Source organism: Pedobacter frigidisoli, from assembly GCF_032678525.1.
GTDB lineage: Bacteria > Bacteroidota > Bacteroidia > Sphingobacteriales > Sphingobacteriaceae > Pedobacter > Pedobacter frigidisoli_A.
In genome coordinates this window covers 114,007-164,694 of record NZ_JAVTSE010000010.1, presented here as the reverse complement: position 1 = coordinate 164,694, position 50,688 = coordinate 114,007, and the positions used below count along the sequence as shown (strand labels likewise).

The window sequence follows — 50,688 nt, the reverse complement described above, 5'->3', positions numbered from 1 at the left end:
GTACCGTTTGCTGTAGCATAATCTACCGTTACTGCATTCTGGATTGCACCGGTCAAGGTTACGGTGAAAGTAGCGTTTCCACCACTGATGTTCTCGGCAACCGTTACGTTGTTGATCGCTAAACTTGAAGCATCATTATCAGTTATATTGGTTGTAACTGAATTGGTACCAAGTACTGCAGAACCGGTTAATCCTGAGATATTGGCAGTAAAACTTTCTGTTGTTTCAGAAATTGCATCATCAACAATTGGGATAGTAAAATTTACAGTTCCTGCCGCAGAGCCGACAACTGTTCCGATAGGAAAAGTGACTGATGTAACTGAAGGCGTTCCATAGTCGGCAGCGGTAGCGGTTCCAGGCGCTGTAGTTACATTCACAGTAACAGCAGATTGAAGCACAATGCCTGCGGTACCTGCCAAAGTCACACTATAGGTGGCACTACCCACATTCTCTGCAACTGTTGCATTGGCCGTCGACAAATTCACGATGGGCACTTCGTATGCGCACAGAAACGCATCGTCGAAATTACCCTCATTCCCAAGATTTGCACGATACAAATATGTACCCGCTGGTACTACGCTAGTTTTCCCGCTTACGAAAAACCAGGTTTCCAGATCTGTTGCGCTGGTGAAACTAACTCCTGAAGAAGTTGCTCCTGTTACACCTGCAATAGCACTCTGATCGGCATTTCTAATATCAATAGTCCCTGTCCAATCTGCGTAACTACCGTTAAATGTTCGGCTACTGAACCAACCTGTATAAGAAATGATACTTGGTTTAGTGGTGGTAAATGGCCTGGTAACAGTACCAGCGTTATTGGCGATATCAAGGTATTGAGATCCATTGTGTGCTAAGTCAGGCCCGGCAGCATAACCAGTTCCGTCAACTTTAACAATATTAAACAATCCATTAGCGCCGGATACGGTGCTCCATCCGTCGTAAGTGTTGCCAGATTGAACATTGTTTCCATTGTTATTGGTTATCCCAATATTGCTATCAAAACCAGCAGGTGTGCCCGTAATCAGATTAGTGGAACATACCGTGCTGACTACCGGGTTTATGTTGGTTATGTTAGCCGTATTGTTGGTCGTAACCGGATCATTTTGACCACCAGCAATCGTGGCGGAGTTACTCATATCTCCGGCAGAGTTTACAGAAGCCGTTATTGTAAGTACAGAGTTTGCACCTGATGCAAGATTTCCAATCGTCCAAACACCAGTACTAGAATTGTAGGCTGCAGAGGGATTGGCACTAATAAAAGTATAACCCGACTTTAAAGCATCTGTGACTGTTACTCCAGTTGCGGGAGATGGACCTGCGTTTGCGGCTGTCAAGGTAAAGACTATATTCCCACCAACTGTTGGCGTATTGGTGTTAGCTGTCTTCGTAATACTTAGATCTGTCCTTGGCTCAACTGTGACCGTTATCACACCTGTTGTCGACTTCTTTAAATAAGTATCTTCAAAAGTATAATTCGCGGTGACCGTTCCGCTGAAACCTGTAGCTGGAACAAAAGTTACGAGGCCGGCATCATCAACAGTGAAAGTTCCTTGTCCAGCTACGGTATAAGTTTGATCTATAATTCCATCTGTAGCAGGATTTAGGTCTAAAGTTCCTGAAGCATATGTACCTTGCGCTGAATTTAAAACCGGGTCAGGACCGTTAATGGTAGTATTGTCGTTGGCTAGAACATTGATGGTGATACCTGCGCTGTTGTTAATGAATGTTGTTGCAGCATCGTTATTCGCAACAGGCGTTTGTAGTTGTTGCGCTGAAGGTGTAATGTTTACGTTCCTGATCTCGTGAAAGTTGGTTGATCCGCCGGTAGACGCAGCAAAACCCGCCTTTAAAGTAGATGGTATCCTGCTATCTGCAATTACATATGGAGCGTTATTTAAGATCGTCACCCACCTGTTTTTCTCACCAACATAAATATCCACGCTAATAGAAAAACCAGTATCAGTACCGGTTCTTTTAACGACATCAAATCTCACTTTGCGATATCCGGAAAGAAGATTATTCACAATCCTTGAACTAGTTGACAGCGTAAACTGATCTGCAGCAGGAAGGATAAAACTACTATTAATCGTATTATTGGCTGAGGTTACTTTACCATTTACGAATGGGTAGGCTTGATTTCCAAAACGCGCATTGTTAGGGCCAACAGCGCCACGAACCACAACCATACCGTCTACATCTACTCTATTGGTTTGAGTATTTCCAGCTGTATTTGTGAAGCCTCCATTTTTAGTTTCAGTAGCTACGCCAAAATTACCATACTCGTCTAATCCTAGCGCTAAAAACCCAGCATTCATGCCTTGATTAGCGGCAGCATTTGCATTTTGCGCATATCCCAAGGCGCCGCCGAATTGTCCAATATCGAAGGTTTGTGAGCCATCGAAAAGGAAAAAAGTAATACCATCTGCACGTGTACCACCATAAGTAAAATACTCAAATTCAGCATGTATACCTCTCGAAAAAGGAAAGTTCTGATTGATATAAGCAAACCCTTTTTGATTGGTATTAGCATTCGTCAACCTTAAAACCCCATCACCAGAGGGATCAACTCCTCCACTGGTCAAACTTGCACTGGCCGTACCCCCTAGTACTAAACCTGTAGTATTATTTGTTTTAAATGAGTTTTTATAAGGAAATGTCTGGGCGTTTGCTTCATTTCCTAACATTACGATGGAAACAAAAAACATTGCAAAAACAAAATATCCAACAAATTTCTTCGTTAAATAATTGTGACTACGATTAAATATTCGCGCGAAACCACGCGAAAAGAGTAGAGCTTTATTCATAAACGGGACGATAAGACAGTCTGCAACAATAGGGTTGTGGCAATTGTTATTCTAGCTAATGTTTGGTTTTTCGATAACTTACGTAATCTCAAAACCTATGGTTTTAAAATGATGAAATTTATTAGTGAAATTCTGTTTCACCAATCGGATATCACACTTATTTTCGCAAAGATATTTAATGGTTAGAAAACTTCAGCTGACGATTATTTGATTTTGTATTATTAGTAATACATAATGTTTCGCTATTGAGTTGACTTAAATCAAATGCTGGGTTATTTTAATTGGAATGGAGATTTTTTGGAAAGCCAACAACGGCAGACAATTGATTATAATCAATTGTTTTAATACAACCATTAGCTATATCAAATTCAAGACATTCAAGTTTCAGCCTAAATACTTGGCATATGCTGCTCAGCATGTTAAAAAGTGGAGATTCAGAATAATTTGAAAAACTATTTCTGTCGATGTATTAATCTTTAATGGCTGGAAAGATTACGGTAAAGCAGGTTGTTGCATCCGATGACTGCACACTTATTGTACCACCATGAGCTTTTGCGATTTCACTGGATATAAATAATCCTAGACCCAATCCCTCCTGCCCTTGCTTGATGCTACCCCTCGAAAAAGGCTTAAACAAATGCTGCTGAGTTAATTCATCGATCGCTTGTCCTGAATTGATTACACAAAGTTCCAGCCCCTGGTCATCAGTTTTCGCCGTTATGCTGATGGGTTTGCCCTTCTCTCCATGTGTAATAGCATTCCCCATTAGGTTGGAGAACAGCTGTGCCAGGCGCTTGTGATCTGCTTTCACAGGTTTTGAAAGAGACAGATCAAGATCAATAACTATATCTGGAATGGCTACAGTAAATTCGGAAATGACTTCCTTCAGCGTATTTTCCAGGCTGTCTGTATTTTCAAAATTTAATTTGATTCCACCGCCAAGTCTACCACTCGCGAAATCAAGAATATTATCAATAAGCCCGCGGGTCCTCATAGTAGCATCCTGAATAATCTTGGCTAATTTCAAATTTCTTTCGTCGAGATTACTCCTTAATTGAAGCTGCACAGCATTAGAAATGGCATTTACAGGGTTACGAAGATCGTGTCCCAGCATGGCAATAAACTGTTCCCGGATTTCTCCTTCTTCCTCCTGTCTGCGGCTTCGTTCTGTCGCAACTGATAAGTCGTCAATGGCACTAAGATGAAATGAAATCAATTCCGCAAACAAGTTGAAAGTATCAATGGTATGCTGGTTGTTTACATTAGCTGGGTTAGGATCAATGGCACATAGTGTGCCGAAATATTCACCATTTTTTAATGTTATAGGGACAGAAATATAGCTTTGTAAACCATAGAGGCGGGGTGTATGGTGGTCACGCCATTTCTCATCTTCACTTACGTGATCAATGGCTACAGCTTTTTTGTGTTCACTGATTTCGTGGCAAATAGTAGTTTCCAGCTTAAGCTCTCCGCCGGGCTCTAAACCAAAACCTATGAGATCGTTTGTAGCATAGGCAATCCACTGTTCATCAGTTACCCTGGCAATGGCCGAAAACCCCATGCCTGTGGTTTTACAAACTACGTCCAAAATGTTAGCGATTATGGGAATTTTTGCAACGGACTCGATATCAAGTTGAATATCCGCTTTACTGATGCGTTTCATGCCGACTAAGTTTAAAGGATTGTAGTCCTCTAAATCAAAGATAGCAAATTGAATTGCATATCCAAGCCATCACGAAGCAATCTAAGGTTTATATAATGATTGTTACTTTTAAGGGGCGGCTAGGCTATATGACCAAATGCCTGATTATCTACACGGTGTACAAAATCACCAATATCAAAGGGCTTGGAAATGAAATCCTGTGCAGCACAGTGGTGTAAAACATCTGCTTTAGTATAATTTGCGCTCATCATGACTACCGGAACAGTACATGTAGACAGGTTTGCCTTTAATATCCTACAAACCTCTATTCCACTACCATCAGGAAGCATCACGTCAAGCACAAAGGCATCAGCGCGAGCATCCCGAGCGCCCTCCATAAACGCACCAACAGTAGCAAAACTGCATACCTCATAATTTTCTGTCTCTAGTAAAAAGATGATTATTTCTCTGATATCGTCATCGTCCTCAAGTACACACACCCTCTTTTTAACTACGTTCTGTTTCATCATTTTCCCTTTCTCCTTATCTGAAGTATATATGCAACAGGTTTTCAGTAATTAAGTTTTATTTATCTGATTTTATAGCACTTAAGAATGATCGCATTAACGGAAGTAGATCGAAGTAGCAACTAAAAAAAGAGAGTGCCGGCAAAAAGCGTTGAGATATAGAGATACATCTAATCTGAAATTCACCCTAAAAGCTCTAAAACATAGCGATTAAGAGTAAACAAAACTATTTAAAAAGAAACCTGTTCAAGGCTATATAAAAAGTCACCTTATGATAGGATTTATACTCGCCACCCCATCTAAAACTCCTAAGATTAAAAATAGCGGAGCCGAGTGGCAGGAGCAACTTATGGTTTCACAACTTCGGCAGATGGATTGTGGAGCATTTAAAAAACTATATAAAATGTATGCTGCAAACCTGCTTGGCGTAATCACTCTTATTGTTAAGCAACGTGAAACTGCAGAGGACTTACTACAGGAATCTTTTTTGAAGATTTCGAAAAACTTTTCCAGTTACGATGAAAACAAAAGTCGACTTTTTACCTGGATGCTGAATATTGCCCGAAATACCGCAATTGATCACCTGAGGAAAAAGTCGACGAAACAGGAAAATCATCATGTTGATCTGGATGAATCCATGATCCAGTTGAATACGAAATTCTTCTATTCAATATACACAGATGGTATTGGAATCAAAAAAATAACAACCTCCCTTCCCTATAAGCAACAACTGATTATAGACCTCGTTTATTACAAAGGCTATTCACATACTGAAGCCGCTGAGAAACTTGATATGCCACTTGGGAGTTTAAAAACTGCATTGCGCGCCGCAATTCTATTGCTCAGAAAGTCATTCAATAAAGAGGATTTGCCCGCTAAAACAGCACTGCCATCATACCCCTTACCTATTCAACAGCATGCTGCCGCCTCACACCACTTTTTTTAACCAACAGTAAAGTTATATCCTAAGGAATTTCCATACCAGTTGAGATCTGTACTGACACCAACAAAAAACAACCTAAATGGTGGGAATGGACACAGATAAAAGCATCCCGGCTACCCGGGATGCTTTGTACTTAAACCAGGTTTTGTATACTGATTTGCTCACGCGCAGTTTTTGCCGCAGCCACCATATTGATTAAGGCGGCTTTTGTTTCCGGCCATTTACGGGTTTTCAAACCGCAGTCTGGATTTACCCAAAGGTGTTGTGCAGGGAGCAGGCTTGCTGCTTTTGTAAGCAATAAGGCCATCTCTTCGGCACCAGGAACTCGTGGTGAATGAATATCATACACTCCCGGGCCGATTTCGTTGGGGTAGTCAAAATCTGCAAAGGCCTCGAGAAGTTCCATCTGCGAGCGCGAAGTTTCAATTGTAATCACATCCGCATCCATAGCTGCTATATGCTGAATAATGTTATTGAATTCGCTGTAGCACATATGCGTGTGAATTTGTGTGTCATCCCCCACCCCGCTTGCCGAAATCCGAAATGCGTTCACCGCCCATTCAAGATATTTGGCGTGTTTGGACTTTCTTAAGGGTAAGCCTTCACGTATGGCGGCCTCATCAATCTGAATGATACCAATCCCAGCTTTTTCCAATGCCAGAACTTCATCCCGGATGGCAAAGGCTATTTGATTGGTTGTAATATCCCTTCCCTGATCATCACGTACAAATGACCATTGTAAAATGGTTACCGGGCCCGTAAGCATGCCTTTCATCGGCTTTGCTGTTTGAGCAGCAGCAAATTTACTCCAGCGTACCGTCATGTCTTTCGGGCGGCTCACATCGCCATAAATTACCGGCGGTTTTACGCAGCGGCTTCCATAACTCTGCACCCAACCATTCTTTGTAAACAAGAATCCATCCAGCTGCTCGCCAAAATATTCCACCATGTCGTTACGCTCGAACTCTCCATGTACCAGCACATCCAGTCCAATTTCTTCCTGCCAGCGTATAGCCGCTATTGTTGCATATTTTATAGCCTCTTCATACTGCGCAAGGGTCAGATCACCTTTTTTGTATCTGGCACGCATCTGGCGTATATCATCTGTTTGTGGAAATGACCCTATTGTTGTGGTAGGGAACGCAGGGAGCTTAAACCGCTCGTGATGCAATTGCTGACGTATTGCAAAAATACTTTTACGGGTTGAGTCTGCATCTGTGATTCCGGCAATACGATCCTTCACTACTTGTTTATGTACTTTCTGAGAGCTAAGGCGGTTTTTAATTGCTAATTGGTTGGCTTTGAGCAAATCAGCATTTCCTTCAGCAATTTGACGGATTTCACTCACTTCAGTTAATTTTTGGCGTGCAAAAGCCATCCAGTTTTTTATTTCCGGATCAATAGCTGTTTCGAGTTCCAGATCAATCGGACTATGAAGCAATGAACAGGATGGGCCAATCATTACTCGGTCTTCGCCCAACAATGCTACTGCCTTAGCAACAAGAGAAAGCGACTTTTCATAGTTATTCTTCCAAACGTTACGCCCGTCTACTACCCCTAAGGAAAGTTGTACTTTTTCAGGAATCATTGCCAGCACATCGTCCAGCTGGTCAGGAGCCCTCACAAGATCGATGTGCAAGGCTGATATTGGAAGGTTTACGGCCAATGCTGCATTATCCAACAGTGCCTCAAAATAAGTAGCGACTAGTAATTTTACCCCGCTTACCCTATTAGCAATAGCCCGGTATGCATACTCAAAAGCCTCTTTGTCTTTTTTTGAAAGATCGAGCGCCAGGCAGGGCTCATCCAGCTGAATCCATTCTGCTCCCTGTTGTTTCAGACGGTTGATTATTTCAATGTAAACCGAAACCAGCTTTTTAATCAAGTCAATCCGTTCAAAACCCGTTTCTTTTTCTTTACCCAACAGCAGATAGCTCACCGGCCCCAGCAATACTGGCTTTGCTTTTTCTGCTAATTGCTGCTTTGCGCTGTTGTATTCACAGAATATATTTTCATTAAATATCCGGAATTCCTGATCTGCAGTAAATTCAGGCACAATGTAATGATAATTGGTATCCAGCCATTTGGTCATTTCCATTGCAGTAATATCCAAACCGTCTTTTTGGTAGCCGCGAGCCATAGCAAAATAGAGATCAATCTCGTTGTTGCCCTTCACCTGCGAGAGTACAGGCGAGTACCGTTGCGGGATTACACCCAGGAGAAAACTCGTATCTAATACCTGATCATAAAAACTGAAATCATTGCATGGGATAAGGTCAATACCGGCATCTGCCTGGGTTTGCCAGTTCTCTTCCTTAATGATACGTGCAACCTTATTGAGTTCCTTAAGGTCTATTTTACCTGCCCAGTATTGCTCGCAGGCTTTTTTCAATTGTCGTTGGATCCCTATCCGCGGGTATCCCAGATTTTGTGTTAACATATTTCAACTTTTTAAATGGTAAATAATCATTGTAAAAAATTCGCACATCATCTCAGGATGTTTCGCATAGAATGAAAAAAAGAAAAACACAGACGCAGGCGATAGCCCGGCTCATCCAGCAGGGTTTACCATCATAAGTACTCATCTGACTTTAAGCTTCAATCGCGAAAGCATCGTCAATTCGAAACAGGCAGGTATCCTGACTTGTAACAGTTTCTATCATCCTTCCCGCCAAATGAGCAGTGGACATCCCTGGATAAAAACCTTTTTGTTACTTACAGTTGCGCGACAGTTCGTGATTTACACACGATTCCCTTTTCATTTACAGCTAAGTAAAACCTTTTTCAATTGTTGAAATATGCAAAGAACTCCAATTATTACAAATCAGCTTTAAACTGCAACAAAAATACATTTGAAGATCATTATTCTTTTAAAAATGTAAAGTTCAGTTATATTATCTATTTTTAGCTCTATCTAAAGCAAATTAAACTTTTAATAACTTATATTTAACACCATTAAAGATAATTATTCTGATGACTGAACTTGATGAAACCGACTTATTGTTGTTAAAGATCCTCGCAAACAATTCAAAACATACCAATAAGGAACTTGCAGGAAAGGTAAATCTATCCCCTTCTCCAGTTTTCGAGAGGATCAGACGACTCGAAACTGCCGGATATATCAAAAAATATATTGCCATTCTGGATGCGGGGAAATTCAATCAGGGATTCATCGTATTCTGCAACATTAAGCTGAAGCAACATGACAAGAAAATTGGTAACCGCTTTGTAGAAGATATTATGAATATTGATGAAGTGGTGGAATGCTATAATGTCTCGGGAGATTACGACTTTATTCTAAAGGTTTATGCCAAAGACATGAAACACTATCAGGACTTTGTATTCAATAAACTTGGTTCTGTTGAAAATATAGGCAGCACACACAGTACTTTTGCTATGGCCGAAATTAAAAATACACACAACATTAGTTTTTAAACTTACTTATCTACTGAGTCTCCGCCTGAACTTCTAGCGATTGAAAGTTATCTAAAACGAGGTAATTTCATTCGTCAATTGGCAAAAATAAAACTTGGTAACCATTATTATGATATATTAGCTTTTTATTCAGATGGGAATGTTCAGCCGAGATATTTAAACTTTGAGACTACGTCCAGATTGTATTGATATTATATTATAAAGGTAATGGTGATTATTAGTAGTTTTGAAGAATACAAGTCTTATTTAGGAATCCAAATTGGGCAATCCAAATGGCACAAAATAAACCAGCAACAAACCAACAGGTTTGCTGATGCAACGGATAATTACACAAGTGACAACGGTAAAGCTAAAGAACAAACACCAGTTGATTCTGAATTTGTACCTGGGTATCTCACGTTATCGCTGATCCCTTATTTGTGGAAACAAATAGCAGACATCAGGGATGTTAAAATGGAGGTAAACTACGGGATAGAGAATTTCAAATTTAATCAGGAAGTCTGTGTTGATGACGAAGTAATGCTGCGCGCCAAGCTGATATCAATCTCCGATCTTCGCGGGATCACTAAAGTTGTTATTCAGGCAGATCTCGATATTAAAGGATCAACGGTAACTGCTTACACAGGTAACGTGGTTTTCTTATATCATTTTAATTAGGTCTGATACGCTAAGATGCGGAACATCTCACGAATCATCTCTTGTGATAGTTTCTGCTTAACCTGGTGCTGCATCAGGTATTCATCAGAAAAATTCTCACCTAGTTCATCCATAATAAAGGCATATCTGGCCTTTAATTCGATAAGATCAATCTGTGTGGATAGAGATAGCTCCTGCATAGTACAAAGCTATAAAACCCGTTTATCAATCGGAAGAAATTAATCAGATGTTAATAAAAATACATTAACTACTCAATAGACAGATTTAAGCTGATGTGAGCTTTTCAAGTTATGGCATAAGCCCTACTGCTGAAAAACGTTAGCTTTCATATTCTTGCCAGAATAGCCTTTTTGAGCTATTTACAAGGGCTTGCCATATTGGTAATTTTGAAGAATTAATTTTCCTTTTATCAATGAAACCAAAACACTTTTTAATTGCATTAGCCATTCTGGTTATACCATTATCACTACTCGCTTCCCTTTATGTACCCAAAGGCATTAAAGCCCGGAAACATGAGCAAACCATGAAATTAGCACCGGTAGAAACCGATCACGTTACCCTTGAGGATGTGCAAAAAAAAACCTTTTATATTGAGGACAAGCAACCTATTGGAAGTACAGTTTATTACTGGAAATTACGATCGGGTAATCAGGTAATCAATTTTGAACATGTACCCGACAATATCTTTTGGAAATGGAACGTGAATGAAGCAGTTCCCGCTGGCGTGATTCTTAAATTAATGAGAATTGATGAGCAAATACATGAAACCTACAATTTACACATCACCAGGCAACGATAATCCAGATGGCTGGAAATAAAAAAAGGCTATCTCACGACTGCCTTTCACATATAAATAATTAACCAAACAAATTCATTTTAGGAATGGCCACCATTACGCATGATGGCCATTTTTGATCTTGAACTACCCAAAGTTCTTCGACCTGTTTTTTCATAGGTAGCATATAAACCATACTCAGCTGATATTGTTTTCGCACCACTTGCTTTTTAATGTATGTTACTGATTTTTAGGGAAAATAAAATATTTCTTATCCTCCCTTTATAAAATTAATCGATTCGATGATCTTGCCATCCAGTGATAGATCATCAAAATTATCTTGTTTTGATACTGCCACGTCAGGTACGAGGTAATCATAGTAAATTCCATTTCTGTCGCTATCGTACCCTGTAGTCAGCGCCATCGTGGTATTAAATGGCAAAGGCCAGGAAACATTACCTGTAGTATAGCCGGCCGTGTCTTCACCAATAAAACGCGTATTGGCTCTGCCTTTAAAAGCCAGTGCAGTAATTTCTCCCGAACTTCCAGTGAACAATCCGGTGATGACAGCCACTTTCGCCTGATCTAATAAACGACCATTAGGCGTTACAGATGAAATAACTTTAGATTTTTGGATGTAATTGCCCTTGTCTAGCTTATATTTACTTACTGATCTCTTATCTACATTAAGTTCACCCCAGATATCATGATCACCAAGAAGGTCATACAGCGCCAGCAGCATAGGGGCCGCGTTACCACCGGTGTTAAACCGCAAATCTACTATCCAGCCCTCAATGTTATCATTGCTTTTGATTTGAGCGATCTGATCATATAAAGGCTGGGCAACGCGACTTATATTTTTAGCACTATTGTCAAAGAACACCATACCAGGAACTAAAATATAGCCGTACTTCCCTTGCAGTACTTTTACCTCAAACGGTGGTCTGGTATCATATTTCTTTTTCCATTGCGCGGAGTAGCGGTCTTTTGCAATCACCTTACGTGTTGCTGAATATTTGTCATCCCCACGGTACACTAAACAATGCTTCGCATTAATCTTATCAAACAAATTACTAATTTCAGTAAGAGAAGTCTTAAAGGTATTATAAGCCGCCAAACGCTTATAGGTTTCAGGCTCCACACTTTTCCAGTCCACTGATTTGCGGTGCAGATAGCCAATCTTTAAGGCCTTAAAAAGTTCTTTATAAAAAGTATCGATGCTATCCTGACCGGAGCGACCTGATGTTTTGACAATTGACTCTTCCTTTTTCGCACTAACAGACTGCGCTGAAGCATTCAGAGAAAAAAACAATAGCAGGATTAAGTTAAGAATGTTTTTCATTTCAAAATATAAGTAATTTTGAAGGTAGACGAAATTTGTTTGACTTTGGTTGCATATTTTTCCGCGACCGCAAACTAAAATGCCTCAAAAGTGTTTCTCCAGTTAAGATTTATGTTATGGTACTAAATTTAAACGATCTTGTGCGTGCAGCCGGAAAGCTGGAAAATGTGTTAAATGATCTTGACATCAGCATTAAAATAGGTAAACCAAATATTATTGCATTTGATATTCCGACAGCATTGAGTTTTCGCGATGAGCCTGCGATGATACAATTTGCCAGACAAGCCCTGGCGAAAGCTTCCGTAGCTTTATACGGCGAACTAAGGATTATTTTTATCCTTGGCCCGAATCATAGTCATTCTATCCTGTTAAAACCTGATTCCAGTTCAATGCCCAATTAGCGATATCATTCGCTACAAGTTGCCTTCCGCCAGGCACCGGATAATTACACTCTCCTAGTTCTAAAAACTGGAAATAGTATTTGATTCCTATCGTTATTTGCGCATGGCAAATTCCACGCTGTCGATTACATGATCCAAATCAAACGGTTTCTCTACAAAAGCTTTCGCTTTACAACCAATCCCAATTTCGCGCGAGCTTACGTTAGCGCTCATCATCACCACTGGTATATCGTGTGTATGCTTATCATTGTTAATTTTTCTGCAAAGATCTATTCCATTTCCATCAGGCAAACGGACATCAAGCAGGTATAGATCCGGCGTATAATGGTGGCGCGCCCTCATCAGGTCTTTAATGCACGAAAACATGCTCACCTCATAATCTTCTTCTGATAATAAAATATTTAAAACGTCGCGGATAGCGTGATCATCTTCCAGCACACATATTTTCTTTTTCATTTTATTCCTCCTCCATAACCAAAACCCTTTTTTTAAGATCAACTGGCCCATACTTATTCAACATGATCTACCTGCGAATTGTTTAGAAGATGCAATTAATTTTTTCCTGAAACTTACAGCGCAATTTAAATCTTGATCTTACTTAAAACCAGGCTAAAGAATTTAATGAAAGCAGCTTTGTTTATTTAGCTATTCAGGCAATTCTAAAACTTTAGCGAGAGCGAAATGTTAAACAGGAAATAAAAACAAAACCTATGACATCAGATAAAAAAGTGCAAGCAATCAAATTATTGAAACAAGGACTTGAAACGATTCAGGCGAGAGCGTACACAGAAATTGCGGAAATCCCGACAGATGACCAGGATGATTTTCAGGTGAAGTACAGTTTTGTGCACGAAGGTATAGAGGGCATTTTTACTGTGATAGGTAAAGCCGCCCCTGCTGCATCCGAAGAAGGTGAAATTAAATTTACGCTGCTGAGTGAGTTCGCGGAGGATTCACTACATTATGAATCGGCAACAGCAAAAGAACAGGTTGACAACGACCTGATCAGTGCCGAAAGCTACCTGAACGACCATATCAATCAGGGATAAGAAGATCAGAGATGGACAAACCCAGCTATCTCAATTTTGACCATTCTAAATACGAATGGAAAACTGATATCGACTACCGAGTTCATCCTGAGGCCTACCGAGTAGGCAAGGGTGAACAAGGTGTGCTGATCTGCGAGCCATACAAAAGTGAAATTGGCCGATACTGGCGTTTTAAAACACCCGATATCGCCAACGAAAGTAGCGAAAAAATATATAAACTTTTCCTTGAGTATTTGCGAGCGGATGATTTTGTTGGAGCCGACATGGCCCGCAAATACCTGCAGATGGGTTATACCCGGGCCAGAAGATATGCCAATTACAAAGGTGGTAAAAAGTACGATGCCGATCAGGATTACCGCCAGCTGGAACGCGGCACCGGCGATGCACAAAAGGCCATATGTGCGTCTATCTTTTATGATCGGTGGAAATCAGCAGAAGCCAATGAAAAATATGTAAAACTAAAGAAGCAGTGGAGAGATGAAAGGGGTTAAAAAACAAAACCTTCCTGAAAAATGCTGTACGGTTTGTGGACGCAACTTTAGCTGGCGCAAGAAATGGGAAAAAGTTTGGGAACAGGTAAAATACTGCTCCGAAAAATGCAGACGAGGGAAATCTGCGTAATTATTTCTTGTAATAAGCCGATAAGCATGTCCTGATGTAAAAAGAGCTAAATCTTTTTTATATTTGACTTACGGAAATGGTGTCCTTCCGATTCAACCGCTTTTCAAAGCTGATGGCGCCTGCAAAGTATCGCGGATAATGAAATCCCGATGGTAATTCCGCTAATGAATAACCTGAATCGAATAATCTCAAAAATGCAGTTTCAGAGCCTTGGCTATGCCTTGCGCTGGACGTTGATCACCATTCCTGTAGCCGTTTGTATCGGCAGTATGGTTGCCCTTTTCCTGTGGTTATTACAGGGGGCAATCCATTTGAGGTTTGCCAATAAATGGTTACTATACCTGCTTCCGCTTGCCGGTATTGTTATTCACCTGATTTACAAAGTTGCCGGCAAATCTTCAGAAAAAGGCAACAACCTTATCCTTACAGAAATCAGCAAGCCTGAAAACGGTGTTCCGATGGTGATGGCTCCATTGATACTGGTTACCACTATCATTACCCATTTGTTCGGAGGCTCTGCCGGGCGTGAAGGTACCGCAGTACAAATCGGAGGAAGTATAGCCGCTACCTTCGGAAAATGGTTTAGACTTGACGAGCATGAAATTCGCATATTGCTCACGGCCGGTATTGCCGCAGGCTTTGGTGCAGTTTTTGGAACCCCTTTAACGGGGGCTATTTTTGCAATGGAAGTATTGGTAATCGGAAAGATTAACTATACATCTCTACTTCCATGCCTGATTGCCGGAATTGTTGGCGATTTAACTGTAGCTGCCTGGGGCATACACCACACCCCATACCGAATTGATATCATACCCGATTCACCCTACTTTCTTTCTGATTATCTTCCGGTAAATCTGCTCTTACTTATCAAGGTAATCTTGTCGGCAATTGCATTCGGACTGGCAAGCTACATTTTTTCATTGGCGATACACCTGGTGAAGTCCTTGTTCTCCAACATCGGTAAGAAACAATGGTTGATCCCTCTGTGCGGTGGATTGACAATTATTCTGCTAACCCTCCTATTGGGAAAACCCGATTACCTGAGCTTAGGCGTTGATGCGGAATACAAGGGTGCTGTAACCATCACCTCTGCCTTTCATGCCGGAGGTGCTGAGCATTTCAGCTGGCTATGGAAAACCGTGTATACCGCTATCACACTTGGAACGGGCTTTAAGGGTGGTGAAGTTACTCCCCTGTTCTATATCGGAGCAACATTGGGCAACACCCTTGCCGGATGGATGAATGCACCTGTAGGCCTTTTCGCAGCACTGGGCTTCATAGCAGTTTTTGCGGGTGCAACCAATACACCACTGGCCTGTACAGTAATGGGCGTTGAGTTGTTTGGCAGCCAGTATATTCTATTCTTTGCTGTAGCCTGTTTTACCGCTTATCTTTTCAGTGGACAAACTGGAATATATATAGCACAGGAACCTGGCATTCCTAAATTATTTTCTAAATCAAAACAAAAAATACCACCTTCAAAAGAATAAAAAAATTATATTAAGCTAATTCAGAAATGATAATTCAACAGACAGAGACTTTTTTCAATAAATATATCACGTTAACATTTAATATATACTCACAATGCTAAAGAAATTACTTTTTGCAATGCTCCTGTGTACTTTGCTTCAGGTGCAGGCCCAGGAGAACTTAAATTTCAATAATAATAAGGAAATTACTTCACCCGAAATCAACTCTGATAAAAGTATTACTTTTCGTTTGATGGCCCCAGGCGCAAAAAAGGTGGAATTGCAAGGTGACATGCTTGGGCACAATAACCCGGTTCCGATGAACAAACAGGACGATGGCCTCTGGACTTACACTACCCCTCCTGTGAAGCCAGAATTGTACAGCTATTCATTTATTGTTGATGGACTCAAAATTCGGGATGCCAATAACGTTTATCAGATCAGAGATGTGGCATCGGTAGTGAACGTGGTTATTGTGCCAGGTGGAAAAGCCGAAAATTATCTGGTAAAAGATGTGCCGCATGGAACAGTGAGCAAAAGATGGTATAAATCTCCGGGAAATGAAAAAAACAGAAGAATCTCAATCTATACCCCTCCGGGTTATGAGGAAGGGAAAAACAAATACCCGGTATTATATCTGCTGCACGGTATGGGTGGAGATGAAGAAGCCTGGCTGGCTCTGGGAAGAACTGCCCAGATTTTAGATAACCTCATTGCGCAGGGAAAAGCTAAACCGATGATTGTGGTGATGCCCAATGGAAACGTTGCACAAGGTGCAGCACCAGGAGAAGATTCGAAGGGCATGTATAAACCAACCATGCAACTGCCCCACACGATGGACGGAAAAATGGAAGAAACATTTATGGATATCGTCAAATTTATTGAAGTCAGCTATAGGGTAAATGCTAATCAGGCGAACAGGGCCATTGCAGGTTTATCCATGGGCGGATTCCATTCCCTTCACATCAGCAGGTTTTACCCTAAAACATTCGATTATGTTGGTCTTTTTTCTCCAGCGATCATGGCTTTCAGCAAAACCACATCTCCGGTTTACGAAAACTTTGATGTTACACTTAAAAAACAATTCAGCAACGGTTTAAAATTATACTGGATTGGCATTGGAAAAACGGATTTCCTTTACAAATCAGTAGCAGATTACCGGAAAAAACTAGACGAATACGGTGTGAAATATACTTATTCGGAAAGTGAAGGAGGCCACACCTGGTCGAACTGGAGAGATTATCTTGTTAATTTTAGTCAGCAACTTTTCAAATAGTTGACGAGGCTTTTTTATGAGATAGAACCAAAGTAGATGCTTCATTCCTTTATCATGTTAGCACAAAATTAATATTCCCGTAATACCGCTGCGTATACCGCATTGTTAGTTTTGCGGGATATTTTATTCCGTACTAATCATGAAGACAAAACTTTTACTTATTGGCCTGTTACTATCCGGCACAGCATTTTCCCAGCAAAAAATCGATGTTCAGGCACATCGTGGTGGGATGGCTCTGCTCCCGGAAAACACCATCCCGGCAATGCTTAATGCGGTAAAGCTAGGGGCTAAAACACTGGAGCTCGACGTCGTTATCTCATCCGATGGGAAAGTAGTGGTTTCCCACGACCCTTATATGTCGGCGGTTTTTATGAGCAAACCTGATGGTTCTGCAGTAACGAAAGAAGAGCAAAAAGATTTGAGTTTATTCAAAATGACCTATGACAGTATCCGCAGATATAGCTCAGGTTTAAGACCTCACTCCATGTTCCCTAATCAACAGCAACTCAAAACCCATAAGCCATTATTGAGTGATCTGATCGACAGTGTAGAAAGCTATGTAAAAAAGAACAAACTCAAACCGGTTTATTACAATATTGAAACCAAATCTTCACCTGCTGGTGATGGAAAATACAATCCCACACCAGAAGTTTTTGTTAAAACCATGATGGATGTAATCAATACCAAAGGGATTAATAAACGTCTGGTTATTCAGTCTTTTGATGTAAGAACACTTAAAGTTCTGCACCAAAGCTACCCTCAAATTAAGCTATCACTTCTGGGTCAGGGCAAGATGAATCTAACCGAAGAGCAGCTAAAGCAATATGGGTTATCAGCCAAAGAGGTTGAAGAGTATTTCAAACAGATGAATGCCAAAAAATTCGGTATGGAAGAAGACCTGAAAAACTTAGGCTTTGTACCCGCAATTTATAGCCCATATTATACAGGGGTAAATGCAGAAATGGTTAAACAGGCACATGAGAAAAAAATGCTGATTCTTCCCTGGACGGTTGACAAAGAAGAAGATATGCTGGCTTTACAAAAACTTGGCGTTGACGGGATCATCACCAATAGCCCCGACGTTTTAATCCGGTTAATGGGAAGTTATCAAAAAAGATAATCAATAAGACTTAAATCTTAAACCCGGGAGAAAAGTATTCAAAACAATATCAAAAAGAAAAGAGCTCCGAAGAGCTCTTTTCTTACTTATATGAATCCTTATACAGCATCAATTGCTTCACGAAGAGCTTTCGCCGCAGCAGCAGGATCTTCTGCACCATAAATTGCTGCGCCCGCAACCGCCACCTGAGCACCAGCCTTAATTACAGCCGCTACATTGTCGATGTTCACACCACCCGCAATCGATACCGGAACACCAGCTCTGGCAGCCTCATCAATCAATACCTGAATAGAATAACCTGCGGTCCACTGCTCATCAAGACCTGCATGAAGTTCAACAAACGCTACACCTAATTCTGTCACTTCCTGCGCTCTTTTCACACGATCAGGATAACCAATTGTATCTACTACCACACCCTTTCCATGAGCTTTTGCTGCTTTCACCGCGCCAATAATTGTTGCGTTACCAGCTGCGCCCATAACCGTTACCAAATCTGCTCCAGCTTTAAAAGCAATGTCTGCTTCAAGCTCACCCGCATCAGCCGTTTTTAAATCTGCAAACACCAGTTTATCCGGATGTGCATTTTTCATTGCAGTAATCACAGTTGATCCCATGTTTTTAATCAGTGGTGTTCCCAGTTCTATAATATCCACATATGGGGCCACTTTTGCAGCCAATGCCAATGCTTCTTCTGTAGTTAATAAATCTATTGCTACTTGTAATTTTGCCATGATTGTATTTGTTTATAATTTAATATTTAATCGTATTTACTATTATTCAAGATTTGCATGACGCTCCCAAAGTACCTCTGCCGGGGTTCCATCCATTTTCCAAAGCGATTGAAAAACCACATCCATTAACAGGAAGAGGAACTGCTCAAACAAACTGCCTGCATATTGTTTAGACTTGCCACCATCAAACTCCTGCTTCCCGGCAGCTGGAATAATTACGGTATGGAAAGCAAGTTTTGCCAGATCAGATCCTGGTGCCGTGGTTACTGCAATTATCCTTGCACTTGTCGAAACGGCTTTTTCAGCCGCCCTCACCATCGAAGCCGTGGTTCCCGATCCTGATGCAACGATAAGCAGGTCGTCCTTTCTGATTGCCGGCGTTGTGGTGTCACCAACAAAATAAACTGTGAGACCAAGATGCATCAACCGCATAGCTGCACCCCTTAATGCAAAGCCAGACCGGCCGGCAGCAGTTAGAAAAATTCGTTCCGAATGTTGAATAGCATTAATCAATGGAATGAGATTTTCGATATCTACTTTCTTTGAAAGCTTTAGGTTTTCTTCCAGTATTAGGTCTAAATTCATTTTCAGCTCCCAGTTCAGTTGCTGAAAATCCAGGTTTCCAAGTTCAGTTTCGGCTATTTTCATGTCGTCTTTTTTCGTGCTCAAAAGTAATCTCCAGTTTGTTCATGCCTCTTATACAAATAGCCTATTTTGTGGTACAATCAGGAAATTCTGTAGCTTAAAAGTCATAATAATAAGGCAGTTTAACATCGATTTCCGAATTGTCCACCATAATTATCCATTAGTCCAATCACAATCCATTTAACGCTTTATCTTTGCATCATGAATGCTGAAAATACCCTGGGACTCGAGCGGGCGGTACTTTATATCCGCAACCTGAACAACTGTCCGCCGAGTTATCTGAATGATCCGGGCCGAAAAGATTTCTTTGAAATTGTATGGCTAAAGAATGAAGATCCTCTACATGGAATTTCCGATCCGGCTTTCCGGATCAAAGGAGATTGGGTATATCTCATACCACCCTATAGGGTACATCAGCTCAATAAAGCTGGTAAAAATGGCGAGCTCATCTCCTTTAAGCGGTCCATGCTGGAAGAGGAGGATAAAGATTTTCTGCTGGATTTGTTCCGGATTTTTAATGTGCAGGGCGAGTTTTCCTGTTTAAGGCTTGATGAAAGTGCATCAAGAGAGCTGGAAAGTATTTACAGCATCATGGAAATGGAATATCAAAAGGAAAACAATTACGGCATGATGAAGGCTTTGTTAAAAGTGCTTCTATTGAAACTGATATCTGTAAAGGAGCTCGAATTTACCTCCCACGATATTCATCAGAAACGCGTTTACGAATTCCTGATGCTTTTGGAAAGCAATTTCCATTCAGTAACCAATATTGACTTCTATGCCGGAAAATTAGGAATCAGTTCAAAAAGGCTCAACCAGATATTGAGGGAAAAACTGAGTAAAACAGGCACTCAGATTATCCACGACCGGATTATCCTGGAAGCCAAAAGAAAGATTATCCATAGCGAGGTCACGATTAAAGAGATTGCCTATGAACTTGGATTCAGTGACCGGCCATATTTCAGCAGGTTTTTCAAAAAACAAACTCAACAAACACCAGAAGAGTTTCAGAAAATGGCAAGGGCACACATCGAAACAAATCTTAATACGTTGATTTAGTTTATACCCTGCGTTCGTTACGCCTGCATAGCATGTTTTGGACAACCAGAGACAAAGCCTGGTCTGGTCATTCTCAGAGCCCAGCGTGATATCAAAGGCTATCAATTTGCATTTGATATCGCGTTTTACACTGTTTGAACCGGAATAGTAAAGAAAAATGTAGATCCCTGGTTTAAAGTGCTTTCAACCCAGATTTTCCCGCCATGTTCAGAAATAATCTTCGATGAAATATAAAGGCCCATGCCCAAACCAGGGTGTGAAGTAGTCACATCGTCCATTCGATAAAATTTATCGAATATTTTAGCAATTCCGGCTGATGACATTCCAATGCCGCAATCAGTCACTTTAATAATTACGCTGTCACCGGTCTCTGATAATACCGTTTCAATATCAATTGCAGCATTCCGTGCAGAATACTTTACAGCATTACCCAACAGGTTAGTCAGCACTTGTTCCAAACGTAGCGGATCAGCCATTATACGGCAAGGTGTACCGAGGCTAATATTGATCTGGTTGCTAGAATGAACATTCGATAACATCGTTACCGTTTCATTTACGAATTCATTAAGATCAACATCTACCAGATCATATAGTAAACTGCCGTTTTCCACTTTTGAAACATCCATAAGTTGTTGGGCCAAAAGAGAAAGCTTGGTGGTTTGCACATCAAGTTTGTCGATTACCCCTGCAACCTTATCTGTGTATTGATCTTTCAGTAGTTTCAGCATTTGGGTATAGGCCTTTACAACAGTAATAGGCGTTTTAAGTTCGTGGCTGGCTACGGAGATAAACTCACTCTTCTTCTCATCAAGGTCACGGCGCATTCTGATTTCTTCTTCCTGCTCACCCGTTAGCCTGTGCAGTTGAAAGTTTTTCTGTTTGATTTCTTCATAGGCGTTCAGCGGAATTACGTTTTCAAAAAACAGCTTTAAAGCACTGAGCTTCGTTTCGTCAAGTTTTAAAGATCGTGGTAACCCGAGGCCCATTTCAATAACGTAGGCATTTCCTGATGAACTAAAGGAAAAGTCAGGTAGTAATTTCTTTGCATAAAAGAACCCTTCATCAGTAGCCCTGAAAGTTTGGTCGGAGTCGAAAACCACCCTTGCATACAAAGAATACCGGGGGTATTTTCCTGAGATGAGAATGTTCAATCTTCCATTATCCGTATACTCAATGGCGGTTCTTGATATTTCGGATACGGCCGTAGCGAAAGTTGTACGGGTGGCAACAGTCAGTCCGAGCTGCTCTCCCACCTGCATCGATCTGCGGTGAGCCAAAACCAAATCCATTTCATTTTCGAGTGAAATATCTAAAATCTCTTTCATCTTACCGAACTTTAAGTACAACAACTGACATGTCATCTGTTCCACGCGCATGATCCTTATAAATACACGCAGCGAGCAGAACAGGATCATGTTTTAAAATCCCCGGGTACTTCGATACTTCCCATCGGGTTTTAATACCGTCTGAACAAAGTACCAGCTGATTAAATTCCATCGAACTGTATACCTGGTCGTTCATGGTTGTGGGAATATTGTGCCCGACAATTCCGTTGTAAGACATGTGATTTTTCGAGGAACCAGGCCCTATCCATTTTGCGGATATATTTCCTATTCCGGCAGACAACCATTCACCCTTTTCTATATCAAAATGAGTGATATTGGCTACCATGCCGCGGGTTTTTCTTGTAGCACCATGAATAAACCTCAAGGTCTCAATCGGGCTTCGCTCCGGAAAAACTTTAAAAACTTTTGCCGCTTCATTTACAGCCAGGTTAGCCTGGGGTCCATGCCCCAATCCGTCGCCGAGCATCAGCTTAATACTGTTGCCGTTAATCCGGCAGGTAAAACCATCGCCACTTACTTTTTCTCCTGGCTTACTCATCACAAGTGGTCTGATTACCAGACCCTTCTTAACAAGGGGTTTAATGCCAATGTAAATCCGGCTTAACAAAATGGTTCCCCAACCTACCTGAGAAAAGATATCAAAAGTATCAGAAAGTCTTTTGATGCTTCCTAATCCTGCCCCTAAAGTACTGCTGGTAGACATGCCGTCTTGCAGCATTCTGGATGGATTCTGCATTCCCGGGCCGCTATCAATACTGATTAGTTCGATATATGGCACCCCATCTTCCTGGAAGTTTCCAAAAAGAATTTCACCGTGATCAGCGTATTTGAAAAGATTGCTGGTCATTTCAGCAACAATAATATCTACCTCCGCAATTCGGGTACTTTCCATTCCGGCATCAAGCAATCGCTGGTGGATTTCTTTTTTCAGAAGAGAAAAATAACTTCTGTCGTTTGCCTGAAGGCTTATATGTGTAGCGTCAACCATTTGCCCATTTTAATATCATCACCACTGTACCTTCACCGGGCTTGCTTTTTAACTCAAATTCGTTACAGAGTCGTTTTGCTCCAGGTAAACCAAGTCCCAAGCTTTTACCGGTAGAGAAGCCGTCGCGCATTGCAGCAGCAATATCCGGAATGCCGGGTCCCTGATCAGTAAAAGTAAGGCGTACGCCATTGTCTCTACCTCGTGTTACCACTTCAATCAGGCAATTGCCCCCGCCCCCGTAGCGCAACATATTTCTAAGTAATTCACTTGCTGCCGTAATTAATTTCGTCTGGTTTACCAAACCCATTTTTATCTTGACGGCAACTTCTCTTACGCGATTACGCAAAAGCACAACGTCCTGCTCGCGCTGAACCTGAATGTTATCCTTACTCAGCGAAAGTATCATCATCATCGGTTTCGTCTTCGTCCCCGTGATCATCCCCAATCATCGACTTAAGTAAGTTCATGCCTTTTTCCACGTCCAGGGCAGTATGTACCCCTTTTAATGGCAGGCCCAGTTCAATCAAGGTGATGGCCACTGCAGGTTGCATGCCCACTACCACCGTTTCAGCATCCAGAATTTTCGACATGCTGGCAATATTTCCGATAATACGTCCCATAAATGAGTCCACTATCGAAACTGCCGATATATCAATCAGTACTCCTTTCGAGCTGGTTTTGTTCACCATTTGTACAAGGTCTGCCTCCAGATCAAGCGCAAGCCTGTCGTAGAGATCAACCTGAATGGTTACCAGCAGAAAGCTTCCCATCCTTAGAATAGGAATTTTATCCATGGTTATAAATGATTAGTTTTTGCTATTGAACCGCTTTTTCGAACCTCCAGTCTTAACACTTTAAACGCATAAGACAGCGCACTTGCAAGTGTGGCTTTCGTAATGATATTAGAAAGATCAATACCTAAATGAACTACCGTTTGGGCAATCTCAGGTCTGATACCACTGATAATACATTCCGCACCCATCAATCTGGTTGCGCTAACCGTTTTGATTAAATGCTGTGCCACCAGCGAATCTACAGCTGGTACACCAGAAATATCAAGAATAGCAATACTCGATCCTGTTTCAACGATTTCCTGAAGTAGATTCTCCATCACAATCTGTGTTCTGGAACTATCCAGTGTACCAATAATTGGTAAAGCCAGAATGCCATCCCATACACGGATTACTGGCGTAGAAATTTCAGCAATCTCATCCGTTTGCCTTAAAATCACTTCTTCCCTGCCTTTTATAAAGGTTTCAAAAGTAACAATGCTCAGGTTGTCCATTACTTTATTGATCTTAATACTTTCCTCAAAAAGCTGTTTCGGATCTTCAATTTCGCGTTGCAAAACTTCTAATAAAGCCTCCTTTAAACTGTGTACAAACCTCCCGGTTTCTCTTGGCGAAAATCCCTGGCGTGCACGGGTAATGGCTATACCACCTAATATTTCTATAACCGGATCCCAACGATCAGCCTCGAAATCAAGAAGATCATCCCCCGCTAAATTGGTAACCAACGCAGAAATTAACTCCTCAGACTGACCTCGAAGGTCTTCGTTACTAATCAGGTCTTCTCTTAAACCATCGTCTGAGAGTTGATTTTTCATCCAGATTTCCAGGATGTTCGTTTTTTGTTTCTGTAACAATTTCAGAGTATTAAATGACATTTTTTAAAATGGATGTTTAAGGTTTTAGACTTGACATTCCGTACTGGATTTAGGGTAGAAAGGTAGGAATAGTCTTTGGTATTTTAAAGAATTTATTTTTTCGCGTATAAATACCACTTTAGCGCTAAGCGACTGAAATCCTATCATTGGAAATACCTGGAAAATTACCAGTATTATGTACCATCCGGCTAACGTATAAATTACAATTATAAAATAACCCAAACCTTTTTACCGCAACACTTGTCTTTCGTATACTAATACCTATAAAATGAACAATCCGGAAAACAATAAAAACGAAAAAGATATCCTTAAGGATCTACAGGAGGTGCATTCAAAAATCGAATCCAATCCCGAAGATCAGTATGATCCTGCTGGAACAGATGCTGCCACCAGTGATCTGGATGAACAGTTGAAAGGCAGTGATGCTGACAGTGATCAAAATTCTGGTGAGGAAGTTCAGCAAGAAGAAAAACACAAGCAAGAGAAAGGTAGTGATGCTGATCACCAATAGCCTTGACTCTTCCTTATCACTTTTTCAATACAACAATTTTGCGGATCAGCGCTGCCTGTGAACCATTAGTTAACGAAACAAGCGTGCCGTTTTTCCAATACTGGGCCGCACCGGCATCACTGTAGCCTGCTACGTACACATCAGTTCCTGATGTAGCGACTGACAACGCAAAAGCACTTTCTTGCCCGTTGGAAAGAATTACTGGGGATCCGTTTTTCCAATACTTAGCGGAAATTGCATTACTTGCATTACTCACTCCGGACCCAGCAATATAAACATCATTTCCATTTACCGCGATCGATGTTCCTCTCACGTCCGGCGTACCATCGCTGATTAAAACGGGAGAACCCAGGTTTTTGCTATAACGGGTTTGCGACTGGCCGGAATTATTATAACTTTCTGACCAAGCCAGATATAAATCATTGCCCGACACAGCGATCGCCTGATCAACCGCCGCCCGGCTTCGGTCTGAAAGATCAAACAGCTGCCCGTTTTTCCAATAGCAGGTAACGGTAGTAAGCCAGTCGAGATTTCTGCGCTCACCGATTACATATACATCATTGCCTACTAATGCAATACCTCTAGCAACGGCCTGCTGCGTATTATCTGTTAGCGCAACGGGTGTCCCGTTCTTCCAATATTTTGCCTGATAAGTAGACGCGCCGGGAGATAGTTCCTGACCGGCAATATAAACATCGTTGCCAGATACAAAAATGTCGTTGGCAAATGCATCTCTTGTACCGTCAGTTAATGACATTGAGCTGCCATTCTTCCAGTATTTGGCTACATACTTTCCTGCTGCATTAATTTCATATCCTGCAATATGAATGTCTGCACCAGATACCACCATTGCATTTGCGTCTGACGATCCCGTGTTTCCACCCAGGGTAACTGCAGTGCCGTTTTTCCAGTATTTAGCCACGTATCCTTCACGTCCTGCTGCATAAACATCATATGGCTGCGGCGTGGGGAGAATTGGATCTTCTGACCTCTTCTTACAAGATAAAAACGTACTTAACACTATTAAACACAACGAAGCGAAGTGTAATTTTTGACCCATATTAATCTTTTGAGTACTTTAACACTATTGAGTTGAATTAGCTTTAACTCTTTTTATCTGCTAACCAATGTATAAACCCATTAGTCAATACCTTCGGCAAACTAACCAGTCTGCTCAAAATATGTTTACGGCACCATCAAAATTCTTCCGAATTTCCCCGACTTCTCCGCTTCACGATGTGCACTTTCCGCGTCAGCAAGCTTAAATACTTTATGAATGGGCACTTCTACTTTACCTTCTGCAACCCACCGAAGGGATTTGTGCAGTAGATCAACTACAAATTGTTCCTGCATTACCGCTCCGAGTAAGCAACCAATCACGGTCAGGCGGTGCGACAGGATGTATAGCGGATCAATAAAGTTTCCTTCCCCCACCCTTCCTGCAATCAACACTACCTTACCACCATTTTTTACCGCCTTAATGCCATCCACCAGTACTTCCATACCTACTGTATCAATAAATACGTCTACGCCATGCTCATCAATTTTTTTCACCTGTTCATGGATGGGTGTTTCACCCGACACAACTGTTTTCCACACACCGAATTCGTCCAAAGACCTGAGCGTGTTTGCGCTTCTTCCGGTAGCAATCACTTCAATTCCATCATTCACAAGTAATTGAACAACTGCATTGCCCACACCACCGGTTGCACCACTTACCAGCACCCGCTGACCAGGTTGTATAGCACTCAAATGAATGGCCAGCGCAGCCGTTCCCACCCCAATAAATGCAGCTATTGCCAGTTTTGGATCCATCCCTTCTGGAATCGCATAAGCGGAAGCGGCATCAACGGCTCTAAGTTCAGCATGCGAACCCGCCCAACTAAAAGTGATCACTTTCTGCCCCACCTGAAAACCAGTCACGTCAGCGCCAATCTCAATAATTTCTCCAGCTGCAGCATAACCCACAATGTAATTTGACGTAGGTGGCGCAGAAAGCAAACGGTTAGACAGATCGCCACCTTCAATGCTGATCACTTCCACCTTAATCAGTACCTGATTTGAACCAGGTTTGGGGTCTGCTACTTCGGTATAGGAGAAAACCTCTGGCCCTCCATTCTTTGAATATACTGCTGCTTTCATTCGAATTAAATTTTATTTTTCTGAAATGCCTTGAGTACCGCAGCGGTAACCAGTGCGCCACTTAAGTAATAAGCGACTGTAAGTACTTTCGTTTTATTGTTCCTGGCAACAGTAGTTTCATCAAGCCCCAATGGCTTCGCAAGTTCTGTTGCACCAACTCCGGCACTAAGTCCGGAGAAGATCGCTTTTAACCAAATGTGTTTTTTGCCACCTGCCCCAATCAAACTGTAATAAAATGTATTTGACAGAATATCGCCCGCAAGCGTGGCCAGATAAAGTTGTTTTTCATTATTAATATGTCCACCCACTGTACCGAGGATGTTATTCAAAGCTTCCTCGCCAAGCAAATCTATCCTAGGCATATCTCTTCCTGTCTTTTTCAAGCCCTCATGCAATAGATTTAAAGCCACTGCTCCGGCCAATCCTGCAAATATCTGATGTAATTTTTTCATATGTTTTTATGATCGCAACGGTGATTCCGCTTAATAGTCAATCACAAAACAGACTTATTTGATGAATGGTTTTCAACTTATTCAGGTATTTATCTGTCCATTACTCCAAACAAGTCTGAGTGACCAAAAACCAGCGAAAAGCCCAGACAAAATTACGACCGTATTTATTTGGATACAGATTACTATCTTAGCGATATGACGAACCGAGAAGTGGTCAGATTGTATCTGACTGAAGAACTAAAAGATTCAACAAGGGGAATGTTTAGCTTAGCGCAAACATCATCCGCTGTAGAAATGGAACCTGGTGATTTAACAGCATCGTTAAAGGAGCTTGTCCTGGATAAGGTTATTACCATATTCGAACAAGAAAACCCCGACGATGTATTTATCGAATTGCAATTATAATGGCTTCGGATGATGAAAGGGAAAACGTTTACCTGGTATATAATAAAATTGCAGGATGGTTTTCTGAAAACAGACCAACTGAGCTGATCGAAAAAGCACACCTTGATGACCTGGTAGACCATATACCGGCAGATGGGCATGTCCTGGATTTGGGTTGTGGCACCGGACAACCAATTTTACAATATCTGATCAGCAAGAACTTGAAAGTAACGGGGGTTGATGCCAGCAAGGAAATACTTTCCATCGCCAGAAAGAACTTTCCGGAAAGCGAATTTCTTTTAGAGGATATGCGTCATCTTCATCTGAACCAAAAGTTTGATGCCATCATCGCATGGCATAGCTTTTTCCATTTACCAATCAACGATCAGCCAGCTATGTTTGAGCTTTTCGAAAAGCATTTGAATATTAACGGGATCTTACTTTTTACTTCCGGAACAGAACTTGGAGAAGCCTGGGGAATGAACGGTGGAGAAAATCTGTTTCATGCATCACTGAATACAGAGAATTACAGTCAGCTTTTAAAAAAACATCATTTTGAAGTATTAAAACATGTCGTCAATGATCCGGATTGCGGGCATGCAAACGTGTGGATGGCGAGATTTTGCGGTTAAAACTCGAAAACATTTTAGGGTTGCCATGGTTAAGTTAACACATGAGCATCAAAACAAATGACGGGATATTCCGGACAGTGACTTCGATTATCCTTTATACAGCAGGATTAGTAATCCTGCTATGGTTCCTTTATAAAATACTTAGTGTTGTACTGCTGGGGGTTTTCGCCATCGTTCTGGGGGTAATTATTAATGCGCCTGTTAGCCGACTGGAAAAGAAAGGCATGAAGCGCTGGCTGGCCTGCCTGATTATATTCTTTATCATTTTCGGTATTACTATTCTGCTTGGCTGGATGGTGGTTCCTCATTTAAGCAACCAGCTGGATGTTTTGATTGGAAACCTTCCAAAATATTATTCCAGCGTATCCGGTTATCTGGATTCCGTACTCCGGAAATTTCCCGAACTCCGAAAAGAGATCAACGAAGGAGGTGCCTCCATTTCGTCAGCAATGCCTTCCATTGGTAATACGGTAATGGGGCTCGGTAACTTTTCATTTTCAGTGCTTGGGGGTGTTTTCGTCTTCATTGTATTCATTTGTATGGTGGTTTTCTTTGTCGGCAATCCGAAACCGATTGTGGAACTTTACCTCACTGTATTTCCAGTCAAGCAAAGAGAAAAAGCAGAAAAAGCAATGAAACATACCTCAGTAATGCTTGTGGGCTGGATGAAGTCTAACCTGATTGGCGGAGCAATTGAAGCCGTACTGGTTTACGGTTTTCTAACCTTAATGAATGTTCCCGGTGCATTGGTATGGGCTGCACTGGCCTTTTTTTCCGAACTGATTCCCAAAATCGGATTCTATATCATGGCCATTCCTCCCACCATGGTCGCGCTTTCTGTGAGTCCGGCAACAGCTTTTTGGTGTCTGGTATTCTTTCTTTTACTTAACGAACTTGTTTCTGATTTCCTAATGCCGAAGCTGAGGTCATCCACCATGAATATCCATCCTATGTCATCTTTGTTCCTGCTTTTAGCAATGGGAACCGCATTCGGCCTCACAGGTGCGCTGCTTGCTACGCCCCTCGCGGCAATCATCAAAGCCTACTATGAAGAATTTTACCTGCGTCAGTTCCCTGAAGATCCTCAGCTTGAAAACCGGACAAAGGAAATTATTTATTCCTAACTCCCAATACACCAGCCGGGTGTAACACAACCCAACATCCATCTGAAACAAAAAGCCAGGTTATCAGTTATTCATGCTCAAAATCAGGAAGCATAAATAAACGCATTTAAAGAATGGAATTTTACAAAAACAAGAAAAAATCAGCACAACTTATCATCATATGCCTGGGCATATTTATTTCCCTGGTCGTTGTATTTTTGTATTGCATCGGTTTATTCACCGGCGACATCAGCACCAAACTGGCTGGAATATCTGCTGTATTGGCACTGATACTGATCATTGTCATTGTCCGCATGCTCCTATCTTTAAATCAGTCAGCCCCACTTCTTACACTAAGTAAAGAAGGAATTACCTCAGCGGTTACCGCAGTGAGCAAGGCGGCAGGCTTGATCTACTGGCAAGATATTCAGGACATCACCATTACGAAATCCGGTTGGGATACGTTAATATTACTCCACGTTGGCAGAGCAACTTACTACATGCCAATCATCGAGAAAAAACTATCGGCGATGGCAATAACCGGTATCCAGGATTCAACTGATACCCTCCAGATTTTCCTTACCGCATCTGAACTGGATATGGACGCAAAAGAACTATTGCGCATCATTCAGGATTACCGAAATAAGCATGTTTAAAGTAAACTGTTACAGGATATTTCAATTCCGTACGCCTTCAATCAAATTTTAAAATATCGCCGGAATGCTGATATAACCCATTGCTGGGCGATGTGTGGTTAATAAATGCATATTTCAGTTGATCAACAACTCAAGATGAAAAATATAACATTTTGATTTTCAATTAATTTTAGTATATTTGAGAATAATTAAAATAAAATATAATGCAACAAGGAACAGTAAAATTTTTCAATGAGACAAAAGGTTTTGGATTTATCGTACCAGCTAATGGCGATGCAGAACTTTTTGTACACGTATCTGGTTTACTAGATAACATTCGTGAGAATGACACAGTAAGCTATGATGTAGAAGAGGGCAGAAAAGGCCTGAACGCAATCAATGTTAAGATAGGATAAGATCGTACCCTTCATAAATTGTTAAGAACATCCGCTCAAAAGGCGGATGTTTTTTTTTGCTCATTACACCTGCCATTTCTCAAGGCCGGCATAAGCCCTATCCACCGCCTTCGCTTCTACATTGAGCTCAAAATCCCTTTCAAAGCCTGCATCGAAAACCTTAAAATTAAATAGCCCCTCACCTCTGATTATTCCTGTGATGAACTCCCGGAAAATGCGCTCAAAAATAGCAAAATCCCTTGCCGGTTTACAAACCAGCAAATAATCGCTTTCCGATTGAACGACCACCTCCTCCAGATCATCCGCCCAACGGGAAAGCAGCATAGCTGGTAGAGTTGAAAACGCCTGGGCATCGATAAACTGTTCAACGGCGTGTAAAAAGTCCCTGTTCAGAACAGATGTGCCCGATGCCTTCCAGCAGCCGCCCTGCATATCCAGCTCCCCCAGGATTTCATCATCCCGCAAAATCATAAACGGTTCACCGTTATTCTCCTGCAAAAGCAGATAAGCACTGAAGCCAAGCGCTGAGGCGCCATCCTCATGGATATAATGTAATTTGATCATACGCTTAAAGGATTAATGATTCGCCTGAAGGTCAGGTTTAACCTCGGGCGCATAAAGGCTTTGGATTTAGCAATCCTATGGTCCCATTTCTGCTGCAAATCACCCTTCATCAACAACAGCGAACCATGCTCCAGTCGCACGGAATGCTTCACTGCATGATTGGCCTTCAACCGGATATCAAAGCTCCGCACCTGTCCGAAAGATACCGAAGCAATAATCGGATGCGAACCCATTACTGTTTCATTGTCGCTGTGCCAGGCTACTGAATCCTGCCCATCCCGATAATAATTGAGCAACACACTGTTGAAGGCAATGCCAGCCACAGGTTCCACCAGCCGCTTTAATGACAACAAAGGTTCCGTCCAGGGCAATGGCGCAGACTTACCAAGCGCGGTATAATCCACCTGCGTCTCATCACCGTAAAAAGCAGATAACCTTGGCGTTATCACTTCCTTATCGTAATACTTCACCACTTTTTGTTTCCATGGTGTAGTGGAAATCAGCTCAGCCAGCATGGCATCACTTTCACTCTCCGGAATAAAGCCCGCGCGATATTCCAGTACATCCAGCGGCAAGCCCACTGTCTGCCCCGCTATCCCAAAAAAGCTCAGTTGTTCCATCCTGACAAAAAATAAAAATTTTAATTAAACAAGCTCAGGTCAGGCCCCGAAGGTTTATTATTATCGTCGTCCTTATTCCTGGCATTATTCAGCTTGGCGTCTACCTGCCAGCCTTTTAGGAGGAAATCATCCACCGGATGAAGCACCTTAAGCCGCTCCGATGCAGGGAGTTCCCTATCCAGCCATATCCCACTCTCGCTTTGCGAAAGCAGGCAAGGCATCCGGTCGTGTATTTTCGACATAAAATTATTAGCCGGCTGCATAATCATCGTACAGGAGGGGATCACAATACCCGTTTTAGGATCTTTCCAGCTGTCCCAGAAACCTGCCAGCAGCATAATACCCTTGTCTACACGCTCAAAGAAATAAGGTTGTTTCACCTTGCTGTTCCGGTCCCACTCATAAAAACCCTCTACCACAAACACACAGTGCCTGCGGCCAATCAGCTGCCGGTAGCTCGGCAGGCTGTGCATGGTCTCTATACGGCAATACGTGGTGGCAAACTTGGGTACTTCTCTTGATCCTGAAGGGATCAGCCCCCATTTCACGTAATGCAGTTTGCCGGGCCTCGCATCCAGAATAACCGGCATATCTGTTCCCGGCGGACGGTTGGTATCCTTTTCCTTTGCCTCACCGCCCAAAATCACGCCGGCTTTGGCCGCCATCGCCTTACTCTCCCCAATTAATGTTCTTCCACACATCTTCTTTCCTCTCTTTCCGGCAACACCGGAATCGTTTATCCAAAAACCTTAAACCAAAAATCTATTTTACTTTAATAATATCCGTCCAGCGGGTGGTATAACCCTTCGACAAAAACTCATGCTTCAGGCGCCACTTTTTCTCATATCCTTCCGTTGCCATGCGCAGCGTTCCCCTGCCATAAGCCAGGTTCAGTTTATCAAGCACTTCCGATACCCTGTCCTTCTTTCCACCATCGTGTGCAGAAAAAATATTCAGCTGCAATTCCGATTCTGGTACCAGTCCCGTGGCAATCACCCCGGCCTTGCGGTACTTCATGCCGTACTTAAAAAGCCTGGCCGATACCGTTACGGCGATTTTCACCAGATCGGAGGTATTATTGCTCGCAATCAGCAGCTTGTGGGTATGGAAGGGAAAATGTTGCGGATGGTCTTCCCTGTTCTCATTGGTATATAAAAACACCTGCAGATACAGGCAGCGAAGTCCCTGTGCACGCAGCTTCTCGGCCAATCTTGTGGCATAAAGCGTCACTGCTTCTGCCAGGATGTCTGGCTGCTCAATATAATTTCTAAACGAGCGGCTCACTGTTACCCCTTTGGTACTTTCGCGTACCGCATCAATCGGTATGGCCGGCCTTCCCCAAAGCTCATTCCACATTCGCTGACCAATAATGGTCATGTGTTGCTTAAACCACATTTCTGGCATGTCACGAAGCTGACCAGCAGTTTCAATTTTCAACTCTTCAAACTTTTTATAATACTGGCGTCCCACACCCCAAAGGTCGTGCACCGGAAAATCATGTACCGCAGCGGTTATCTTTTCATCCGTATCCAGCACCATTACACCGTTGTTTTTCTTGGCCAGTTTATTGGCCAGCTTGGCCAGTGTTTTAGAAGGTGCAACACCAATCGAAACCGGAATACCCGAGTTCCTGACCACCGATTTCCTGATCCTGGGCACATAAGCTGCTAAATCCGAAACCCCGCCCAGCCATCCAAAAGCTTCATCAATCGAATACACATCCAATCTCGGAAACCATCTGGCCAGATTATGCATCACCCGCTCACTCATATCCCCATATAATACATAGTTGCTGGAAAACACCTGAATATCAAACTTTTTAATCAGGTCGCGAACCAAAAACTCCGGATCACCCATTTTAATACCACAGGCTTTAGCTTCTTCACTCCTGGCAATCACGCAGCCATCATTGTTGCTCAGCACCACGATCGGTAAACCATTGAGTTCGGGGCGAAACAAACGCTCGGCAGAAGCATAAAAGTTATTACAGTCACAAAGTGCAAACATCCCTGTACCTCCCCTGCTTTAATCCTGCCGGCAGCATGCCCCGGCAAATCGCCGTTACCACACCCCAGATGGAAATTTCCGACATTTCCTTTTCCAGCATGTCGCCATTATCATTCCGCAAAGCGGCCTCCCCGCCAATCACCATGTACATCCTGCAGGAAAAACAGCCGGAAATAAAGGCAATTACTACTGCACCGGCACAAACTTTCAATGAACGGTCTACCACCAGGATATCTCCTGCATCAATGCCGAATGAACGCATTGCATCACCCTCCATCTTAAAATAAAAGGTTGTATGCGGATCAACCACCAGCTTTTCAGTGATATCCAGTCGTCCCTCCAGGTAATCTGCCGCCGGAGATTGAAATCCCGAAATCTTTTGCTCTGCTCTTTTCTCAAACGACCTGATCATAAACCCATTGCTTAACTGGAGCAAATTTATACTAATTATTTTAGCAAATTGAATTTAAAGCTAATTTTGTTAGAGAAATAAAACAACCAATAAGAATAATCGAGGTACAGGTGTTTGGTACCAAATTTTTGCCCTGCTTCCTAAAAACGTTTGACCTTTTGATGGCTATAATTTAGCGGCATAAGATGCAAGCTCAGGAATTCCTCCGGTTCATTTAGTAAATGCTCAATCGCCTCAACCTTACCAGATTGATCCGGCAAGTAAAAAGATGCTGTATTTTAGTGACAATCAATTGAACGACCTTCTGAATTCCATTGGAGAAATTGTCGTTTTAGACTTAAACAGATTATTGAACGATTGAGGATGCTCAAATCCCAGTGCATATGCAACCTCTCCTACAGAAAGGTTTGTGGTCGAAAGCATCTGTTTGGCCTCAATGATCAGTCTTTCATGTATATGCTGCTGCGTACTTTGTCCGGTTAGCGAACGCAGCATATCAGTCAAATAACTCGAAGAAAGATTTAGCTGGTCTGCAAAGTATGAAACAGAGGGTAACCCAAATTTCAAAGCTAAACCATCCTTAAAATAGGCATCCAATAGGGTCTCGAATTTCTCAAGCACATTACCCCCTACTGCCTTTCGGGTAATGAATTGTCTTTTATAAAAACGATTGGCATAGTTAAATAGTAATTCAAACTGTGATATGATCACATCGTGGCTGAAATCGTCTATCCTTGCGTTCAATTCATTTTCGATAAAACGAAATATAGAAAGGATTGTATTTTTTTCTTCTTCCGAGAGATGTAACGTCTCTTTAATGGAATAGGAGAAGAAACCAAACTGCTTTATCTTTTTAGCAAGCGGGTAGCCTAAAAAGAAGTCAGGGTGTATAAACAATGAAAACTGAGAACAGGCAGAATCTTCAGAACCTTTACCTCCGATAATCTGACCTGGTGCAGCAAATAATAGTCCGCCCTGATCAAAGTCATAGTAATCCTGTCCGTATTCTACTTTGCCACTTAACCTTGGTTTATATGATATCTTGTAAAAACCCAGCACATGGCGATGGTGAAGTTTATCAGGTGGCATAAAACTATGCACCTCGTTTATCATGCTAACCAGCGGATGCCTGGGTTCCGGCAGGTCGAAAAAAAGATGTGCTTCTCTGAGTGATTTAAACTTTGTAGGTGCCCGTTCCTCTTTTTTCATAAATTCTTCCATTAAAGATAATAAAACCGGCTATTAAAATAACCGGTTTTATTTAAAATTATCCCTTATTACCCTGTGCTGATCTTGAAACTTCATCCCACAATTCCCATAAGGCAATACGTTCTGCATAAACCCCCTTGATCAATGGAAGATTATGGCTTCCCATATTAAAACGCAACGGTGGGTTTTCAGCATCTATAACTTTAAAAAGCGCTTGTGCCGTTGCATTAGGATCTCCCTGCTCAAAGGACGAAAGGTTTTTAATAAATTCTGTCTTCAGCGCTGTGTACGCCTCAATATTGCCTGCGAACTTTAATGATTCCTGACTACCGAATTCGGTAGCATATGCTCCTGGTTCAATAATGGTGACTTTGATTCCAAACTGCTTTACCTCTTCTGCAAGACTTTCGTGGATGGCCTCAAATGCCCATTTTGAAGAGCTGTAATATCCCAAAACCGGCAAAGTGAAATGCCCGATGTTACTTGAAGTTCCTAAAATATGGCCAGAACCTTGTGCCCTCAAGATGGGCAACGCCGCCTGAATTACGCTTACCGGACCAATAATGTTGGTTTCATACAAAGCCCGGATTTCATCTGCAGTTGCTTCCTCAATAGTGCCCACTAATGAATAACCTGCGTTGTTTAGCACAATATCAAGTTTGCCAAAATGTATATGAGCTTTTTGAACTGCTTCTTTAACCTGTTCCGGTTTTGTCACGTCCAACTCCAGCGGCAATACCTGGTCGCCATACTTTTCGCTAAAATCAGAAATGCTCTCCAGCTTCCTTGCTGTAGCCACTACTTTATCGCCGCGTTTTAATGCAGCTTCTGTCCATACACGCCCGAAACCACGGGATGACCCGGTAATAAACCATACTCTATTTTGCTGTTCCATCATATTTATTTATTTCTACACGACAAAATTAGTGAGACCTGCTTCTGCATTTGTAGGCAAAGCGCAGATTTTTGTAGGCTAATAGCGGAACATTTATCCCCTTAAGATTGCAAAATCTTCACCCCCCCTTTAGATCAAGCTTTCCGATGGACAGATCCGCCATTATAAGCCGAATACCATTTATACTGTCTTTCCGTAAATTACTGCAGACCGCCAGACAGGCTGCCAAAAGTGTGAGATCATCAAAACGAATATCTATATTTGGTGAAGCTCAACTACAGATGGTCATCGAACACCAGCAATATGATTTATTTGGCAAAACGTTATTAGAAGTTTTGGTATTGAAGCAGCCTTTTGTTCACGAAATGCCTGCAGCAGATAACGCCTGTTTTCATTATATGCTCGACAACGAAATACAATACAAAATAGACGAGAAGCAATTTAAGGTTGGCAACACGGAATCGGTACTGCTAAATTGCCGAACAGTAGGCAATCAAATGAGCAACTCCACGGCTACCAGCCAAAATAAACTGGTTATTGTACATTTCCATCCGGATATTCTAAAGAAAATTTACGACAGGGAATTGGCAAAACTTTTGCAACAGCCAAAAAACAGGGTTTCGAATAAAACCAGCGAAAGGATTAACAACGATTTTTTAATTTACCGGTACATAGAAGGGTTATTGTTTTATTTCGAAAATCCCATGCTGGTAAATGAGGATATTCTGGTGTTGAAATTGAAGGAGATCATCATTTTACTATCTCAGACTAAGAGTGCCGATGCTGTACAAATGATTTTGGCGCAGTTATTCTCGCCTACCGTTTACTCCTTCAAACAAATTATTGAAGCCAATCTTTTTGCCCACATCACGCTCAATGAACTGGCCGATTATTGCAACCTTAGTTTATCATCTTTTAAGCGGGAGTTTGCCAAACACTACAACGATACTCCGGCCAACTATATTAAAAGCAAGCGACTTGAAAAAGCGGCTGAGCTTCTCGTCGTTTCTAATATGCGCATTACAGATATCGCTTTTGAATGTGGATTTAGTGAATTAGCCAATTTCACCAGGAGTTTTAGTGATAAATTTGGCCTTCCACCCAGCAATTACAGGTTGAACCAAATCGCCAAATAATTGAACCAAATCGCAAAAAGCTTTTTTGTTTTCTACCCCATATTTGCATTGTCAATAACGACAAAACATTTAAACATCAAAAAACATGGGATTATCGTCATTAGGAATTTTTCATACTGTTATAGGGGTAACAGCCATTGTTGTGGCAATTGTATCTTACCTTAAATATGGAAAAATCAATCTAGCAGAAACATCGGGCAAAATATATGCGCTTGGCACCGTCATCACCTCCTTAACTGCATTAGGCATTTCCAAACACGGCGGCTTTAATGCCGGTCATGTATTTTCAATATTTATCCTGATTATGGTTGTTGTAGCATACTTCCTTTTCAGCCGCAAACAAGCCCATAAAACGCTTCGATATGTAGAGAACTTCCTGCTATCCTTAAGCTTTTTCCTATCATGGGTACCTACCGTTAACGAAACCTTTACCCGCGTGCCGCTTGGACACCCCTTAGCAAAAAGCCCCACCGATCCAATTATTGCGCAAACGCTATTGGTATTGCTGGTGTTGTTTATTGCTGGTTCAGTGCTACAGTTTTTAACGCAGAGAAAATTAAACAGGACTGTTAAGCCTTAAAAATTGCCCAAACAGATTTAGCCTCCAAGTTCCTGTTCAAACATTGGGCAGGAATTTTTGCGTCACTATTGAAAGCATTTAGGTAATCAGGCTGCGAGTATTCATTGATCTATCTTAACTGTCGAACAGCATAAAATAGATGCTTACCTTTGATTCCCCTTATCAAACTCAACCAGTCTGCAACTCCCTCCTCAACTTCAAACCAATTCTCAAATTAAGACTTTATTTGGATTTATTCTCAATAAGCTTAACTTTGCAAAAAATGCCACACGGATCCGACCCCGTGTGGCGTTAGGGCGCTTAGCCTAACAACTTCTAACATCAAATTAAAAGTAAATGCAATTTAAGAAAATTTTACGCTTAGGTGTGTGCTGCACCGCAATATTTGCAGTTCAGGCCAGTTCCGCTCATGATCTGACAGCCATTTATACTACACCTAGTCTTACGACGCACCGCAATGACGAACAAACCGGGGTAGTGAGAGGCCGGATCACCACTGCTGATGGTGGCGTAGCTGCAAATGTAACCGTAGTGCTGAAAGGCACCCGCCTGGGCGCGGTTACCGACGAGGATGGCTTATATCAGATCCGACGTGTACCGGTTGGCGATTATACCCTTGTGGTTTCAGCAGTCGGACTTTTTCCAAAGGAAAAACAAATCCATGTTTCCTCCCGCAGTACGGTGATCGCCGATTTTTCTTTAAAAGAAAATCATTCGGAGTTAAACGAGGTACAGGTAAACACCAATAAGAAAAAATATAAAGTAGATAAAGTTTCGCCTTCATTGCGTTTACAATCTCCGCTGATCGAAGTGCCACAGAACATCCAGGTGGTAACCGGCAAGGTAATGGCTGATCAGCAGGTTTTTGATATTGTTGATGGCATCACCAGAAATGTGAGCGGTACGTTACGCGTAGGCCACTGGGATGCACAATATGCCAATATCTTTATGCGCGGTACCAGTATTCCTGCCTTCCGCAACGGGATGAACCAAAAAATGCCATGGGGACCATTGGCTGACGATGCGGCAACCATTGATCGCATTGAATTCGTAAAAGGGCCATCTGGCTTTATGATGGCCAACGGTGAGCCCGGCGGTATTTACAATGTGGTAACCAAGAAACCTACGGGTCAAAACAACAGTTCGGTAAGTGTAGCTGCCGGTGGTTATAACCTGGCACGCGCGGCTGTCGACCTTGATGGCAAATTAAGTCGTGATGGCAAGTTGTTATTCCGCCTCAATGTGGCCGCACAATCTAAAGACAGTTACAACAAATACAATTACACCGATAAATATATTATTGCGCCAGTAATCAGCTATCAGATCGACAGCAATACTTTAATCACTGCTGAATATACTACACAGCACGTGGAGGCACAGGCACTGGGCACCTACGGATTTTCGCCAAAAGGTTTCGCAGATACCGATCCCAGTTTCTTTCTGGGCGACCCGGCACTTGACCCGGCAAAGCTTTATGACCACAACGCCACCCTTTATTTCAGCCACCGTTTAAACAAAGACTGGAAAATCAATGCGCAGGCAGCCTATCTCCGTTATGGTTTAGATGGCGGTACCCCATGGCCTTCCACCATCGCGGCCAATGGCGATATGAAGCGTTACCTCAATATCAGTGAGGAGCTGGCCATTAACAAAAACCTACAGGTAAGCCTGATGGGCGATGTGGCTACGGGCGCTATTGTACACCGCATTCTCGGCGGACTGGATATGGGTAACCTGAAAACCTGGGGCGATTTCTCCAGCGTAACCAAACCTGATCTGCAGTTGGCAAACAATGCAACCTTTAATATTTACAATCCGGTTTATGGTATTCCTTTTAGCAATATCCCTTTTTTCGATCGTTCACGGAGTATCCAGAACCGTTCAGGATCAAATGTATATGCCACTAACCTCACCTATACCGGTGCTTACTTACAGGATGAACTTCGCATGCTCGATGGACGTGTGCGTTTAACCTTAGCCGGTCGTTTTACTCATGCAGTAACCGTGGGTAAAACCAACCTAACACAAATATCTGATAATGTTTTCAGTCCGAGGGCTGGGTTAAGTGTAACCCTTGCGAAAGATTTCAGTGCCTATACGCTTTACGATCAGAGCTTCCTGCCGGTTGCCGGTCAGGACTATGCCGGAAATCCTTTCAAGCCGATCCGCGGTAATAACATCGAGCTGGGCTTAAAGAAAGATTTCTTCGATGGCAGATGGAACGTAACGGCGGCTGCTTTCCGCATCAAAAAGTCTAATGTATTAACTGCCGACCTCGACCCGGCACACCTGGCTTTAAATCCAAATGCACAGATTCAATTGGGCGGCGTTATCTCAAAAGGTATTGAACTGGATGTAAATGGTGAAATTACCCGTGGCCTGAACCTCGTATTAAATTATGCGTTTACCGATGCCACTATCAGCGAAGATGCTAAACCTGAACTGATTGGAAGGCATACCCCTAACTCTGCCAAGCACATTACCAATGGCTGGTTATCTTACCGCTATCAGAAACAAGGGTCGTTGCTGAACGGTTTTGGCTTAAGTGCGGGTTACCAGATCCAGCTTGACCGCTATGCCGGATCAACTTCTGTTCCATTGATGCTGCCTGATTATTACCGTTTTGATGCCGGTGCTTCTTACGAAAAAGGTAGAATAACCATCTCAGCGGTAGTAAATAACCTTCTGGACCGCAGGTTGCTGACACAGGGATCCTATACCAAACTAGCCACTGAAACTGCCACATCGGTTTCTTACTATACCTATATCTACGAGGTTCCGCGTAATGCACGTTTGAGCCTTACTTACCGGTTTAAATAAGCTGATCTGATCTATAAAAAAAGTACAATGACGAAGAATCAACCCCCCGGAAAAAAGAAGCAAAAAGATACGCTGTTTAAGCGCGTCAACAACTGGCTGCACTTGTGGCTGGGGTTAATATCAGGCGTCATTGTACTCATTGTATGCCTCACCGGTTGCATCTGGGTATTTAACGAAGAAATTACCGGTTTGCTCGAGCCTGAAACTAAAATAGCCTGGCAAGATCGGCCTGTTGTTAAACCCTCTCAGCTAATGCAGATCGCGGCGAAGCTTTATCCGGAAAAGGTACCCTCCTATGCCAATTACCAGCAAGGCCGGGCCATCAACTTAAATTTACGGGCGGCTAATGCCGGTCTGGGCGATCGTCGTACGGGAAATACCATCCTCAAAGTAAATCCTTACACGGGCGAGGTAATTAGTACCGAAAAGCACAAACCCGGTGAATCTGATTTCTTCCGGTTCATTTTAAACGGCCACCGCTTTCTATGGATGCCTTCCGCAATCGGTCGTCCCATAGTGAACTACGGCACGTTAATCTTTGTTGTTTTACTTATCACCGGACTGATCTGGTGGTACCCAAAGAAATGGAATAAATCAACGCGTGATAAGAGTTTCAAGATTAAATGGGGAGCCTCTTTTAAACGGGTAAACCTCGATCTTCACAACGTAATGGGCTTCTATGCGTTGTTGTTCCTGGCGGCTATTGCCCTTACCGGGATGGTGTATGGTATTAAATGGTATAGTGAAGGCTTGTACTGGGTTACTTCAGGTGGCGATAAGTTGGCCGAATTCAAACGTTTGAGCTCCGATTCTACCTTAAAAGGAACAGGTTATGCGCCCGAAAAAGCAATGGATCTGGCCTGGGAACAGGTCATTGCGCGCCACCCTAAATCAATGGGTTTTTATTATAGCTTCGCAGATACGTCCGATGCTAAAGCCGCCATCAACATCACCGTGTACCCCAATAAAGGGCAGTTTTATAATAGTCAGGGCTACACTTTTGACCAACATAATCTGAAGGAGTTAAAGCGACAAGATGCCTATTCAGTAACCTATGCGCAGGCCTCCTTCGGGCAGAAACTGCGAAAGATGAATTATGATATCCATGTAGGGAGTATCCTGGGATTTCCGGGTAAGGTGATGGCCTTCCTGGCTTCACTTATTGGCGCCAGTTTACCCATTACCGGATTTCTGGTATGGTACGGCCGGAAGTTTAAGAAAAAGCGTAAACAGCCGGAGAAAAGTCTGGTCAGGAAACCTGATACGGTAACTTCCAATCCACGAGAAAAAATACTTGTAGAAATATAAATACACAGCCCCGGATGCTGAAATCCGGGGCTTTGTTATAAATGCTGTTTACCGTATTAATGCTGATAGCTTTTTTACTCCGATAGCGTCAAAGAATACTAATCCTTCCGCGTTGATATCAGCACACCAATCAGCGCCAATGCCCCTAAGCCCAATGCAACTTTTGTTTTGCGTGATGGCACAGGAAGGCTTGTTTCACCATAAATTTTGTAAGGTTTATCCGAGTGGTTAAGGATGTTGCCCGAAGTAGGCGCGCCTTGTTTGATTTTCATCAATACCCGCATTCCGGCAGAAGCCGTGTTCACCAGCAGGCGAGGAAAAACACTATGCATGGTCTTTAATGCCCATGACTGGAAATCCGGAAATTTGTCTTTTCTGGGGTGAATGGCAAGGCTTAGCAATTGTTCCGCAGTATCACGCGGATCGGCAGCCGTAGGGGGAACTTTAAATTCGAGTCCGGAGTATTTTGCCGAATGCATATTGCCTGTAGAGCGTTGAAGTTGCGGATAAAGATTACATACATGGATATCAGGCTCGCCAGACAGCTCCCCCTGCAGGCATTCCATCATCCCTTTAATTCCGAATTTAGTTGCTGAATAAGCTGCACTGTAAGGCGCCGGCATAAATCCCCCGATAGAAACATTGTTAATCAGCACACCTCTTCCCTGCTTTTTAAAAACCGGGAGCACTGCATGTGCACCATTCATGTAGCCAAAAAGATTGGTTTTTACCACCTGATGGCTCACTTCGATGGGAATTTCCTCAAATTTGCCACTGGCCATTACGCCTGCATTATTTACCCAGAAATCGATTGCACCGTTAACAGCCAGGGCCTCATTCACCAGGTGGGTTACCTGATCGTAATCAGAAACATCGGTGGGCACAGCCTTTACCGATACACCATAACTTAAGCAACGGCTTGCCGCGTTTGATAATGCTTCTTCTCCCCTGGCCGCGATAACCAGATTGCAACCTGCTTTAGCAAAAGCCTCAGCAGTTGCCAGTCCTACCCCGCTCGAAGCGCCCGTGATGACCGCCGTTTTATTTTTAAGTATTTCGCTGTTGAATTCCATCTTTCCGATTGTTAAATAACTGATTATTCAACACCGAGACAGGGAAAAAGTTTCATTGGCTTATCTCCCCACTTTCCACCACAGCCAAGCTGCCAAAACCAGCCCACCCATTACCCAGTACCACCAGGTAACCCTAACCTTCGCACTACTCGCCGCCGCTTTTTTTTCTTTTACACTTTGCTGCGCCTGTTGTTTCTGTGTTACCATAGCCAGCCCTGCCGCTTTTGTTTCCACCTTTCTGCTATCCCTTTTCCAAAGTTCCATCATTTCTACCTCTCCTTTAAAACCACTATCGGGCGAATAGAAAACGATACCTTTCGGCCAAATGCGCCATTGCAATTCGCTATCACTGCTATCGTTACGCATTACCGTCCATTGCCGCGTAGCTGTCAGTTCGGTTTGCAGGTTGCTACTTGCAGTTAATGAAGCATTCGCGGCATCTTTCCGTAAAGTAGTGCAGGCCGCCAGGCAGGCTGCCAACAGTAATAATAAATGCTTCATGACTTGTTCCCTTTCAGCCAGCTGGCAAAATATTTGATGGTGCGGATATGCCGGTACTTGCTGTACACCCCATCACCCTCGCGGCTCCCGGCAACATTGGTGTTTCCCTCCACGGTAATGATCCATGAGCCGCGTTGCATTTTTACTATACCACAATGAGCGATGCGCCTAAGGCCCGGAAAATAAACTCCAAATACATCGGCTGGCTCAGGATTGCTGGTGCGTTTGCTGAGCGGAAGCAAGGATGGGCTCCAGGCGGTTCGGGGTTGCTGGCAACCCGCTTGCCCGTACACCCAGCTCACAAATGAAGCACACCAGGGATCGCCTTTGGTATTGCCCGTATAAAGGAGGTATCTTTCTACCACTTCACCATCGTTGTGGCCGGTGGCTTCATGAACTCCCAGCTGACTCTCAGCAACCTGAAGGATCAGCTGACGTGTGGGCTGTACACGCAATTCCGATTTTAAAACACGGCTACCAAACAACCCACTCCAGCCAATAACAGCAGCGCAAAACAGGCATAATAAAAACTTAACTGTTGCCATGATTGTAAATTTTTGAATTGTGAAACCATAAAATGAACTGAGGGTAATGCGAGTTGCTTTCGCAAAAAGGTAAACAAGCCAAGTGATAACATCAACAGGCAGAACCAGCAAATCAAACTGAAAAATGCGAGTTGCCATATACCGGCGTCTACCAGTCCTACGGTAGCATCGCCAGTGTCCAGCAACAGGGGTAACACCCGCCAGGCAGTTGTTAATACCGATGCAACCAGTAGCACGAGAAAAACACGAAATAATAAATCTCCTTTACGGAGCTGAAATAATAAAGCTTTCATAATGAACAATTTAAGGTTGAATAAAAATACCGCCCGGCACTTCTGCCTTTGTTGCTTTTAGCATCTCTCAGACTGGCCGGGCGGTAATCAGAATAAATAATTGGAAGGTTACACCACCGTCAGTTCGGAAATGTTGGCACTATCGCTGTTCGTATAAGCCTTAATCGTAGAGCTAAAGGCCACATAAATCTGCACCGCATCTCCCACAAAGCTTGCTGGTAATTGCAGGCTATAGGTTTTAGCCGAGCGTGGTGCTACCAATGAAAACCTCATGAATTTAGTTTTCACTGTGTTATACACCAATACACTCAAGCTATCCGTACCGTCGATGTACTTATCGTCGGCCTCCGTATGAGACCATCCAATGTTAATCACACCGCCTGCTTCCGGCTCTACCAGAAATTCTGCTGGCATTTCCAGTTTACCATTGCTGAAACGAAGCATGCTCAGGTCGATCTCATAATCCGGATAGTCGCCAATAACTGCATTCTTCAGGTGCCAGGCCACCGCCACATTCATCGGTGTAGACACCTCACCTGAAGCACCAAAACCACGATCAATCAAGGCACTGAAGTTGCTTAAAAATCCGGTCACCAAACCAAACTTCGCCTGCTGCATCAATTGTTTTTGAGTAGGCGCCTTACCGCTACTGCGGGGCAATCCCCTGATTACATCTAATGAACGCCAGTAAGCACCCACTACTGTTCCTGTTTTCTTGCGGAATCCACCAAGGATTCCCTGTTTAATAAGTCCCATTGTTTTAAGGATTAAATAAAAAAATTGATTAACTCGATGGTACTGATTGCCGCTTAACCGGTATAGGCTTGTCAGCACCAACAAGACAAAGGGAAAGAAAATCGAAAAAGTATGGCAGTACCCCGGGTACGGTACCCCCAGGTGATATAGGAGGATAAATGCGTTTATAGTAACGCAGGACGAGATTTTTTTTATTTTTTTTGTTCGAAAAAACTATACGAGGTCAGGATATAAACTTGCTCAAGGTGATAATGTTATCGATATTAGGCCAAAAATATCTAACACTGTAAAAAGCCCGTTCTATGAAATGGAAAGAAGCCTTACATACGCTAAATAAAAATGGATTATTACCGCCCCAGGATTTAGAGGCACTACTCCTTATGCCCAGCTTTAGAGATGAGGTGTTTTTTCCGACCTATACAAATTTAGGCTATACTGCCATAGAGCCGGTATTTGAAACACTAAGTAGGCAACTGAATATGTTTAGAATAAACATATCGATTACTTCGTGGGTAACCAGAAGACTGCTCGATTTGGCGTTTGTGTTTCAGCCTGGGAAAGATATCAACTGTAGCATTGTAAATGACCGAATATATAATATCGACTTTACTTCCAGTTTGGGGCATGCTGTTGATATGCATATTTTAAACAGTTTAAGAACAGAAAAACCTTTAGACATTGATTACAGGCGATTAAATAGATATGTCGGTAATACTGATGCAAAGATAAAAATGTGTTTAGAACAAATTCGTTATAATTATGACACCATAGCGCCTGACATCATTGATGGCAGCGTTTGGATAACTAATGCCCAGGAAAGTTATGAGGGTTTATAATTCAGAATAGATTTAAAAATACACTAGCAACCATAATGCTCGCCAAGCTTCTGGCAAGTCTGCTTTTAAATTCTTCAACAGGTCTATTCAGAAATACCCCAAGTTCATTTGCTCAGGTTCTCAAAGAAAAACCGGGTGCAAATACATCACAACCGTTAGGCATTTTAGGTAAGGGCGAGTGTAATTAAAATCTATATGAAAAAAATTATTATCTTACTAACTGTAATGATCATCCTGAGTTTTTTCTCAGGAATTTCGATCAATAGAAATTGGTTCTTTATCTTTCAGTTTGAACTGATAGATTTCCCAGAAATGATTTTAGCTGGCCATGTGCGTATAGTGAAGATAATGTTATGGTGTCTGGTCATCATATCACACATGGGTATTTTATTATTGCCATTTGTATCTAGTACAAAGTATTTTAAGCTAGCCCTACTTATCTTACCTCTGGTTTATTTACTAAGCTATCTGTTTTTAAGAGCAGAATTTTTAGTCTTACTAATACCTTTCACTATTATTTGGTTAATTACATTAAGAGTATCTAATCGTTATTTAAAAAGTATTAATCGAACATCTACCTAGTTGTTTTGCGCGAAATAAATCTATAACGCAAATAATTTGGTTATAGCACATTGTTATGACCAAATTATTATTCAAATTCAGACGAGCTGCCGTGCTATAGTGTTGATCAATTTTCCATGATAATACCTTTTATCGGAATATATAACTCACACTTGTTGTATCTCAATAAACTTTAGCATGGTTATTTGCTGCACAGCTAAAAAGCAATACGAGAAAAATAAATAGTACATACTTTATGCTTTAGTCTGGATTAGGAAGCCTTTCGGAAGTGATGTGCCGGATAACCCCTGTCCCCACCAGTTTGTTACCTTCGAGTATGGTAAAGGCATCACCTGATTTAAGGTTTTGACGGATGTTAGTAGCAGGCAAAAGTTTCACATTGGCAATAGTAGTCATGCCGGGCAGGACTGTATCCAGATCCGGAAAAGATATTTCTCCTGTAAAATGCTGTTTAGAACTGAAAGAAAATGATGGCCGGTAATGACTGAAAACAGGCTTTTTTCTACCACCATTCTCGGTTGGCAACATGGCAAGCAGTGCTGTAAAATTATATTCGATCTGAGTCATAATAGCTCCTATTTTAGAGAATAGAGTACGATGTCGGTGACTGGCAGAAGTATGCGCAAAAGTTATCGCAAAATAACCTCCGCCGTTCAAGTCCGAAAACTCATGTTAACTGTGTTGAAAATGGTTTTCCCCGAAATGCCGGTCAAGTTCTGCCGGGTCCTTTCGCGAGAGGGCAAAAGCCAGTGCTTTTTTCACAAAATCGTTTAGCGTAATGTTGTGCATGGCTGCAAAAAGTGCAGACTGTTTGTGTAGTTCGGTAGATAACCTTACGTTAAAGGTCCCCTTGTAGGTCTTATCCGGTAACTTACCAATCTCCTGGCAGGTCTGCAGATAATCGTCCACAGCTTCTTCGAAAGCAGTTTTTAGCGCCTTCACCGTATCACCTTCAAAAGTAACCAGATCGTTTATAGCTAGTATCTTTCCAAAGAAAACTTCATCATCACTACTATAATGCACAGCGCCATAATAGTTTTTATAATTCAGCATATCATTCATCATTCAAGTGGCCCAATGCCTTTAATTGTTCAATTACCTGCCGGATCACATATCCTTTAACAATATTTGAGGGATGCGGTTTATGAAGGGAAACGATGTGCTTTGCTGCATCGCTGAATTTCCTTCTCGATCCGCCTGTCTTTCCGGCCTTAAGTGGCGTAAATCCAAAATATTTAAGAACTTTCATTAGTTCTTCCCACGTAAAGTCCTTTGGCTCGGATAAAAACCTTTCTTCCAATTTTTCAAACTGACCCATAATAGTTTTTCTTGAATCATATTAACCATAATTAATTCCTCCTTACTATTTGTTACTGGTCTGCTTTACTTCAAGCAAATATAGATAGTAACATTTAAATTTGCAACTATTTTTCAGTTGCACATATTTGTAATATAAGAATCGCACAAACAAGCAAATTTTCTACCCCTCACCTCTTACCTGGTTTATATTACTAAACCCTCCCAGCCCCAAATACTTCAGTAAGAGCTCAGGATCCCTGGCATGAATATCATGATCAAACAGGGCGTTGATATCACTCAAATCGAGCAGGTGGGCACAACCCGCTTCGGTAAATAATCGCCCCAGGTCGCTGTCGGGTTGTATGCTCAAACTTTTGAAACCCGAAAGGGTGTCGATCCCTATATACTGCTTATCCAGTTTCTGTAAACTCGTTAGCTCTGCCAGTTTCCTGCCTTCGGGTGTACCATCATTTGTGATGAATAAAAACGTAACGATAAGCAGTTGACTTGCTTCAATTTCTACAACCAGGTAGCCTAATTTTTTGTCCTTAATGTAAAACGGTAACAAGTTCCTATTCTGCAATTTAAACTGCGGATCGATTATAGAAAAAGCATGATACAAGAAATATCCTAATAATCCTGCGTGTAGCGAAAGCCGTTCCTTCAACCTGCTGATGGCATGCGGTTGTACATATACCGGTATCTCATCAATAGATTCCGTTCGGAAACCTAATCTGGCAGGACAAACATTTAAAAGTGTCACCTTTCCGCAAACGTCGCTCCAACTTAAATGAATCACCTTCCTATGCTCTCCGTGAAATTTTATCCATTGTGTGATGGGTTTCGATCCCGATATCCTAATTTTATTATCGCAATCTTCAGGCCCCATGATCATGGTGGATGACATGTCAAAAACAAAATTTATTTTCCCGAGCTCACTATTGATCAGGCAAATTCTATTAATAAAATCAACTAGTTTATACTCAGCATCCCTCAGTGTAGGGAACTGGGGATTAAAGGCTTCAAGGATATGCGCAAACCTTGAACGGTCACCGAGGCCTGATGCTTCCATTGCGTAAGCATACAAAGGTATCCCATCCCTGAAATACTCCAGCAATGATATCGTAACGCCAGAACCCAATGTTACCGAAGATTCTCTCAGCAGCCTCTTAAAATACTCCTGTAATAGAAACTCATGTGTAGAGGGTATTAAACCCTTTTCAAAAACCAGTTTAAAAAGGGGTAAACGCCTTCCAAACAAGTAAAGCAAATACTTTTCGGGGATAGTGTGATAAAGATCCTCCACAGCAAACACGCTACACGCATTCCTGAACCGGGCTTTATAAATTTTAAACTGTTCTTTTTTACTATCGAGGGATGATTTATGGGGATATTTCTTTTTCCGCATAAAATCAATTTGTCCTTTAAGATAAAAAAAATAATTCTGAAAGAAAAAATTTATTGAACTCTCTTAAACGCTATCTTTTTAACTTTCGGTGAATGAAAATAGAAACCCTCAACCTGATTCTGGTTATTGAGAATAAATTCTACTAACACATTGCTATCTGCAATTTTGAATGCCACCCCTGAAGCTGGAACAAGTTTAAAGGTATCATCGTTTTTTCTGATCATTAAAAGCTTGTTGTCTTCTATTTTAACCATCAAATCTGATGAAATTTCATCTGAATGATAATGCCCTGCCAAGGCAACAAAATTGCTAAGATCAGGGATTCGATTAACATTTTCATGTTCTGTTCTATCACTCAAACTTTCAGTTGTTATTGATTTATCTATTGGAGAAACAGCTTCCGGAATCAGAAAATTTCTCAGTTCGGCCAAAGCTCCCCCTCCTCCATTAAATTCCGATCTATTAGACAACCAGGCAATTGATATCTTTTCATTGGGATAAAATTCGAGTAAGGACCGATAGGCGGCGGTTGCACCGTCATGACTGATCCGCATGCGGCCATTAAAAGTGCCTACCCTAAGGCCTGCTGCATAGTCGTAGGCTTTGCCAGAAGTAAGCGGAGGAATATGAAACAGCTTCCAAAGAAGCGACGGTTGGCCGAATCTTCCCTCCATCAGGTAATTATTCCAATTGGTCAAATCCGCTGCTGTGGTTAAAAGTCCCCCATTACCGTATACGTTTTCCTTTGGCATGTCAATAAAATATTGTCCATCTCTTTTGCCATAGGCAGTAGCGGAAATGAGCTGTGATTTTAAATAATCGGTTCTCCATGAGGTATGAGGCATATTAGCGGGCTTAAACAAATAACGATCAGTGAAAGCCGCCAAAGTGGTTTTAGTTACACGTTCAACAATTATGGCTAAAAGAATGTAATTCGAATTACTATACAGAAAGTTCTCGCCCGGAGAATGATTGAGTGTTTTCTGCCGGCATAATAGTTTCAAAATTTTCTCATTATCGTACACTACAGATCCGCGTGGTGCGTCAGAAAAAGAAAGCAAAGACCAACAATC

General features: G+C 42.1%; 57 protein-coding genes and 2 riboswitches (1 of these 59 only partly in view). Of the genes, 23 read left to right on the top strand and 34 right to left on the bottom strand.

Annotated elements, in window-relative coordinates; genetic code table 11:
* From R2Q80_RS21260 to R2Q80_RS21250, 3 genes are all read right to left on the bottom strand, one after another.
* On the bottom strand, nt 1-2,804 hold a 2,804-nt coding region (locus R2Q80_RS21260; protein WP_316801546.1), incomplete at its 3' end, for a Calx-beta domain-containing protein.
* A gap of 469 nt (nt 2,805-3,273) precedes the next feature.
* Complete coding sequence (locus R2Q80_RS21255) at nt 3,274-4,467, bottom strand: GAF domain-containing sensor histidine kinase (protein ID WP_316801545.1); 1,194 nt, start codon at nt 4,465-4,467, stop codon at nt 3,274-3,276.
* A gap of 119 nt (nt 4,468-4,586) precedes the next feature.
* Nucleotides 4,587-4,976 carry a PleD family two-component system response regulator gene (locus R2Q80_RS21250; RefSeq protein WP_316801544.1) on the bottom strand — a complete coding sequence of 130 codons (390 nt, stop codon included), beginning with the start codon at nt 4,974-4,976 and terminating at the stop codon, nt 4,587-4,589.
* 268 nt (nt 4,977-5,244) lie between these two features.
* On the opposite strand from R2Q80_RS21250, the gene R2Q80_RS21245 reads away from it, so the two are divergent.
* Nucleotides 5,245-5,919, top strand: a complete 675-nt coding sequence (locus R2Q80_RS21245; protein WP_316801543.1) for an RNA polymerase sigma factor — start codon at nt 5,245-5,247, stop codon at nt 5,917-5,919.
* Nucleotides 5,920-6,049: 130 nt separating this feature from the next.
* On the opposite strand, the gene metE is transcribed toward R2Q80_RS21245, so the two are convergent.
* On the bottom strand, nt 6,050-8,356 hold the full coding sequence (metE, locus tag R2Q80_RS21240; protein WP_316801542.1) for a 5-methyltetrahydropteroyltriglutamate--homocysteine S-methyltransferase: 2,307 nt from the start codon (nt 8,354-8,356) through the stop codon (nt 6,050-6,052).
* A 171-nt stretch (nt 8,357-8,527) separates the two neighbouring features.
* Nucleotides 8,528-8,714, bottom strand: a riboswitch (cobalamin riboswitch).
* 175 nt (nt 8,715-8,889) lie between these two features.
* On the opposite strand from metE, the gene R2Q80_RS21235 reads away from it, so the two are divergent.
* Both R2Q80_RS21235 and R2Q80_RS21230 read left to right on the top strand, forming a co-directional pair.
* The gene (locus R2Q80_RS21235) at nt 8,890-9,351 is read left to right on the top strand and encodes an Lrp/AsnC family transcriptional regulator (protein ID WP_316801541.1); all 462 of its coding nucleotides are present in this window, start codon (nt 8,890-8,892) and stop codon (nt 9,349-9,351) included.
* 207 nt (nt 9,352-9,558) lie between these two features.
* Nucleotides 9,559-10,008 (top strand): MaoC family dehydratase, encoded by a 450-nt coding sequence (locus tag R2Q80_RS21230; RefSeq protein WP_316801540.1) that lies wholly within the window; start codon nt 9,559-9,561, stop codon nt 10,006-10,008.
* Here R2Q80_RS21230 and R2Q80_RS21225 read toward each other — a convergent pair.
* Nucleotides 10,005-10,187, bottom strand: a complete 183-nt coding sequence (locus tag R2Q80_RS21225; RefSeq protein ID WP_316801539.1) for a hypothetical protein — start codon at nt 10,185-10,187, stop codon at nt 10,005-10,007. The genes R2Q80_RS21230 and R2Q80_RS21225 overlap by 4 nt on opposite strands.
* A gap of 233 nt (nt 10,188-10,420) precedes the next feature.
* Between R2Q80_RS21225 and R2Q80_RS21220 the strand changes: the two genes are divergently transcribed.
* Nucleotides 10,421-10,807 carry a hypothetical protein gene (locus tag R2Q80_RS21220; protein WP_316801538.1) on the top strand — a complete coding sequence of 129 codons (387 nt, stop codon included), beginning with the start codon at nt 10,421-10,423 and terminating at the stop codon, nt 10,805-10,807.
* Between the two features lie 247 nt (nt 10,808-11,054).
* Here R2Q80_RS21220 and R2Q80_RS21215 read toward each other — a convergent pair whose 3' ends face one another.
* Nucleotides 11,055-12,125, bottom strand: coding sequence for a S41 family peptidase (locus R2Q80_RS21215; protein ID WP_316801537.1), 1,071 nt, complete (start codon nt 12,123-12,125; stop codon nt 11,055-11,057).
* Between the two features lie 116 nt (nt 12,126-12,241).
* Here R2Q80_RS21215 and R2Q80_RS21210 point away from each other — a divergent pair, with 116 nt between their 5' ends.
* Nucleotides 12,242-12,526: a hypothetical protein gene (locus tag R2Q80_RS21210; protein ID WP_316801536.1), complete on the top strand. Its 285-nt coding sequence runs from the start codon at nt 12,242-12,244 to the stop codon at nt 12,524-12,526.
* 93 nt (nt 12,527-12,619) lie between these two features.
* Here R2Q80_RS21210 and R2Q80_RS21205 read toward each other — a convergent pair whose 3' ends face one another.
* Nucleotides 12,620-12,982 (bottom strand): response regulator, encoded by a 363-nt coding sequence (locus tag R2Q80_RS21205; RefSeq protein ID WP_047801086.1) that lies wholly within the window; start codon nt 12,980-12,982, stop codon nt 12,620-12,622.
* Nucleotides 12,983-13,236: 254 nt separating this feature from the next.
* Between R2Q80_RS21205 and R2Q80_RS21200 the strand changes: the two genes are divergently transcribed.
* From R2Q80_RS21200 to R2Q80_RS21175, 6 genes are all read left to right on the top strand, one after another.
* Nucleotides 13,237-13,575, top strand: a complete 339-nt coding sequence (locus tag R2Q80_RS21200) for a hypothetical protein (RefSeq protein WP_316801535.1) — start codon at nt 13,237-13,239, stop codon at nt 13,573-13,575.
* 11 nt (nt 13,576-13,586) lie between these two features.
* Entirely contained in the window at nt 13,587-14,066 is a 480-nt protein-coding gene (locus tag R2Q80_RS21195) for a DUF4385 domain-containing protein (RefSeq protein ID WP_316801534.1), read from the top strand.
* Entirely contained in the window at nt 14,053-14,196 is a 144-nt protein-coding gene (locus tag R2Q80_RS21190) for a DUF2256 domain-containing protein (RefSeq protein WP_316801533.1), read from the top strand. Before R2Q80_RS21195 ends, R2Q80_RS21190 begins: the two co-directional genes overlap by 14 nt.
* Nucleotides 14,197-14,259: 63 nt before the next feature.
* Nucleotides 14,260-14,325, top strand: a riboswitch (Fluoride riboswitch).
* A gap of 65 nt (nt 14,326-14,390) precedes the next feature.
* Nucleotides 14,391-15,686: a voltage-gated chloride channel family protein gene (locus R2Q80_RS21185; RefSeq protein WP_316801532.1), complete on the top strand. Its 1,296-nt coding sequence runs from the start codon at nt 14,391-14,393 to the stop codon at nt 15,684-15,686.
* 94 nt (nt 15,687-15,780) lie between these two features.
* Nucleotides 15,781-16,941: an esterase gene (locus R2Q80_RS21180; protein ID WP_316801531.1), complete on the top strand. Its 1,161-nt coding sequence runs from the start codon at nt 15,781-15,783 to the stop codon at nt 16,939-16,941.
* Nucleotides 16,942-17,080: 139 nt separating this feature from the next.
* Nucleotides 17,081-18,061: a glycerophosphodiester phosphodiesterase family protein gene (locus tag R2Q80_RS21175; RefSeq protein ID WP_316801530.1), complete on the top strand. Its 981-nt coding sequence runs from the start codon at nt 17,081-17,083 to the stop codon at nt 18,059-18,061.
* 98 nt (nt 18,062-18,159) lie between these two features.
* Here the strand turns inward: R2Q80_RS21175 and hxlA are convergent, their stop codons facing one another.
* Both hxlA and hxlB read right to left on the bottom strand, forming a co-directional pair.
* Entirely contained in the window at nt 18,160-18,792 is a 633-nt protein-coding gene (gene hxlA / locus R2Q80_RS21170; protein ID WP_316801529.1) for a 3-hexulose-6-phosphate synthase, read from the bottom strand.
* 42 nt (nt 18,793-18,834) lie between these two features.
* Complete coding sequence (gene hxlB, locus R2Q80_RS21165; RefSeq protein WP_316801528.1) at nt 18,835-19,440, bottom strand: 6-phospho-3-hexuloisomerase; 606 nt, start codon at nt 19,438-19,440, stop codon at nt 18,835-18,837.
* A gap of 198 nt (nt 19,441-19,638) precedes the next feature.
* Between hxlB and R2Q80_RS21160 the strand changes: the two genes are divergently transcribed.
* Nucleotides 19,639-20,496 (top strand): AraC family transcriptional regulator, encoded by an 858-nt coding sequence (locus tag R2Q80_RS21160; protein WP_316801527.1) that lies wholly within the window; start codon nt 19,639-19,641, stop codon nt 20,494-20,496.
* Between the two features lie 125 nt (nt 20,497-20,621).
* On the opposite strand, the gene R2Q80_RS21155 is transcribed toward R2Q80_RS21160, so the two are convergent.
* The 5 genes from R2Q80_RS21155 to R2Q80_RS21135 are packed head-to-tail and all read right to left on the bottom strand — an operon-like array spanning nt 20,622 to nt 24,496.
* Entirely contained in the window at nt 20,622-21,821 is a 1,200-nt protein-coding gene (locus R2Q80_RS21155) for a sensor histidine kinase (protein WP_316801526.1), read from the bottom strand.
* A gap of 1 nt (nt 21,822) precedes the next feature.
* The gene (locus R2Q80_RS21150) at nt 21,823-22,830 is read right to left on the bottom strand and encodes a serine/threonine protein kinase (RefSeq protein ID WP_316801525.1); all 1,008 of its coding nucleotides are present in this window, start codon (nt 22,828-22,830) and stop codon (nt 21,823-21,825) included.
* A complete protein-coding gene (locus tag R2Q80_RS21145) occupies nt 22,823-23,242 on the bottom strand; it encodes an anti-sigma regulatory factor (RefSeq protein WP_316801524.1) in 420 nt (139 codons plus the stop codon). The genes R2Q80_RS21150 and R2Q80_RS21145 overlap by 8 nt, the downstream gene beginning before the upstream one ends.
* On the bottom strand, nt 23,217-23,624 hold the full coding sequence (locus R2Q80_RS21140; protein WP_316801523.1) for an STAS domain-containing protein: 408 nt from the start codon (nt 23,622-23,624) through the stop codon (nt 23,217-23,219). The genes R2Q80_RS21145 and R2Q80_RS21140 overlap by 26 nt, the downstream gene beginning before the upstream one ends.
* Before the next feature lie 2 nt (nt 23,625-23,626).
* Complete coding sequence (locus tag R2Q80_RS21135) at nt 23,627-24,496, bottom strand: STAS domain-containing protein (protein ID WP_316801522.1); 870 nt, start codon at nt 24,494-24,496, stop codon at nt 23,627-23,629.
* A gap of 268 nt (nt 24,497-24,764) precedes the next feature.
* Between R2Q80_RS21135 and R2Q80_RS21130 the strand changes: the two genes are divergently transcribed.
* On the top strand, nt 24,765-25,007 hold the full coding sequence (locus R2Q80_RS21130) for a hypothetical protein (RefSeq protein WP_316801521.1): 243 nt from the start codon (nt 24,765-24,767) through the stop codon (nt 25,005-25,007).
* A 16-nt stretch (nt 25,008-25,023) separates the two neighbouring features.
* Here R2Q80_RS21130 and R2Q80_RS21125 read toward each other — a convergent pair whose 3' ends face one another.
* From R2Q80_RS21125 to R2Q80_RS21115, 3 genes are all read right to left on the bottom strand, one after another.
* Nucleotides 25,024-26,067 (bottom strand): hypothetical protein, encoded by a 1,044-nt coding sequence (locus R2Q80_RS21125; protein ID WP_316801520.1) that lies wholly within the window; start codon nt 26,065-26,067, stop codon nt 25,024-25,026.
* A gap of 125 nt (nt 26,068-26,192) precedes the next feature.
* The gene (locus R2Q80_RS21120; protein WP_316801519.1) at nt 26,193-27,149 is read right to left on the bottom strand and encodes a zinc-binding alcohol dehydrogenase family protein; all 957 of its coding nucleotides are present in this window, start codon (nt 27,147-27,149) and stop codon (nt 26,193-26,195) included.
* A 5-nt stretch (nt 27,150-27,154) separates the two neighbouring features.
* On the bottom strand, nt 27,155-27,601 hold the full coding sequence (locus R2Q80_RS21115) for a hypothetical protein (RefSeq protein ID WP_316801518.1): 447 nt from the start codon (nt 27,599-27,601) through the stop codon (nt 27,155-27,157).
* Nucleotides 27,602-27,796: 195 nt separating this feature from the next.
* On the opposite strand from R2Q80_RS21115, the gene R2Q80_RS21110 reads away from it, so the two are divergent.
* The 5 genes from R2Q80_RS21110 (at nt 27,797) to R2Q80_RS21090 (ending at nt 30,771) form a co-directional block, all read left to right on the top strand.
* Nucleotides 27,797-28,006 (top strand): hypothetical protein, encoded by a 210-nt coding sequence (locus R2Q80_RS21110; RefSeq protein WP_316801517.1) that lies wholly within the window; start codon nt 27,797-27,799, stop codon nt 28,004-28,006.
* Nucleotides 28,006-28,617, top strand: a complete 612-nt coding sequence (locus tag R2Q80_RS21105) for a class I SAM-dependent methyltransferase (RefSeq protein WP_316801516.1) — start codon at nt 28,006-28,008, stop codon at nt 28,615-28,617. The genes R2Q80_RS21110 and R2Q80_RS21105 overlap by 1 nt, the downstream gene beginning before the upstream one ends.
* Before the next feature lie 41 nt (nt 28,618-28,658).
* Nucleotides 28,659-29,741 (top strand): AI-2E family transporter, encoded by a 1,083-nt coding sequence (locus R2Q80_RS21100; RefSeq protein ID WP_316801515.1) that lies wholly within the window; start codon nt 28,659-28,661, stop codon nt 29,739-29,741.
* A gap of 113 nt (nt 29,742-29,854) precedes the next feature.
* Nucleotides 29,855-30,376 (top strand): STM3941 family protein, encoded by a 522-nt coding sequence (locus tag R2Q80_RS21095; protein ID WP_316801514.1) that lies wholly within the window; start codon nt 29,855-29,857, stop codon nt 30,374-30,376.
* A 203-nt stretch (nt 30,377-30,579) separates the two neighbouring features.
* The gene (locus tag R2Q80_RS21090; protein ID WP_047801067.1) at nt 30,580-30,771 is read left to right on the top strand and encodes a cold-shock protein; all 192 of its coding nucleotides are present in this window, start codon (nt 30,580-30,582) and stop codon (nt 30,769-30,771) included.
* Between the two features lie 63 nt (nt 30,772-30,834).
* On the opposite strand, the gene R2Q80_RS21085 is transcribed toward R2Q80_RS21090, so the two are convergent.
* From R2Q80_RS21085 to R2Q80_RS21055, 7 genes are all read right to left on the bottom strand, one after another.
* Nucleotides 30,835-31,335: a hypothetical protein gene (locus R2Q80_RS21085; protein ID WP_316801513.1), complete on the bottom strand. Its 501-nt coding sequence runs from the start codon at nt 31,333-31,335 to the stop codon at nt 30,835-30,837.
* The gene (locus R2Q80_RS21080; protein WP_316801512.1) at nt 31,332-31,955 is read right to left on the bottom strand and encodes an alpha-ketoglutarate-dependent dioxygenase AlkB family protein; all 624 of its coding nucleotides are present in this window, start codon (nt 31,953-31,955) and stop codon (nt 31,332-31,334) included. Before R2Q80_RS21080 ends, R2Q80_RS21085 begins: the two co-directional genes overlap by 4 nt.
* Before the next feature lie 20 nt (nt 31,956-31,975).
* Complete coding sequence (locus tag R2Q80_RS21075) at nt 31,976-32,656, bottom strand: SOS response-associated peptidase (protein ID WP_053058496.1); 681 nt, start codon at nt 32,654-32,656, stop codon at nt 31,976-31,978.
* Nucleotides 32,657-32,717: 61 nt separating this feature from the next.
* The gene (locus R2Q80_RS21070) at nt 32,718-33,962 is read right to left on the bottom strand and encodes a Y-family DNA polymerase (protein ID WP_316801511.1); all 1,245 of its coding nucleotides are present in this window, start codon (nt 33,960-33,962) and stop codon (nt 32,718-32,720) included.
* Nucleotides 33,946-34,374 (bottom strand): LexA family protein, encoded by a 429-nt coding sequence (locus tag R2Q80_RS21065; RefSeq protein WP_316801510.1) that lies wholly within the window; start codon nt 34,372-34,374, stop codon nt 33,946-33,948. Before R2Q80_RS21065 ends, R2Q80_RS21070 begins: the two co-directional genes overlap by 17 nt.
* 288 nt (nt 34,375-34,662) lie before the next feature.
* Nucleotides 34,663-35,583: a helix-turn-helix transcriptional regulator gene (locus R2Q80_RS21060; protein WP_316801509.1), complete on the bottom strand. Its 921-nt coding sequence runs from the start codon at nt 35,581-35,583 to the stop codon at nt 34,663-34,665.
* A gap of 58 nt (nt 35,584-35,641) precedes the next feature.
* Complete coding sequence (locus tag R2Q80_RS21055; protein ID WP_316801508.1) at nt 35,642-36,481, bottom strand: SDR family NAD(P)-dependent oxidoreductase; 840 nt, start codon at nt 36,479-36,481, stop codon at nt 35,642-35,644.
* A 278-nt stretch (nt 36,482-36,759) separates the two neighbouring features.
* Between R2Q80_RS21055 and R2Q80_RS21050 the strand changes: the two genes are divergently transcribed.
* From R2Q80_RS21050 to R2Q80_RS21035, 4 genes are all read left to right on the top strand, one after another.
* Nucleotides 36,760-37,614 carry an AraC family transcriptional regulator gene (locus tag R2Q80_RS21050; RefSeq protein WP_316801507.1) on the top strand — a complete coding sequence of 285 codons (855 nt, stop codon included), beginning with the start codon at nt 36,760-36,762 and terminating at the stop codon, nt 37,612-37,614.
* A gap of 85 nt (nt 37,615-37,699) precedes the next feature.
* Nucleotides 37,700-38,194, top strand: a complete 495-nt coding sequence (locus tag R2Q80_RS21045) for a hypothetical protein (protein ID WP_316801506.1) — start codon at nt 37,700-37,702, stop codon at nt 38,192-38,194.
* 336 nt (nt 38,195-38,530) lie between these two features.
* A complete protein-coding gene (locus tag R2Q80_RS21040) occupies nt 38,531-41,014 on the top strand; it encodes a TonB-dependent receptor (RefSeq protein ID WP_316801505.1) in 2,484 nt (827 codons plus the stop codon).
* A 27-nt stretch (nt 41,015-41,041) separates the two neighbouring features.
* On the top strand, nt 41,042-42,322 hold the full coding sequence (locus R2Q80_RS21035; protein ID WP_316801504.1) for a PepSY-associated TM helix domain-containing protein: 1,281 nt from the start codon (nt 41,042-41,044) through the stop codon (nt 42,320-42,322).
* A gap of 98 nt (nt 42,323-42,420) precedes the next feature.
* Here R2Q80_RS21035 and R2Q80_RS21030 read toward each other — a convergent pair whose 3' ends face one another.
* The 5 genes from R2Q80_RS21030 to R2Q80_RS21010 form a co-directional block, all read right to left on the bottom strand.
* On the bottom strand, nt 42,421-43,395 hold the full coding sequence (locus R2Q80_RS21030; protein ID WP_316801503.1) for an SDR family oxidoreductase: 975 nt from the start codon (nt 43,393-43,395) through the stop codon (nt 42,421-42,423).
* 60 nt (nt 43,396-43,455) lie between these two features.
* Complete coding sequence (locus R2Q80_RS21025) at nt 43,456-43,896, bottom strand: hypothetical protein (protein ID WP_316801502.1); 441 nt, start codon at nt 43,894-43,896, stop codon at nt 43,456-43,458.
* Nucleotides 43,893-44,441, bottom strand: coding sequence for a peptidoglycan-binding protein (locus tag R2Q80_RS21020; protein WP_316801501.1), 549 nt, complete (start codon nt 44,439-44,441; stop codon nt 43,893-43,895). Before R2Q80_RS21020 ends, R2Q80_RS21025 begins: the two co-directional genes overlap by 4 nt.
* On the bottom strand, nt 44,360-44,734 hold the full coding sequence (locus R2Q80_RS21015) for a hypothetical protein (RefSeq protein ID WP_316801500.1): 375 nt from the start codon (nt 44,732-44,734) through the stop codon (nt 44,360-44,362). Before R2Q80_RS21015 ends, R2Q80_RS21020 begins: the two co-directional genes overlap by 82 nt.
* A gap of 108 nt (nt 44,735-44,842) precedes the next feature.
* On the bottom strand, nt 44,843-45,490 hold the full coding sequence (locus R2Q80_RS21010) for a DUF6266 family protein (RefSeq protein ID WP_316801499.1): 648 nt from the start codon (nt 45,488-45,490) through the stop codon (nt 44,843-44,845).
* 302 nt (nt 45,491-45,792) lie between these two features.
* Between R2Q80_RS21010 and R2Q80_RS21005 the strand changes: the two genes are divergently transcribed.
* Nucleotides 45,793-46,326, top strand: a complete 534-nt coding sequence (locus R2Q80_RS21005) for a hypothetical protein (protein WP_316801498.1) — start codon at nt 45,793-45,795, stop codon at nt 46,324-46,326.
* Nucleotides 46,327-47,148: 822 nt separating this feature from the next.
* On the opposite strand, the gene R2Q80_RS21000 is transcribed toward R2Q80_RS21005, so the two are convergent.
* The 5 genes from R2Q80_RS21000 to R2Q80_RS20980 all read right to left on the bottom strand — a co-directional run.
* The gene (locus R2Q80_RS21000; RefSeq protein ID WP_316801497.1) at nt 47,149-47,475 is read right to left on the bottom strand and encodes a hypothetical protein; all 327 of its coding nucleotides are present in this window, start codon (nt 47,473-47,475) and stop codon (nt 47,149-47,151) included.
* 105 nt (nt 47,476-47,580) lie between these two features.
* Entirely contained in the window at nt 47,581-47,961 is a 381-nt protein-coding gene (locus R2Q80_RS20995; protein WP_316801496.1) for a type II toxin-antitoxin system HicB family antitoxin, read from the bottom strand.
* 1 nt (nt 47,962) lies between these two features.
* Complete coding sequence (locus R2Q80_RS20990) at nt 47,963-48,226, bottom strand: type II toxin-antitoxin system HicA family toxin (protein ID WP_316801495.1); 264 nt, start codon at nt 48,224-48,226, stop codon at nt 47,963-47,965.
* A gap of 162 nt (nt 48,227-48,388) precedes the next feature.
* Nucleotides 48,389-49,615: a hypothetical protein gene (locus R2Q80_RS20985; protein WP_316801494.1), complete on the bottom strand. Its 1,227-nt coding sequence runs from the start codon at nt 49,613-49,615 to the stop codon at nt 48,389-48,391.
* Nucleotides 49,616-49,665: 50 nt separating this feature from the next.
* A protein-coding gene (locus R2Q80_RS20980; RefSeq protein ID WP_316801493.1) for a serine hydrolase domain-containing protein crosses the window boundary here: on the bottom strand, nt 49,666-50,688 show its 3' portion. It continues 396 nt past the right edge of the window; only the last 1,023 of its 1,419 coding nucleotides appear in the window; its start codon lies beyond the right edge, outside the window — the gene reads right to left on this strand; the stop codon is at nt 49,666-49,668.

Bases quoted from the DNA above. Each gene is read 5' to 3' on its own strand.
- R2Q80_RS21215 (WP_316801537.1), bottom strand. From the start codon at position 12,125: ATGAAAAACATTCTTAACTTAATCCTGCTATTGTTTTTTTCTCTGAAT.
- hxlB (WP_316801528.1), bottom strand. From the start codon at position 19,440: ATGAAAATAGCCGAAACTGAACTTGGAAACCTGGATTTTCAGCAACTG.
- R2Q80_RS21175 (WP_316801530.1), top strand. From the start codon at position 17,081: ATGAAGACAAAACTTTTACTTATTGGCCTGTTACTATCCGGCACAGCA.
- R2Q80_RS21125 (WP_316801520.1), bottom strand. From the start codon at position 26,067: ATGGGTCAAAAATTACACTTCGCTTCGTTGTGTTTAATAGTGTTAAGT.
- R2Q80_RS21010 (WP_316801499.1), bottom strand. From the start codon at position 45,490: ATGGGACTTATTAAACAGGGAATCCTTGGTGGATTCCGCAAGAAAACA.
- R2Q80_RS21095 (WP_316801514.1), top strand. From the start codon at position 29,855: ATGGAATTTTACAAAAACAAGAAAAAATCAGCACAACTTATCATCATA.
- R2Q80_RS21080 (WP_316801512.1), bottom strand. From the start codon at position 31,955: ATGGAACAACTGAGCTTTTTTGGGATAGCGGGGCAGACAGTGGGCTTG.
- R2Q80_RS21160 (WP_316801527.1), top strand. From the start codon at position 19,639: ATGAATGCTGAAAATACCCTGGGACTCGAGCGGGCGGTACTTTATATC.
- R2Q80_RS21150 (WP_316801525.1), bottom strand. From the start codon at position 22,830: ATGGTTGACGCTACACATATAAGCCTTCAGGCAAACGACAGAAGTTAT.
- R2Q80_RS21015 (WP_316801500.1), bottom strand. From the start codon at position 44,734: ATGAAAGCTTTATTATTTCAGCTCCGTAAAGGAGATTTATTATTTCGT.
- R2Q80_RS21200 (WP_316801535.1), top strand. From the start codon at position 13,237: ATGACATCAGATAAAAAAGTGCAAGCAATCAAATTATTGAAACAAGGA.
- R2Q80_RS21055 (WP_316801508.1), bottom strand. From the start codon at position 36,481: ATGATGGAACAGCAAAATAGAGTATGGTTTATTACCGGGTCATCCCGT.
- R2Q80_RS21205 (WP_047801086.1), bottom strand. From the start codon at position 12,982: ATGAAAAAGAAAATATGTGTGCTGGAAGATGATCACGCTATCCGCGAC.
- R2Q80_RS20995 (WP_316801496.1), bottom strand. From the start codon at position 47,961: ATGCTGAATTATAAAAACTATTATGGCGCTGTGCATTATAGTAGTGAT.
- R2Q80_RS21145 (WP_316801524.1), bottom strand. From the start codon at position 23,242: ATGATGATGATACTTTCGCTGAGTAAGGATAACATTCAGGTTCAGCGC.
- R2Q80_RS21030 (WP_316801503.1), bottom strand. From the start codon at position 43,395: ATGGAATTCAACAGCGAAATACTTAAAAATAAAACGGCGGTCATCACG.
- R2Q80_RS21020 (WP_316801501.1), bottom strand. From the start codon at position 44,441: ATGGCAACAGTTAAGTTTTTATTATGCCTGTTTTGCGCTGCTGTTATT.
- R2Q80_RS21225 (WP_316801539.1), bottom strand. From the start codon at position 10,187: ATGCAGGAGCTATCTCTATCCACACAGATTGATCTTATCGAATTAAAG.
- R2Q80_RS21155 (WP_316801526.1), bottom strand. From the start codon at position 21,821: ATGAAAGAGATTTTAGATATTTCACTCGAAAATGAAATGGATTTGGTT.
- R2Q80_RS21005 (WP_316801498.1), top strand. From the start codon at position 45,793: ATGAAATGGAAAGAAGCCTTACATACGCTAAATAAAAATGGATTATTA.
- R2Q80_RS21050 (WP_316801507.1), top strand. From the start codon at position 36,760: ATGGTCATCGAACACCAGCAATATGATTTATTTGGCAAAACGTTATTA.
- R2Q80_RS20990 (WP_316801495.1), bottom strand. From the start codon at position 48,226: ATGGGTCAGTTTGAAAAATTGGAAGAAAGGTTTTTATCCGAGCCAAAG.
- R2Q80_RS21060 (WP_316801509.1), bottom strand. From the start codon at position 35,583: ATGAAAAAAGAGGAACGGGCACCTACAAAGTTTAAATCACTCAGAGAA.
- R2Q80_RS21065 (WP_316801510.1), bottom strand. From the start codon at position 34,374: ATGATCAGGTCGTTTGAGAAAAGAGCAGAGCAAAAGATTTCGGGATTT.
- R2Q80_RS21235 (WP_316801541.1), top strand. From the start codon at position 8,890: ATGACTGAACTTGATGAAACCGACTTATTGTTGTTAAAGATCCTCGCA.
- R2Q80_RS21110 (WP_316801517.1), top strand. From the start codon at position 27,797: ATGACGAACCGAGAAGTGGTCAGATTGTATCTGACTGAAGAACTAAAA.
- R2Q80_RS21085 (WP_316801513.1), bottom strand. From the start codon at position 31,335: ATGATCAAATTACATTATATCCATGAGGATGGCGCCTCAGCGCTTGGC.
- R2Q80_RS20985 (WP_316801494.1), bottom strand. From the start codon at position 49,615: ATGCGGAAAAAGAAATATCCCCATAAATCATCCCTCGATAGTAAAAAA.
- R2Q80_RS21040 (WP_316801505.1), top strand. From the start codon at position 38,531: ATGCAATTTAAGAAAATTTTACGCTTAGGTGTGTGCTGCACCGCAATA.
- R2Q80_RS21075 (WP_053058496.1), bottom strand. From the start codon at position 32,656: ATGTGTGGAAGAACATTAATTGGGGAGAGTAAGGCGATGGCGGCCAAA.
- R2Q80_RS21190 (WP_316801533.1), top strand. From the start codon at position 14,053: ATGAAAGGGGTTAAAAAACAAAACCTTCCTGAAAAATGCTGTACGGTT.
- R2Q80_RS21185 (WP_316801532.1), top strand. From the start codon at position 14,391: ATGCAGTTTCAGAGCCTTGGCTATGCCTTGCGCTGGACGTTGATCACC.
- R2Q80_RS21230 (WP_316801540.1), top strand. From the start codon at position 9,559: ATGGTGATTATTAGTAGTTTTGAAGAATACAAGTCTTATTTAGGAATC.
- R2Q80_RS21255 (WP_316801545.1), bottom strand. From the start codon at position 4,467: ATGAAACGCATCAGTAAAGCGGATATTCAACTTGATATCGAGTCCGTT.
- R2Q80_RS21090 (WP_047801067.1), top strand. From the start codon at position 30,580: ATGCAACAAGGAACAGTAAAATTTTTCAATGAGACAAAAGGTTTTGGA.
- R2Q80_RS21120 (WP_316801519.1), bottom strand. From the start codon at position 27,149: ATGAAAGCAGCAGTATATTCAAAGAATGGAGGGCCAGAGGTTTTCTCC.
- R2Q80_RS21025 (WP_316801502.1), bottom strand. From the start codon at position 43,896: ATGAAGCATTTATTATTACTGTTGGCAGCCTGCCTGGCGGCCTGCACT.
- R2Q80_RS21210 (WP_316801536.1), top strand. From the start codon at position 12,242: ATGGTACTAAATTTAAACGATCTTGTGCGTGCAGCCGGAAAGCTGGAA.
- R2Q80_RS21245 (WP_316801543.1), top strand. From the start codon at position 5,245: ATGATAGGATTTATACTCGCCACCCCATCTAAAACTCCTAAGATTAAA.
- R2Q80_RS21100 (WP_316801515.1), top strand. From the start codon at position 28,659: ATGAGCATCAAAACAAATGACGGGATATTCCGGACAGTGACTTCGATT.
- R2Q80_RS21180 (WP_316801531.1), top strand. From the start codon at position 15,781: ATGCTAAAGAAATTACTTTTTGCAATGCTCCTGTGTACTTTGCTTCAG.
- R2Q80_RS21045 (WP_316801506.1), top strand. From the start codon at position 37,700: ATGGGATTATCGTCATTAGGAATTTTTCATACTGTTATAGGGGTAACA.
- R2Q80_RS21135 (WP_316801522.1), bottom strand. From the start codon at position 24,496: ATGTCATTTAATACTCTGAAATTGTTACAGAAACAAAAAACGAACATC.
- R2Q80_RS21115 (WP_316801518.1), bottom strand. From the start codon at position 27,601: ATGAAAAAATTACATCAGATATTTGCAGGATTGGCCGGAGCAGTGGCT.
- R2Q80_RS21140 (WP_316801523.1), bottom strand. From the start codon at position 23,624: ATGGATAAAATTCCTATTCTAAGGATGGGAAGCTTTCTGCTGGTAACC.
- R2Q80_RS21035 (WP_316801504.1), top strand. From the start codon at position 41,042: ATGACGAAGAATCAACCCCCCGGAAAAAAGAAGCAAAAAGATACGCTG.
- R2Q80_RS21220 (WP_316801538.1), top strand. From the start codon at position 10,421: ATGAAACCAAAACACTTTTTAATTGCATTAGCCATTCTGGTTATACCA.
- hxlA (WP_316801529.1), bottom strand. From the start codon at position 18,792: ATGGCAAAATTACAAGTAGCAATAGATTTATTAACTACAGAAGAAGCA.
- R2Q80_RS21250 (WP_316801544.1), bottom strand. From the start codon at position 4,976: ATGATGAAACAGAACGTAGTTAAAAAGAGGGTGTGTGTACTTGAGGAC.
- R2Q80_RS21130 (WP_316801521.1), top strand. From the start codon at position 24,765: ATGAACAATCCGGAAAACAATAAAAACGAAAAAGATATCCTTAAGGAT.
- R2Q80_RS21195 (WP_316801534.1), top strand. From the start codon at position 13,587: ATGGACAAACCCAGCTATCTCAATTTTGACCATTCTAAATACGAATGG.
- R2Q80_RS21000 (WP_316801497.1), bottom strand. From the start codon at position 47,475: ATGACTCAGATCGAATATAATTTTACAGCACTGCTTGCCATGTTGCCA.
- metE (WP_316801542.1), bottom strand. From the start codon at position 8,356: ATGTTAACACAAAATCTGGGATACCCGCGGATAGGGATCCAACGACAA.
- R2Q80_RS21105 (WP_316801516.1), top strand. From the start codon at position 28,006: ATGGCTTCGGATGATGAAAGGGAAAACGTTTACCTGGTATATAATAAA.
- R2Q80_RS21070 (WP_316801511.1), bottom strand. From the start codon at position 33,962: ATGTTTGCACTTTGTGACTGTAATAACTTTTATGCTTCTGCCGAGCGT.